Source organism: Streptomyces sp. NPDC088157 (assembly GCF_044741545.1).
Classification (GTDB): domain Bacteria; phylum Actinomycetota; class Actinomycetes; order Streptomycetales; family Streptomycetaceae; genus Streptomyces.
Window position 1 is genome coordinate 227,980 of record NZ_JBIUSU010000011.1, and the last position, 56,052, is coordinate 284,031.

General features: G+C 72.5%; 49 protein-coding genes and 1 pseudogene (1 of these 50 only partly in view). 30 read left to right on the plus strand and 20 right to left on the minus strand.

What is annotated here, in order from left to right; translation table 11 throughout:
* Window positions 1-189: 189 nt before the first annotated feature.
* Window positions 190-2,616: an MFS transporter gene (locus tag ACIPFH_RS36980; RefSeq protein ID WP_401833458.1), complete on the plus strand. Its 2,427-nt coding sequence runs from the start codon at window positions 190-192 to the stop codon at window positions 2,614-2,616.
* Between the two features lie 381 nt (window positions 2,617-2,997).
* Here the strand turns inward: ACIPFH_RS36980 and ACIPFH_RS36985 are convergent, their stop codons facing one another.
* Window positions 2,998-4,137: a methyltransferase gene (locus ACIPFH_RS36985; protein ID WP_401833605.1), complete on the minus strand. Its 1,140-nt coding sequence runs from the start codon at window positions 4,135-4,137 to the stop codon at window positions 2,998-3,000.
* 78 nt (window positions 4,138-4,215) lie between these two features.
* Here ACIPFH_RS36985 and ACIPFH_RS36990 point away from each other — a divergent pair, with 78 nt between their 5' ends.
* A complete protein-coding gene (locus ACIPFH_RS36990; RefSeq protein ID WP_401833457.1) occupies window positions 4,216-4,878 on the plus strand; it encodes an alpha-ketoglutarate-dependent dioxygenase AlkB family protein in 663 nt (220 codons plus the stop codon).
* A gap of 28 nt (window positions 4,879-4,906) precedes the next feature.
* Complete coding sequence (locus tag ACIPFH_RS36995) at window positions 4,907-6,151, plus strand: ROK family protein (protein WP_401833454.1); 1,245 nt, start codon at window positions 4,907-4,909, stop codon at window positions 6,149-6,151.
* A 516-nt stretch (window positions 6,152-6,667) separates the two neighbouring features.
* Here the strand turns inward: ACIPFH_RS36995 and ACIPFH_RS37000 are convergent.
* From ACIPFH_RS37000 to ACIPFH_RS37010, 3 genes are all read right to left on the minus strand, one after another.
* Complete coding sequence (locus ACIPFH_RS37000; protein WP_401833600.1) at window positions 6,668-7,435, minus strand: SDR family NAD(P)-dependent oxidoreductase; 768 nt, start codon at window positions 7,433-7,435, stop codon at window positions 6,668-6,670.
* 81 nt (window positions 7,436-7,516) lie between these two features.
* On the minus strand, window positions 7,517-8,101 hold the full coding sequence (locus tag ACIPFH_RS37005; protein WP_401833451.1) for a TetR/AcrR family transcriptional regulator: 585 nt from the start codon (window positions 8,099-8,101) through the stop codon (window positions 7,517-7,519).
* 55 nt (window positions 8,102-8,156) lie between these two features.
* Window positions 8,157-8,669, minus strand: coding sequence for a hypothetical protein (locus ACIPFH_RS37010; protein ID WP_401833450.1), 513 nt, complete (start codon window positions 8,667-8,669; stop codon window positions 8,157-8,159).
* Window positions 8,670-8,827: 158 nt separating this feature from the next.
* Between ACIPFH_RS37010 and ACIPFH_RS37015 the strand changes: the two genes are divergently transcribed.
* From ACIPFH_RS37015 to ACIPFH_RS37025, 3 genes are read left to right on the plus strand one after another with little or no spacing between them, the layout of a single operon-like run.
* The gene (locus ACIPFH_RS37015) at window positions 8,828-9,001 is read left to right on the plus strand and encodes a hypothetical protein (RefSeq protein WP_401833448.1); all 174 of its coding nucleotides are present in this window, start codon (window positions 8,828-8,830) and stop codon (window positions 8,999-9,001) included.
* Between the two features lie 9 nt (window positions 9,002-9,010).
* Window positions 9,011-9,895, plus strand: coding sequence for an NAD(P)-dependent oxidoreductase (locus ACIPFH_RS37020; RefSeq protein ID WP_401833447.1), 885 nt, complete (start codon window positions 9,011-9,013; stop codon window positions 9,893-9,895).
* Between the two features lie 16 nt (window positions 9,896-9,911).
* A complete protein-coding gene (locus ACIPFH_RS37025) occupies window positions 9,912-10,334 on the plus strand; it encodes a PPOX class F420-dependent oxidoreductase (RefSeq protein WP_401833445.1) in 423 nt (140 codons plus the stop codon).
* A 92-nt stretch (window positions 10,335-10,426) separates the two neighbouring features.
* Here ACIPFH_RS37025 and ACIPFH_RS37030 read toward each other — a convergent pair whose 3' ends face one another.
* Genes ACIPFH_RS37030 through ACIPFH_RS37040 form a run of 3 tightly spaced genes read right to left on the minus strand, consistent with a single transcriptional unit; the run spans window position 10,427 to window position 12,491 of the window.
* A complete protein-coding gene (locus ACIPFH_RS37030) occupies window positions 10,427-11,335 on the minus strand; it encodes a phosphotriesterase (protein WP_401833443.1) in 909 nt (302 codons plus the stop codon).
* A complete protein-coding gene (locus ACIPFH_RS37035; protein WP_401833442.1) occupies window positions 11,332-11,916 on the minus strand; it encodes a DUF4865 family protein in 585 nt (194 codons plus the stop codon). Before ACIPFH_RS37035 ends, ACIPFH_RS37030 begins: the two co-directional genes overlap by 4 nt.
* Before the next feature lie 8 nt (window positions 11,917-11,924).
* A complete protein-coding gene (locus ACIPFH_RS37040; protein ID WP_401833440.1) occupies window positions 11,925-12,491 on the minus strand; it encodes a TetR/AcrR family transcriptional regulator in 567 nt (188 codons plus the stop codon).
* A gap of 174 nt (window positions 12,492-12,665) precedes the next feature.
* On the opposite strand from ACIPFH_RS37040, the gene ACIPFH_RS37045 reads away from it, so the two are divergent.
* The 3 genes from ACIPFH_RS37045 to ACIPFH_RS37055 are packed head-to-tail and all read left to right on the plus strand — an operon-like array spanning window position 12,666 to window position 16,272.
* A complete protein-coding gene (locus ACIPFH_RS37045) occupies window positions 12,666-12,959 on the plus strand; it encodes an SHOCT domain-containing protein (protein WP_401833438.1) in 294 nt (97 codons plus the stop codon).
* On the plus strand, window positions 12,956-13,714 hold the full coding sequence (locus ACIPFH_RS37050) for an ABC transporter ATP-binding protein (RefSeq protein WP_401833435.1): 759 nt from the start codon (window positions 12,956-12,958) through the stop codon (window positions 13,712-13,714). Before ACIPFH_RS37045 ends, ACIPFH_RS37050 begins: the two co-directional genes overlap by 4 nt.
* Complete coding sequence (locus tag ACIPFH_RS37055; RefSeq protein WP_401833433.1) at window positions 13,711-16,272, plus strand: ABC transporter permease; 2,562 nt, start codon at window positions 13,711-13,713, stop codon at window positions 16,270-16,272. The genes ACIPFH_RS37050 and ACIPFH_RS37055 overlap by 4 nt, the downstream gene beginning before the upstream one ends.
* An 84-nt stretch (window positions 16,273-16,356) precedes the next feature.
* On the opposite strand, the gene ACIPFH_RS37060 is transcribed toward ACIPFH_RS37055, so the two are convergent.
* Window positions 16,357-16,893, minus strand: a complete 537-nt coding sequence (locus ACIPFH_RS37060) for an ATP-binding protein (protein WP_401833431.1) — start codon at window positions 16,891-16,893, stop codon at window positions 16,357-16,359.
* A 217-nt stretch (window positions 16,894-17,110) separates the two neighbouring features.
* Window positions 17,111-17,434 (minus strand): hypothetical protein, encoded by a 324-nt coding sequence (locus ACIPFH_RS37065; protein WP_356258797.1) that lies wholly within the window; start codon window positions 17,432-17,434, stop codon window positions 17,111-17,113.
* A gap of 402 nt (window positions 17,435-17,836) precedes the next feature.
* Between ACIPFH_RS37065 and ACIPFH_RS37070 the strand changes: the two genes are divergently transcribed.
* Window positions 17,837-18,955, plus strand: coding sequence for a PLP-dependent cysteine synthase family protein (locus ACIPFH_RS37070; RefSeq protein ID WP_401833604.1), 1,119 nt, complete (start codon window positions 17,837-17,839; stop codon window positions 18,953-18,955).
* A gap of 39 nt (window positions 18,956-18,994) precedes the next feature.
* Here the strand turns inward: ACIPFH_RS37070 and ACIPFH_RS37075 are convergent, their stop codons facing one another.
* Window positions 18,995-19,465: an SRPBCC family protein gene (locus ACIPFH_RS37075; RefSeq protein ID WP_401833429.1), complete on the minus strand. Its 471-nt coding sequence runs from the start codon at window positions 19,463-19,465 to the stop codon at window positions 18,995-18,997.
* Between the two features lie 54 nt (window positions 19,466-19,519).
* Complete coding sequence (locus ACIPFH_RS37080; protein WP_401833427.1) at window positions 19,520-20,350, minus strand: DeoR/GlpR family DNA-binding transcription regulator; 831 nt, start codon at window positions 20,348-20,350, stop codon at window positions 19,520-19,522.
* Window positions 20,351-20,660: 310 nt separating this feature from the next.
* On the opposite strand from ACIPFH_RS37080, the gene ACIPFH_RS37085 reads away from it, so the two are divergent.
* Window positions 20,661-22,961, plus strand: coding sequence for a hypothetical protein (locus ACIPFH_RS37085; protein WP_401833426.1), 2,301 nt, complete (start codon window positions 20,661-20,663; stop codon window positions 22,959-22,961).
* A 6-nt stretch (window positions 22,962-22,967) separates the two neighbouring features.
* Here the strand turns inward: ACIPFH_RS37085 and ACIPFH_RS37090 are convergent, their stop codons facing one another.
* From ACIPFH_RS37090 to ACIPFH_RS37105, 4 genes are all read right to left on the minus strand, one after another.
* Entirely contained in the window at window positions 22,968-25,409 is a 2,442-nt protein-coding gene (locus tag ACIPFH_RS37090; RefSeq protein ID WP_401833425.1) for a right-handed parallel beta-helix repeat-containing protein, read from the minus strand.
* A gap of 106 nt (window positions 25,410-25,515) precedes the next feature.
* Complete coding sequence (locus ACIPFH_RS37095) at window positions 25,516-26,121, minus strand: hypothetical protein (RefSeq protein ID WP_401833423.1); 606 nt, start codon at window positions 26,119-26,121, stop codon at window positions 25,516-25,518.
* A 183-nt stretch (window positions 26,122-26,304) separates the two neighbouring features.
* Window positions 26,305-27,129 (minus strand): MOSC domain-containing protein, encoded by an 825-nt coding sequence (locus ACIPFH_RS37100; RefSeq protein WP_401833420.1) that lies wholly within the window; start codon window positions 27,127-27,129, stop codon window positions 26,305-26,307.
* A gap of 39 nt (window positions 27,130-27,168) precedes the next feature.
* Complete coding sequence (locus tag ACIPFH_RS37105) at window positions 27,169-27,594, minus strand: DUF6643 family protein (protein WP_401833417.1); 426 nt, start codon at window positions 27,592-27,594, stop codon at window positions 27,169-27,171.
* 280 nt (window positions 27,595-27,874) lie between these two features.
* Between ACIPFH_RS37105 and ACIPFH_RS37110 the strand changes: the two genes are divergently transcribed.
* Window positions 27,875-29,191, plus strand: coding sequence for a TerD family protein (locus ACIPFH_RS37110; RefSeq protein ID WP_401833415.1), 1,317 nt, complete (start codon window positions 27,875-27,877; stop codon window positions 29,189-29,191).
* A 49-nt stretch (window positions 29,192-29,240) separates the two neighbouring features.
* Here the strand turns inward: ACIPFH_RS37110 and ACIPFH_RS37115 are convergent, their stop codons facing one another.
* On the minus strand, window positions 29,241-30,404 hold the full coding sequence (locus ACIPFH_RS37115; RefSeq protein ID WP_401833602.1) for a glycosyltransferase: 1,164 nt from the start codon (window positions 30,402-30,404) through the stop codon (window positions 29,241-29,243).
* Between the two features lie 69 nt (window positions 30,405-30,473).
* On the opposite strand from ACIPFH_RS37115, the gene ACIPFH_RS37120 reads away from it, so the two are divergent.
* Entirely contained in the window at window positions 30,474-31,259 is a 786-nt protein-coding gene (locus tag ACIPFH_RS37120) for a glutamate racemase (RefSeq protein ID WP_401833413.1), read from the plus strand.
* 107 nt (window positions 31,260-31,366) lie between these two features.
* Window positions 31,367-31,942: a hypothetical protein gene (locus ACIPFH_RS37125; protein WP_401833411.1), complete on the plus strand. Its 576-nt coding sequence runs from the start codon at window positions 31,367-31,369 to the stop codon at window positions 31,940-31,942.
* Window positions 31,943-31,967: 25 nt separating this feature from the next.
* Here ACIPFH_RS37125 and ACIPFH_RS37130 read toward each other — a convergent pair whose 3' ends face one another.
* Complete coding sequence (locus ACIPFH_RS37130; protein ID WP_401833409.1) at window positions 31,968-33,044, minus strand: O-antigen ligase family protein; 1,077 nt, start codon at window positions 33,042-33,044, stop codon at window positions 31,968-31,970.
* A 218-nt stretch (window positions 33,045-33,262) separates the two neighbouring features.
* Between ACIPFH_RS37130 and lnt the strand changes: the two genes are divergently transcribed.
* The 4 genes from lnt to ACIPFH_RS37150 all read left to right on the plus strand — a co-directional run bounded on the left by lnt (window position 33,263) and on the right by ACIPFH_RS37150 (window position 38,242).
* Window positions 33,263-34,873, plus strand: coding sequence for an apolipoprotein N-acyltransferase (lnt, locus tag ACIPFH_RS37135; RefSeq protein WP_401833406.1), 1,611 nt, complete (start codon window positions 33,263-33,265; stop codon window positions 34,871-34,873).
* Window positions 34,874-34,899: 26 nt separating this feature from the next.
* Window positions 34,900-35,379 (plus strand): NUDIX hydrolase, encoded by a 480-nt coding sequence (locus ACIPFH_RS37140; RefSeq protein ID WP_401833404.1) that lies wholly within the window; start codon window positions 34,900-34,902, stop codon window positions 35,377-35,379.
* Between the two features lie 54 nt (window positions 35,380-35,433).
* A complete protein-coding gene (locus ACIPFH_RS37145) occupies window positions 35,434-36,237 on the plus strand; it encodes a 3-hydroxybutyrate dehydrogenase (protein ID WP_401833401.1) in 804 nt (267 codons plus the stop codon).
* 76 nt (window positions 36,238-36,313) lie between these two features.
* Complete coding sequence (locus ACIPFH_RS37150) at window positions 36,314-38,242, plus strand: helix-turn-helix domain-containing protein (RefSeq protein WP_401833398.1); 1,929 nt, start codon at window positions 36,314-36,316, stop codon at window positions 38,240-38,242.
* 212 nt (window positions 38,243-38,454) lie between these two features.
* Here the strand turns inward: ACIPFH_RS37150 and ACIPFH_RS37155 are convergent, their stop codons facing one another.
* A complete protein-coding gene (locus tag ACIPFH_RS37155; RefSeq protein ID WP_401833397.1) occupies window positions 38,455-39,855 on the minus strand; it encodes an MFS transporter in 1,401 nt (466 codons plus the stop codon).
* Window positions 39,856-40,355: 500 nt separating this feature from the next.
* On the opposite strand from ACIPFH_RS37155, the gene ACIPFH_RS37160 reads away from it, so the two are divergent.
* Window positions 40,356-41,072, plus strand: coding sequence for a hypothetical protein (locus ACIPFH_RS37160; protein WP_401833396.1), 717 nt, complete (start codon window positions 40,356-40,358; stop codon window positions 41,070-41,072).
* Window positions 41,073-41,477: 405 nt separating this feature from the next.
* Window positions 41,478-41,660 (plus strand): annotated as a pseudogene (locus tag ACIPFH_RS37165) (short-chain dehydrogenase/reductase); the annotation flags it as partial.
* A gap of 451 nt (window positions 41,661-42,111) precedes the next feature.
* Here ACIPFH_RS37165 and ACIPFH_RS37170 read toward each other — a convergent pair.
* Entirely contained in the window at window positions 42,112-42,945 is an 834-nt protein-coding gene (locus tag ACIPFH_RS37170) for a PIG-L family deacetylase (protein WP_401833395.1), read from the minus strand.
* Between the two features lie 568 nt (window positions 42,946-43,513).
* Between ACIPFH_RS37170 and ACIPFH_RS37175 the strand changes: the two genes are divergently transcribed.
* The 6 genes from ACIPFH_RS37175 to ACIPFH_RS37200 all read left to right on the plus strand — a co-directional run bounded on the left by ACIPFH_RS37175 (window position 43,514) and on the right by ACIPFH_RS37200 (window position 50,084).
* Window positions 43,514-44,620 (plus strand): DUF3533 domain-containing protein, encoded by a 1,107-nt coding sequence (locus tag ACIPFH_RS37175; RefSeq protein WP_401833393.1) that lies wholly within the window; start codon window positions 43,514-43,516, stop codon window positions 44,618-44,620.
* A 153-nt stretch (window positions 44,621-44,773) separates the two neighbouring features.
* Entirely contained in the window at window positions 44,774-45,343 is a 570-nt protein-coding gene (locus tag ACIPFH_RS37180) for a TetR/AcrR family transcriptional regulator (RefSeq protein WP_401833390.1), read from the plus strand.
* Between the two features lie 478 nt (window positions 45,344-45,821).
* Window positions 45,822-46,451, plus strand: a complete 630-nt coding sequence (locus tag ACIPFH_RS37185; protein WP_401833387.1) for a CocE/NonD family hydrolase — start codon at window positions 45,822-45,824, stop codon at window positions 46,449-46,451.
* Between the two features lie 33 nt (window positions 46,452-46,484).
* Entirely contained in the window at window positions 46,485-47,186 is a 702-nt protein-coding gene (locus ACIPFH_RS37190; RefSeq protein ID WP_401833385.1) for an SDR family oxidoreductase, read from the plus strand.
* A 301-nt stretch (window positions 47,187-47,487) separates the two neighbouring features.
* The gene (locus tag ACIPFH_RS37195) at window positions 47,488-48,462 is read left to right on the plus strand and encodes an NAD(P)H-binding protein (protein ID WP_401833383.1); all 975 of its coding nucleotides are present in this window, start codon (window positions 47,488-47,490) and stop codon (window positions 48,460-48,462) included.
* A 437-nt stretch (window positions 48,463-48,899) separates the two neighbouring features.
* Window positions 48,900-50,084 (plus strand): type III polyketide synthase, encoded by a 1,185-nt coding sequence (locus ACIPFH_RS37200; RefSeq protein WP_401833380.1) that lies wholly within the window; start codon window positions 48,900-48,902, stop codon window positions 50,082-50,084.
* A 336-nt stretch (window positions 50,085-50,420) separates the two neighbouring features.
* On the opposite strand, the gene ACIPFH_RS37205 is transcribed toward ACIPFH_RS37200, so the two are convergent.
* The gene (locus tag ACIPFH_RS37205) at window positions 50,421-52,577 is read right to left on the minus strand and encodes a SpoIIE family protein phosphatase (protein WP_401833379.1); all 2,157 of its coding nucleotides are present in this window, start codon (window positions 52,575-52,577) and stop codon (window positions 50,421-50,423) included.
* 517 nt (window positions 52,578-53,094) lie between these two features.
* On the opposite strand from ACIPFH_RS37205, the gene ACIPFH_RS37210 reads away from it, so the two are divergent.
* The 4 genes in view from ACIPFH_RS37210 to ACIPFH_RS37225 are tightly spaced (at most 49 nt apart) and all read left to right on the plus strand, a layout consistent with a single transcriptional unit that may run on beyond the window.
* Window positions 53,095-54,441 carry a GH25 family lysozyme gene (locus ACIPFH_RS37210; protein ID WP_401833376.1) on the plus strand — a complete coding sequence of 449 codons (1,347 nt, stop codon included), beginning with the start codon at window positions 53,095-53,097 and terminating at the stop codon, window positions 54,439-54,441.
* Between the two features lie 26 nt (window positions 54,442-54,467).
* Window positions 54,468-54,854, plus strand: a complete 387-nt coding sequence (locus ACIPFH_RS37215) for a hypothetical protein (RefSeq protein ID WP_401833373.1) — start codon at window positions 54,468-54,470, stop codon at window positions 54,852-54,854.
* Between the two features lie 26 nt (window positions 54,855-54,880).
* Window positions 54,881-55,300 (plus strand): hypothetical protein, encoded by a 420-nt coding sequence (locus tag ACIPFH_RS37220; RefSeq protein ID WP_401833371.1) that lies wholly within the window; start codon window positions 54,881-54,883, stop codon window positions 55,298-55,300.
* Between the two features lie 49 nt (window positions 55,301-55,349).
* Window positions 55,350-56,052, plus strand: partial view of a D-Ala-D-Ala carboxypeptidase family metallohydrolase gene (locus ACIPFH_RS37225; protein WP_401833368.1) — the 5' portion only. It continues 47 nt past the right edge of the window; 703 of the gene's 750 nt are visible here — the first part of the coding sequence; it begins with the start codon at window positions 55,350-55,352; the stop codon falls past the right edge of the window.

The following is a 56,052-nucleotide window of genomic DNA, read 5'->3' on the forward strand; positions in this document are numbered from 1 at the left end:
CGGAGAAGTGCCAGTCCAGGGCCAGGTTCCAGGCCAGGGTCGAGGCCCGAATTCGACGCCCGAGCCGGAAGCCCTCTGCGCGGTTTCTTCACGCGGCGCACACCGAAAGTGCTAGTTGCTTGAGTCAATCAAGTGGGCTTACGATGCTGCGCAGTCGTGCAGAACCGCATCACCCACGGAGGCTCGGCCATGTCCCATGCGCAACCCGAATCCGCGGAGGCGTGGGAGGGGTCCGCCGCGCCGCGGGCCGGTCTCGTCGTGGCGGTGCTGGCCTTCGGCGGGATCGTGGTCTCGCTGATGCAGACCCTGGTGATCCCGATCGTCCCGGAACTGCCGAAGCTGCTGGACGCCCCGGCTTCGGACGCGGCCTGGGCGGTCACCGCCACCCTCCTCGCGGCAGCCGTCGCCACCCCTGTCATGGGTCGGCTCGGCGACATGTACGGCAAGCGCCGCATGCTGCTGGTCAGCCTTCTGACGCTGATCGCCGGATCGGTCACGGCCGCCCTCAGCGACGGGCTCGTCCCGATGATCGTCGGCCGGGCCCTGCAGGGGCTCGCCTCCGGGGTCGTCCCGCTCGGCATCAGCATCATGCGCGACGAACTGCCCGCCGAGCGGCTCGGGTCGGCCACCGCCCTCATGAGCGCCTCCCTCGGTGTCGGCGGCGCCCTCGGGCTGCCCGCCGCCGCGCTCATCGCGGACCACTTCGACTGGCACATGCTGTTCTGGACGTCGGCCGTCCTCGGCGTCGTCGCCGCCGTGCTCGTCCCGCTGATCGTGCCCGAGTCGAAGGTGCGTTCCGGAGGGCGCTTCGACCTGGTCGGCGCCCTCGGCATGGCGGCCGGGCTGGTGTGTCTGCTGCTCACGATATCCAAGGGCGCCGACTGGGGCTGGGGAAGCGGCACCACCCTGGGGCTCTTCGTCGCCGCGGTCGTCGTCCTGCTGCTGTGGGGCCTGTTCGAACTGCGCGTCGAGGAACCCCTGGTGGACCTGCGGACCACCGCCCGCCGCCAGGTGCTGGTGACGAACCTCGCCTCGATGGCCTTCGGCTTCTCCATGTTCGCGATGTCCCTGGTCCTGCCTCAGCTGCTCCAGTTGCCCGAGGCGACGGGCTACGGCCTGGGCCGGTCGCTGCTGGCCGCGGGGCTGGTCATGGCCCCCACGGGTCTGGTGATGATGGCCACGGCGCCGATCTCCGCACTGATCTCCAGGGCCCGGGGCCCCAAGGTGACCCTGATGCTCGGCGCCGTCGTCGTCGCCGCCGGGTACGGCCTCAACATCGTGCTGATGGGCGCGGTGTGGGAACTCGTCCTGGTCTCCTGCGTCATCGGCGCCGGCATCGGCTTCGCCTACGGGGCCATGCCCGCGCTCGTCATGGGCGCGGTGGACCCCTCCGAGACAGCCGCCGCGAACAGCCTCAACACCTTGATGCGGTCCATCGGCACCTCCACCGCCAGCGCCGTCGCCGGGGTGATCCTGGCCCGGATGACCACCACCTTCGGCGGCGCCGCGCTGCCCTCGGAGAACGGCTTCAAGGTGGTCATGGCCGTCGGCGCCGGAGCGGCACTCCTCGCCCTCGTCGTCGCCGCGTTCATCCCGCGGCAGCGGACGGCGGCCACGCCGGACGCCGAGCACGTCCCGGCCGACCCCGACCTGTCGGTGCCGACCCAGTCGCTGCCCGTTTCCTCGCCGGCCGCTTCCGCCGGGCCCGCCGCTGCCGAACCCGCCGTCGCCGGGCCGGCCGTCACCGAACGGGACGAGCGGGCCGTGGGCGCCGCGGTCGCCGTCCCGCTGGCCCGCGCGGTCGCGGAACTCGTCGCGACGGTCCCCGGGCTGACCGACGGCGGTCCGGCCGGTGTCGGGCACCCGATACGCGGGCGGGTGCTCGGCGCGGAGAGCGTGCCGGTGGGTGGCGCCGCGGTCACCCTGATCTCGCTGGGCGGGCGGCAGTTGAGCCGGGCGGTGGCCGGGGCGGACGGCTGCTACGCCGTCGAGGCGCCGGGGGAGGGCACCTACGTGCTCATCGCCGCCGCCGACGGGCACCAGCCGCAGGCGACGACCGTCGTGGTCGGGGCGACGCCGGTGAGCTACGACGTGCTGCTCAGCGGCACCAGCGGCCTCGCCGGCACCGTGCGCTCCGTGGACGACGGGGCACCGGTCGCCGGGGCGGTGGTCGTCCTCACGGACGTGCGCGGCGATGTGCTGGTCACCACACGGACCGACGGCACGGGCGGGTTCTCCGTCACCGAACTGGTCCCGGGTCCGGTGACCCTCGCGGTGAGCTCGCCCAAGCACCGGCCGTTGGCACTGCCCGTGGAGATCGGCGCCACCGGTGTCACCCGGGTCGACGTCGAGTTGCGGCCCGGCGCGCTGGTGCGGGGCACAGTACGCGGCGCGGGCACTCCGCTGGGCGATGCGCGGGTGACCCTGGTGGACGCCGCCGGGAACGTCGTGGCGACCACCACCACCGGCAGCGACGGGGCGTACGCCTTCTCCGACCTGGACGGCGGCCAGTACACGGTCATCGCGACCGGCTACCCGCCCCGCGCGACCGGCGTCCGTCTCGGCGGCGGTGACGTGGACGACCACGACATCGAACTCGCCCACATCGGGGACTAGTCCACCGGCCGGCGCCACACGGAGCGCGCGGTGCGGGGCCACGGCGCCCGCCACCCGCGTGGCTGCCGTGCTGCCGGTCGGCCCGGCCGCCTCGACGGGCAGGATGGTTCTGTGCTGCATGAACCGCGACCGGCGGGAAGCGGTGGGGCATGACCCACGTCGAGGACGAACCGACCGACCACCCCGCGTGCTGGACCCGCGCCGCACGGGAAGTACGGCGGTACGCGGGCGAGTTGCCGAAGGATCCCGACGCGGTCGACCCGCGCACCTACCTGAGCGCGGGACGGGAGGCCATGGCGCGCACCGTCGAGCGGACCATCGCGGGGCGGGCCGCCGCCCGCAAAGCCGCCGCGTCCGCCCCGGGCCCCACCGGCGTGGTGCTCAGCCCCGCCCGACGGACCTCAGCACCACGAACTTCCGGTCACCGGCGACCGGTTCACAGTTGCCGAACAGCCGCTTCAGCTTCACGTGATAGCCGAGGTGCCGGTTGCCCACCACCCACAGCTCGCCGTCCGGCCGCAGCGCGCGCCGGGCCCCCGTGAACATCCGCCAGGCCGTGGCGTCCGTCGTCGCCTGGTGGGAGTGGAACGGCGGGTTGTTCAGCACGACGTCCACACTGCCGTCCGCCACCCCCGCCATCCCGTCCCCGACCCGGAACTCGGCGTGCCCCGGCACCCCGTTCGCCTTGTACGTGGCCTCCGCCGACGCGACCGCCTGGAACGACTCGTCCGTGAACAGCACCTCGGCCTCCGGGTTGGCCAGCGCCACCGCCGTACCGACGATCCCGTTGCCGCAGCCCAGGTCGACGACCCGGAGGTTGCCGCCGGTCCTCGGCAGGTGCTGGAGGAGGAACCGGGTGCCGATGTCGAGCCGGTCGGCGCAGAACACGCCCGCGTGGTTGACGACCGGACGGCCGGCGAGGGCGCCGCCGAGGTCGCCGGGAAGGTCGTAGGCGTACGGCCACGGGCTGGCGGGGCGCTTCAGCGACGGGTCCGGGGTGCAGAGGATCAGCCGGGCCTTCTGCTCGGCGAGGGAGGTCCGGGTCGGCCCGAGGATCCGCTCGAACAGCCGCAGCGTGGAGGTGTGGATCTCCTTCACCATGCCGGTGCCGACGACGACCGTGGCCGCGTGCACGGCGGGCGCCAGCCGCATCAACTGGTCCTCGAGCAGCGCCAGGCTCTTGGGCACCCGGACCAGGAGCACGTCGATCCGCTCCGGCACCGGGTCCTGGGTGGTGAGCAGCCGGACGGCGCCGGTCTCCACGCCGGCCCGCGCGAGGTTCGCCCGGGTCGCCTCCTGTCCCAGCCAGGAGTCGGTGATCTGCGTCGGGCGGTGCGCCGCGAGCGCCGTCACCAGCGCGCCCCAGCGGTCGCCGAGCACCACCACGGTGCCGGTCAGCGGAACGTCCTGCTCCGCGAGGTGCCTGAGCAGGTACGCGTCGGACGCGTCCCAGGCACGCAGCCTCTCGCGCGGATCCTCGGGGTGGCGGGCCAGCGTGACCTCGCCCCACGGCGTCGTCATACGGTCGTTCATCGTGCTGCAAGGCTAACCGAGCCGCAGCTCAGGCCCGGTGTCGGACTCGTGGCGGAGGATGGGCCCATGGACTCCGAGCTGTTTCCCCGGGAGCGTGCGCAGGTGGCGCCGGGCGCGCTGCACGTGCCCGACTGGCTGGACCCGGCGCACCAGCGTGAGCTGCTCACCGCCTGCCGGGACTGGGCCCGTCCGCCGGCCGGCCTGCGCACGGTCCGTACACCCGGCGGCGGCACGATGACCGCCCGCCAGGTCTGTCTGGGCTGGCACTGGTACCCGTACGCCTACGCCCGCACGGTCGGCGACGGGGACGGCGCGCCCGTCAAGCCCTTCCCCGCCTGGCTGGGTGAGCTGGGCCGGCGTGCGGTGGCCGAAACCCTCGGGCCGGCCGAGGCCCGGGAGGCCCCGTACGACATCGCACTGATCAACTTCTACGACGGCGACGCCCGGATGGGCATGCATCGTGACGCCGACGAGCGGTCCGGCGCGCCCGTGGTGTCCCTCAGTCTCGGCGACACCTGCGTCTTCCGCTTCGGCAACACCGAGACCCGCGCCCGTCCCTACACCGACGTAGAGCTGCGCAGCGGCGACCTGTTCGTGTTCGGGGGGCCGGCCCGGCTCGCGTACCACGGCGTGCCGCGCGTCCTGCCGGGGACGGCGCCGGCCGCGCTGGGGCTGGACGGGCGGCTGAACGTCACCCTGCGGGTCAGTGGCTTCCCGGACGCCACCTGACGAAGCGGATCATGGGAGACTCGCCCTCATGAGCGGCAAGGCGGACCCCCGGCCGGCGGGGGAAGGGACCACCTCGAGGGCGCGGTTGGACCGGGGGCGTGGCGCGCTCGGGCCCGCGCTGGAGCTCGTGCACACCGGGCGGGCACCCACCCGCGCGGTGCTCACCGCCGAACTCGGCGTCACCCGTGCGACGGCCGGCGCGGTCGCGGCGGAGCTGGAGGCGCTGGGCCTGATCAGGGTCGACGCGCGGCCGGGCGCCGCCGCCGGTTCGCAGGGCCGTCCGTCCCACCGGCTCGAGGTCGCCGAGGAAGGCCCGGTCGCCCTCGCCGCGCAGGTCCACGCCGACGGGTTCCGGGCCGCGCTGGTCGGTCTCGGCGGGCGGATCGTCGCCACCACGCCCAGCTGTGAAACCGTCGACGCGGACCCCGCCAAGGTGCTCGGCGCCGCCGTCGACGCCGGCGCCGAACTGCTGCGGCAGACGGGCCGGCCCTGTGTGGGCGCCGGCCTCGCCGTACCGTCCGCGGTCACCGAACCCGAGGGCCTTGCGCTGAACCCCCTGCACCTGGCGTGGCCGGTGGGCGCGCCCGTGCGGGAGATCTTCGCCGAGCGGATCCGCGCAGCCGGGCTCACCGGCCCCGCGTTCGTCGGCAACGACGTCAACCTCGCCGCCCTCGCGGAACACCGGCACGGCGCCGGACGCGGCGCCCGCGACCTGTTGTGCGTGGCCACCGGGCACCGGGGTGTCGGCGGCGCGTTGGTGCTCGACGGCCGACTGCACACGGGCAGTTCGGGCCTCGCCCTGGAGGTCGGCCATCTCACCGTCAACCCCGAGGGCCGCCCCTGCTACTGCGGCAGCCGCGGCTGTCTCGACGTGGAGGCGGACCCGCTCGCCCTCCTCACCACCGCGGGCCGCGAACCCGGGCCCGAGGGCTCCCTGCTCCAGCAGGCCAACGAACTGATCCGGGACGAGTACGGCGACCCGGTGGTCCGTATGGCGGCCGAGGCCCTGATCGACCGGCTCGGCCTGGGGTTGGCCGGTCTGGTCAACATCCTCAACCCCGACCGCATCATCCTCGGCGGCCTGCACCGCACGCTCCTCGACGCCGACCCCGACCGCCTGCGCGCGGTCGTCGCGGACCGGAGCCTGTGGGGCCGCAGCGGCGGTGTCCCCATCCTCGCGTGTTCCCTCGACCACAACAGCCTGGTCGGGGCGGCCGAGCTGGCCTGGCAACCGGTGCTGGACGACCCGCTGGGCGCGCTGCGCCCCCTGTGAGCCGCGCCGCGTCGCACAGGGGGCGCAGGGCCCACAGCCCGGCCCCCGGCTCACGGTCCGGCCCCGGCCGATAGTCCGGCTCCCCAGCTCACGGTCCGGCTCCCCGGCTCCCGGCTCACGGTCCGGTCCCGGCCCACAGCTGGCCCGGTCCGCAGTCCGATGCCGGCCCCCGCGCGGGCTGCCCGCAGGAAGCCCGGTCCGCAGTCCGACCGGGTCCGCAGCCCGACCCGGCCAACGGCCCGACCCGGCCAACGGCCCGACCCGGCCAACGGCCCGACCCGGCCAACAGCCCGGCCCCGGCCCGCAGTCCGGCCCGACCGCAGCCCGACCGGGTCCGCAGTCCGGCCCGGCCCACAGCCCGCCCCGGCCCGTGCGGGCTCCCCCCGGCCGGCCGGGCTCGGAGTCCAGCTCGGCTCACAGTGCGGACCGCGCACAGTCCGGCCCCGGCCCGAAGCGCTGCTTCGACGACAGTCCGGCCCCGCCGAGAGTCCGGCCCCGCCCGCAGGGCTGCTGCGCCTACAGCGTGGCACCGCCGTCGATCACCAGGTCGGTGCCGACGACGGATGCCGCGTCGTCCGAGGCCAGGTACAGCACGGCTTGGGCCACCTCCTCCGTCGACGACACCCGGCCCAGCGGTGACTGCTCCTTCATCCGCAGGGCACGCTCGGCCTCGGACTCGCCGGGCCGCAGCGACATGGCCGTCTCGGACGGGCCGGGGCTGACGGCGTTGATGCGGACGCCGTCGCGTATGTGCTCCAGCGCGGCGCCACGGGTCAGGGCGGTCACGGCCGCCTTGCTCGCGGCGTAGGCGGTCAGGCCCGGAATCTGGCGGTGCACGCCGATGTTGGACGACACGTTGACGATCGCGCCGCCACCCGGCTGCGACCGCATCTGCCGTACCTCGGCCCGCAGGGCGAGAAAGACACCGGTCAGGTTGGTGTCGACCATGGACCGCCAGTCCTCCTCGTCGACGTCGGCCAGCGGCCGCCCCGCCCGCAGGACCCCCGCGTTGTTGACGGCGACGTCGAGTGAGCCGAAACGGTCGACGACCGCGCGGACGAGCGCGTCCAGGTCGGCGGCGCGCGAGACGTCGGCGACCCGGGCGATCGCGGTCCCGCCGGCCCGCTCGACGAGCCCGGCCGTCTCGTCGAGCGAGGCGCGCGTGCGCCCGGCCACGACGACCGCGGCCCCCTCGGCGGCGAAGGCGAGGGCGAGGGTGCGTCCGATGCCGGAGCCACCGCCGGTGACGAGTGCGGTGCGGCCGGAGAAACGATTCCGAGACATGCCAGTCCTTTCCAGACCGATCATTCCAATATGTGGGCAGGTGAAAGTGGCCCCGACATTTCTCCAGGGCGGGTCGGTCGATCAGTCCAGCAGGGTGAGCGCCTGCTCCGCCGCGTCCCGCACCCGCGCGGGATCCGATGAGGCCTTGCCGACCACTCGCAACCCCTGGAGCAGGACCAGCAGCATGCGCGCCAGTCCGCGCGGATCACGCCCGGCCGGCAGTTCGCCATGCGCCCGCGCGCGCACCAGCGCCGACTCCAGCAGTGTCTCCAGGTGCTCCCAGCCCCGCTCGACCCGGCGGGCCGCGGCGAAGTCGTGCGCGGCCAACTCCGCCGCCGTGTTGGTGGCGAAACACCCGTAGGTACGGGTCGCCTCGTCCGTGGCCTCCGCCGCGAACCGCCGCACCACCGCGCGCACCGCGGGGAGTGCGGGCCCCGGCTGCGACAACTCGTCCAGTAGGAGCGGCTGGTGTGTTTCCCCGTACCGGTCAAGCGCCTTCAGATACAGGTCGTGCTTGTTGCCGAAGGTCGCGTAGAGGCTGGCGCGTCCGATGCCCAGGTGCTCGACGAGGTCCGCCATCGAAGTCGCCTCGTAGCCGCGCCGCCAGAAGAGCTCCAGTGCCGACTGGAGAGCCGCGTCCGGATCGAACTCCTTGGTTCTCGCCATGAGGTGACGCTAGATCAATCGAGAACGAGTGGTCAAGTATGGGACGTGGTGTCGGTCAGTCGCCTTCGCAGGCGTCGGTGCGGAACTCCTCGATCGACGCGGTCGCATACCCGTCGGCGTCGGCGCCCCGCACGTCACCGGCGAAGTAGCGGACCTCGCCCGGTGTGAGCGCGGCCAGGTCCGCGAGCGTGAAGGACACGTCGGCCGTGGACCACGAGTTGTCCTCGGTCGCTCCGTACAGGACGTAGGTGCGCTGCCGTTCGAGCGCCGTCGACATCGCCCTGTCGACGCTCCAGCCCTCGCCGCCGGTGTGCAGCGGCCAGGTGACGTAGCCCGTGGCGGGCTCCGTGCGGCGCCAACTCCCCACGTCCTCGGACTCGTCACCGCTGCCCTGGGTGTACAGGATTGCCGCGTCGATGTGGTGGTGACAGACCATCAGCACACCGACCGGCTGTCCGTCCTCGTCCACCGTGATGCCCGTGCCGCCCGCGACCGGCACCGTGCAGCCGGTCAACGAGGCCAGCACCGCGGCGCCGGCGCAGGCCGCGGCGGCGTACCGGATCCGCATGGTCACCCCCCTGGGAGACTCACATCGTGGTCCTCCCCGCGGCAACGGACAAGGCACGTAAGCCAGTTGTTACCGGACCCGCGCCGCACACCGCAGCCGGTCGCGGACCCGCGGCACACCGGGGTCGGCCGGACGACGCACCCGAGGAACGGCTCGACGTGCTGCACGCCCGGCTGGTCGAGGACCTCTCCGGGTCTCCTGGGTCCGAAATCCCGCCCCAGGAGACCCGGATCGGCCGCCCCGCCGCCGTCCTGGCCCACGAGCGGCCGAACCCGATGCTCGACGGCCGCCGGGCGTGGCTGGACGGTCCGGTCGGCGCGGCGTCGAAGTAGGTTGACGTCATGACAGACGAACTGACCGTGAGTGTCCTGGGGACCGGCATCATGGGCGCCGCGATGGCCCGCAACCTCGCCCGGGCCGGTCATACCGTGCGCGCCTGGAACCGCACCCGGGCCAAGGCCGAACCGCTCACCGCCGAAGGCGTGCGGGTCGTCGACACCCCCGCCGAGGCGGTCGAGGGAGCGGACGTCGTCCTGACCATGCTGTACGACGGCCCCGCCGCCCTGGAGGTCATGCGCGAGGCCGCTTCCGCCCTGCGTCCCGGGACGGCCTGGGTGCAGTCGACGACCGCCGGGATCGGGGCCATGGGCGACCTGGCCGCCTTCGCCCGCGCGCACGACCTCGTCTTCTTCGACGCGCCCGTGCTGGGCACCCGGCAACCCGCCGAGGCCGGTCAGCTGACCGTGCTGGCGGCGGGCCCGAGCGAGCACCGCGACGCGGTCGCGCCCGTGTTCGACGCGGTGGGCGCACGCACGGTGTGGACGGGTGAGGACGGCGGCGAGGGCAGCGCGACACGTCTGAAGCTGGTGGCCAACAGCTGGGTCATCGCGGCCACCGCCGCGGCCGGCGAGGTCCTCGCCCTGTCGCAGTCCCTGGAGGTCGACCCGGAGGCGTTCTTCGCGCTGATCGAGGGTGGCCCGCTCGACATGGGGTACCTGAAGGCGAAGACCGGCCTGATCCTCGACGACCGGCTCTCGCCGCCGCAGTTCGCGGTGACGACGGCCGCGAAGGACGCGCGTCTGATCGTCGAGGCCGGCCGTGAGCGCGGCGTCCGGCTCGACGTGGCGGCGGCGAGCGCCGAGCGTCTGGAGCGGGCCGCCGCTCAGGGCCACGGTGACGAGGACATGGCCGCCGCCTACTTCGCCAGCTTCGACAAGAAAGCCTGAACCGCGAGGAGACCCCGTGTCCAAACCCCCGCTTCCGCCCGAGGCCGTCGAACTGCTGAGCCGCCCCAACCCCTGTGTGATGGCGACCCTGCGCTCCGACGGAACCCCCGTCTCCACCCCCACCTGGTACGTCTGGGAGGACGGACGCGCCCTGATCAGCCTGGACGAGGGCCGGGTCCGGCTCCAGCACCTGCGCCGCGACCCGCGCCTGACCCTCACCGTCCTGGCCGCCGACAACTGGTACACGCACGTCACCCTCATCGGACGGGTGGTCGAGCTGCACGAGGACGAAGGCCTGACCGACATCGACCGTATCTCCACCCACTACACGGGCAAGTCGTACCCCGACCGGGTCCGCTCCCGGGTCAGCGCCTGGATCGAGGTCGACCGCTGGCACGGCTGGGGCGCCCTCAAGGACAGCGACCAGGCGTCCCCCTGACCGTCCCGAGACCGCGGCGCCCCGCCGGCACGGCCGCCGCCGGCGGCACTGCCGGCAGCGCCACCGGGCCGGCAGCGCCACCGGGCCGGTTTTCAACGCCACTCGACGCCGAAGGCCCGCCCCGGGTTCTCCGCGAGGATCCGCGTCACGAGTTCCTCACCCACGGCGAGCACCAGGCGCGGCCGGACCCGGCGCAGCAGATACGGCATTCCGGGGCCGCCGTCGACCGAACGGGCCGCCGCCGTCGTGGTGTCACCGCCCAGCAGGAGCCGGTCGCCGTAGCCGGCGTCGGCGAGGGCCCGCACGGCGTCCGGCATCCGCCAGTCGGTGGCGTGGTTGGCGCGTGACGGGCCGTCGAAGGCCAGCCAGCAGCCCGCCTCGGCGGCCAGGCGGTGCACCACCGCGTCGGGGGAGCGGTTGAGGTGCCCCAGGATCACCCGGTGCGGGGGCACGCCCAACTCCCCGCACAGCAGATCGAGTACGTCGAGCACGCCGGTGCCCAGCTCCAGATGGACGGCGATGGGCGCGTCCGTCGCGTGATGCGCCTCGGCCGCGGCGGTCATGGTCCAGCGGGTGTGCGCGTCGAGGGCGTGGAACCCGCCCGCGACCTTGACGAGCCCGGCGCGGACCTCCGACGTCCCGATGCCCTCGGTCAGTTCGGCCACGAACACCTCGGCGAGCCGGTGTCGCAGACCGTCGAGCGTCGCCTCGTCGTAGTGCACGTCCTGGTGCAGCCCCGTCGCGGCCACCAGCTGGACCCCGGTCTCCCGGGACAGCGGGGGCAGATCCGCCGCGCGCCGTCCGAGACCGTACGGCGTCCACTGCACGACGGCGTCACCGCCCTGCGCGCGGAACGCGTCGAGTTCGGCGCGCGCCGCCGAGCGGCTGTTCAGCTCCTGACCGGGCAGTCGGGGACTGCCGAAGAACAGGTGGTCGTGCGCGTCGCACACACCGAGCCGCTCGGCCGGGACGTCCCCGAGTACCGTCCGTACCGCCCTCACCACTGCCTGCCCCCGGTCAGGGCGGTCCGCTCCGGCGCCGACAGGTGCAGCACCCGGAACAGGTCGCCGTCGGCCTTCGGCGTGTCGTGCTCCCAGAGCGAGAAGTGCAGGCTCTCCCAGCGGCTCGTGTCCACCGCCGCCGCCGCGAGCACCGCCCCGTCCTCCCGGGCCAGCCGCCCGGCCTCGTCCACCGCCTCCCGCACGGCCTCGGAGAGCACCGCCCCGTCCGGCACCGGTCGCCGCCGCCGTACGGCGAACAGGGCGGGGGAGCCGACGGCGACGCCCTCCTCGTAGGCCAAACCCGTCCACTGACGGACCGTCGGGCGGCCGAAGTCGTCGCTCAGCCCCTGGAAACCGCCGCCCCAGAGAAACGCGTTCATGCCCTCCACGGTGTTCCAGAGGTAGAACGGCGCGTACTGGTTGACGGGCGAACCGTGCACCCCGCGTTCGCGCATCAGGTACGCCTTGAGGCCGAGGCCCTCCCAGTCGTCGAGCAGCGGCCCGACCCGGGACGCGCGCGCGTGGATGACGTCCATGTCGTAGTCGGCGGGCAGCGTGAGCTCGTACTGCATGGCGTGCACGGGGCCTCCTAGTCGGCCGAACGAGGTGCGAGGAGCGAGAGCAGCCCGCGGACTGCCGCGTCGAAGGCGGCGGGCGAACCGGACGCGCGGGCCAGCACGTATCCGCCCTGGACGGTTGCGAGGACGGTGGCGGCGATCGCCTCGCCGTCCAGCTCGGGCCCGAACTGCCCCTGCTCCTTGCCCTCTTCCACGAGATGCGCGATCCGTTCACGGATCAGGTCGATCGTCTCGTCGACGGGTGCGCGCAGCTCGTCACTGGCGATCACGTCCGGATCCATCGTCAGGCGCCCGACGGGACAGCCGCGCAACACGTCCCGCTCGCGCGTCAGATACGCCTCGATGCGCTCGTACGGTGTGCCCGGCCCGTCCAGTACCCCCTCGGCGGTGGCCCGCAGCTCGTCGGCCGTCCGCCGGATCGCCGCCAGGGCGAGGTCGGGTTTGCCCTTGAAGTGGTGGTACATGCTGCCCTGCCCGGCGCCGGCGCGCTCCAGGATCGCCTTGGGGCTGGTCCCCACGTAACCGCGCTCCCAGAGCAGCTCACGGGTGGACTCGATGAGTCGCTCCGAAGTGCTCATGAGCCGACTGTACATACTAGTAGTTACAGACGTCCAGCCCTCAGGGAGCAGCCAGGACGGGCGCGCGTACTCCCGGCGACGTACGCGCACTGCCGCTGCCCGTACGACGACCCGGACCCCCGCCCGGCGAGACGCTCGAGGCATCACACAGATCCCCTGAGGAGATGACCCGAGATGAACACCCTGGCGAACTGGGACGGTGGCGGACCCGGCCCGTGGATCCTGTTCCTCCCGCTGATCTGGGCGGCCGTGGTGATCGGCGTCGTCACGGTCCTGCGCCGCACCGGTCGGCGAGGCCGTCGTGGCCCCTGGGGCCCGGTCGGCGACCCCCGCCCCACCGGGGACTCGCCCCTCGCCGTCCTCGGCCGTCGTTTCGCCTCCGGCGAGATCGACGAGGACGAGTACTGGCGCCGGCTGTCCGTCCTGGACGAGCAGTTCGGCCGCGCGGCCAAGGGCGGTGCGGCATGAGCACCGCGACCGCCACCACGGCCACGCGCAACGCCGCGCGGGTCGTCGACGCCGTGAAGGTCTACGGCGCCGGCGACACCGCCGTACGGGCCCTGGCCGGGGTGAGCGTCGCCTTCCCGGCCGGACGCTTCACCGCGATCATGGGCCCGTCCGGCTCGGGCAAGTCCACCCTGATGCACTGCGCCGCGGGTCTGGACACCCTCACCTCGGGCGCCGCGTACATCGGCGACACCGAACTGCGCACCCTCGACGACCGTCGCCTCACCCTCCTGCGCCGCGACCGGGTCGGTTTCGTCTTCCAGGCGTTCAACCTGGTGCCCACCCTGACCGTCGAGGAGAACATCCGGCTGCCACTGGACCTGGCGGGCGAGCGGGGCGAGTCGGAGTGGATCGACGCCCTCGTGGACGGCGTCGGGCTGCGCGACCGGCTCCGTCACCGGCCCTCCGAGCTCTCCGGCGGTCAGCAGCAACGCGTCGCCGTGGCACGGGCGTTCGCCGGCCGGCCGGACGTGGTCTTCGCCGACGAGCCCACCGGCAACCTCGACTCCCGCACCGGGGGAGAGGTGCTCGGGCTGCTCGCCCGCACCGTGCGCCGCACCGGCCGCACGGTCGTCATGGTCACTCACGATCCGGTCGCCGCCGCCCAAGCCGACGAGGTCGTCTTCCTCGCCGACGGACGGCTCGTCGACCGGATGGAGTCCCCGACCGCCGACCGCGTCCTGGACCGCATGAAAGCATTCGAGGTGCCGTCATGAACGCGTCCCTCCGCCTGAGCCTCTCGTCCCTGCGCGCCCACCGGCGCCGCTTCGCCGGAACCTTCCTGGCCGTCTTCCTCGGCGTGGCCTTCCTGGCCGGAACGCTGGTCATGGGGGACACCCTGCGCGCGAGCTTCGACTCGATGTTCGGCAACGCGACCGCGGGCACCGACGCCGTGGTGCGGGGCTCCGACACCATCACTGCCCCCGGCGGGAGCCAGGGCGTACGGCAGCCCGTCAGCACCGGCCTGGTGCGCACGGTCGAGGCCGTGCCCGGCGTCGCGGCCGCCGCGCCCGACATCCAGGGCGCGGGGCAGGTCGTCGGCGCCGACGGCAAGCCGATCGGTGGCCAGGGCCCGCCCACCCTCGCGGGCAACTGGATCACCGACCCGCGGCTCAACCCGTACCGGCTCGCCGAGGGCCGCGCCCCGGCCCGGTCCGGCGAGGTCGTCGTCAACCGGGGCACCGCCGAGAAGGGCGGCCTGGAGATCGGCGACACCACCACGCTGCGTACGCCCGACCCCGTGCGCGTGACGATCGTGGGCCTCGCGACCTTCGGCGGCGAGGACGGCATGGCGCAGGTGACCTTCACCGGCATGACCCGCGCCGACGCCGAGAAATACCTCACCGCCAGGCCCGGCCGGGCGGCGGACATCGTCGTGCGCGCCGCCCCGGGAGTGAGCCAGGCGGAGCTGGTCGACCGGCTGACTCCCGTACTGCCCACAGGAGTCGAAGCCATCACCGGTCAGGAGGCGGCGCAGGAGAACACCGACATGATCGCCAGCCGGTTCCTGACGGTCTTCACCACGTTCCTCCTGGTGTTCTCCGGAGTGGCCCTGCTGGTCGCGACCTTCTCCATCCACAACACGTTCGCGATCGTCGTGGCTCAACGCGCGCGTGAGAACGCTTTGTTGCGCGCTCTCGGCGCCTCCCGTCGTCAGGTGACCGCGGCGACCCTCGTCGAGGCCGTGGCCGTCGCCGTGACCGCTTCGGCCGCCGGACTCGCGGGCGGCATCGGTATCGCCGCCGGGCTCCAGGCGCTGTTCCCGGCCATCGGATTCCCCTTCCCCGAGGGCGACCTGGTGATCGGCGCCCTGTCGCTGACCCTCCCCCTCGTGGTCGGCGTCCTGGTCTGCCTGGGGTCCGCGGTGCTGCCCGCCGTGCGGGCCGGCCGCACCGCCCCGCTGGCCGCGCTGCGCGAGACGGCCGTGGACTCCTCGGGCGCCTCCCGCCTGCGCGCCGTCACCGGCACGGGCCTGATCGTCCTCGCCCTCGTGCTGACCCTCACCGGCGTCCTCGTCTCGCCGTCCGTGTGGTCGGCGGGTGCCGGAGCCGTCCTGGCCCTGATCGCCTTCGTCGTCCTCGGCCCGGTGGCCTCCAGCACGGCCGTGCGGATCCTCGGCAGTCCCCTGGACCGGCTGCGGGGCGTCAGCGGAGGGCTCGCCCGCCGCAACGCCCTGCGCAGCCCCAGGCGGACGGCGGCCACCGCCGGCGCCCTGATGATCGGCGTCGCCGTGGTCTCGCTCTTCACCGTGTTCGGGGCCTCCCTCAAGGCCACCATGGACCAGACCGTCTCCCGCTCCTTCGCGGGCGACGTGGCCGTCAGCGCTCCCTCCTTCGGCGCCGGCGGCAGCGGACTCAGCCCGAAGCTGGCCCCGGCCATCGGCGAGCTGGCCGAGGTGGACACGGCCGTCGGGCTCGGCCGGGGAGTCGCGGAAGTCGACGGGAGAGGACGGGCGCTGACCGTCACCGACCCGGTCGCACTGCGCCGCGCCTTCGACCTCGGCACCGTTCAGGGTGACCTGGGCGCCCTCGGGACCGACGGCATCGCAATCACCCGGCAGGAGGCGGACCGCCGCCACCTGACCACCGGTGACACCGCCCGGCTCGCCTTCACCGACGGCGACGAGAAGACCTTCACCGTGCGCGCCGTCTACGGCCGCTCCGAACTCGCAGGCGACTACGTCATCACCCGCGCGGCCTGGGCGCCGCACCGTACGCAGGACGCCGACACCCTGGTCGCCGTCTCCTTCGGGGACGGCGTGAGCCCGGCCGCGGGCAAGGCTGCCGTGGAAAAGGTCGCGGCGCAGTACGGCAACCCCGAGGTGCAGACCCGCGACGAGTACGCGCGATCCTCGGCCGGCGGCATCGACATGATGCTCACACTGGTCTACGCCCTGCTCGCCCTCGCGGTGCTCATCGCACTCCTGGGCATCGCCAACACGCTGACCCTGGCGATCCACGAACGCACCCGGGAACTCGGTCTGCTGAGGGCCGTCGGCCAGACCCGGTCCCAGCTGCGGGCCATGGTCCGCTGGGAGTCGGTCCTGGTCGCCGCGTTCGGCACGGCGGGCGGCCTGGCCCTCGGCGGCTTCCTCGGCTGGGTGCTGGTCCGGGCCTCCGACGGGGCGAGCGACAGCGCCTTCGCCTTCGCGGTGCCGCCCGCGCGACTCGCGGTGGTGGCCCTCGTGGGCGTCGCGGCCGGAGCCCTCGCCGGCCTGCGTCCGGCCCGGCGCGCGGCCCGGCTGGACGTGCTGCGCGCCATCGCGGCGGAGTGAGGTACACCCGAACGGCGTACACCTCGGGGACTGGTCACCGTGATCACTGCGGACGTCCGCCCCCAGGGTGACGTCACCGCCCGGTCAGCCGACGACGGCCGACCGGGCGGGGGCATGTGCGGGCCGCAGATCGTCGACGGAGACGACCTCCGTGAACCGGGGCGAGACCTGCTCCCGGGGCGTACGACGCGGCGGACGCGCCGACAGCTCGCGCGCGGCGACGGGCGCAGGCAGCGTGAACCACACGACCTTGCCCGACTCGCCGTCCGGCCGGGCGCCCCAGCTCTCGCTCACCGCGGCGACCATGGCCAGCCCGCGCCCACAGGTGGCGAGAGCCCCGTCGTCGACGGCCCCCACGACCGGCAGGCGCGGGTCGTGGTCGCGAACGGAGACGGTGAGCCGGTCGAGCAGCAGCTCCATCTCCACGACGCACGTCTTGTCGGGCTGCGCGTGCAGGTGCACGTTGGTCAACAACTCCGTCACACCGAGCGCGGCCCGGTCTATGAGCGGATCCATATGCCAGTAGCGCAGCTGCGCCGATACGATTCTGCGGACCTGGCCGATCCGCGACGGCAGGGCCTGAAGCTCGACCGTGCAGTGCCTGCTTGGGTTGGTGATCACGGCTGCGACTCCCCGACTTAGGTCCGGAAGAACACGGAGTTCGGATCGAGCAGGGCAACTGCGCAAGGCGGCCGCCTGCTGTCGTGGCCGGCGGGGGCTGGTTCGCAGCGTTATCGCCGGTAAACCCAGAGTGACGTGAGACCAGAGTGGCGCAGGGGCCGCGGTGCCGCAACTCGCGGTGGTCCGGCCGCCCGCCGGGGTCTTCGTCGGCGCCGGCTCAGCCGCCGCGCCCCGCCGCCCTGCGCACGGCCTCGATGAAGCGGCGCGCCGCGGGCGGCCCGGGTTCGCCGGGCGCCGGATCGTGGTCGCCGAGCGTCAGCAGATACCGCTTGCCGTTGAGGTCGGCCAAGGCCCGGTCCTCCGGTGCGAACCAGGGCCTGGAGGCGCGGACCGCCTGCACGGGCGCACTGTCGATCTCGCTGCCGTAGCTGGTCAGCAGCTCCAGCCTGCCCTCATTGATCCGGACCTGGCCGGCTCGGGTGAGTGAACGCAGCCGCTTCCCGATGCGCACGCCCGTAGCCGTGAACTCCGGCTCCGCCATGCCTCCCCGCCCCCTTGTACGCCTGGGCGAGCCGAACCGTGCACCCGCGTGGGTCGTGATCCAGCCCGCGTCGTGATCGAACCTGTCCTCGATCCAGTGTGCGCCCCCGTTCGGGACCCGCGTCCGGACCGGCGTCATCACCAGCCCGGGCCTTCGCCCGACCCGGTGCAGTCTGCCCGCGACCGGCGTCGAGCACCAGTGCGCACGACACCTCGGCGACACCCGTCCGGAGCATTCGCGGGAATGCGCCCCCACGCGCCCGCAGCTGCCCCCCAGGGCCGCCTTTGAGGCTCCCAAAGGTGTGTTTATGCAGGTGAGAAGCGTGTTGAAGGTGCCTATGATCGGTGTGTCGGCCGCGCGGACCACCGTCGGCGCAGAGCTGAAGGAGTCCCCGCCGTGACCATGCCCCAGCCCAGCCGGACCGGCGCCACCCTCGACGTCGACCGCACCGACACCGCCTACCGCGACTGGCTCAAAGAAGCCGTCCGCAAGGTCCAGGCGGACGCCAACCGCTCGGCCGACACGCATCTGCTGCGCTTCCCCCTCCCAGAGAAATGGGGCATCGACCTGTACCTCAAGGACGAGTCGACCCACCCCACCGGCAGCCTCAAACACCGGCTCGCCCGCTCTCTCTTCCTCTACGGGCTGTGCAACGGCTGGATCCGGCCGGGCCGTCCGGTGATCGAGGCGTCCAGTGGGTCGACGGCCGTCTCCGAGGCGTACTTCGCCAAGCTGATCGGGGTGCCCTTCATCGCGGTCATGCCGCGTACCACGAGCGCGGAGAAGATCCGCCTGATCGAGTTCCACGGCGGCCAGTGCCACTTCGTCGGCGACCCCCGCACGATGTACGAGGAGTCGGCCCGCCTCGCGGTGGACAGCGGCGGCCACTACATGGACCAGTTCACCTACGCGGAACGGGCCACGGACTGGCGCGGCAACAACAACATCGCCGAATCCATCTTCCGCCAACTGGAACTGGAGCGGTTCCCGGAGCCCGCCTGGATCGTGGCCACGGCCGGCACCGGCGGCACCTCCGCGACCCTCGCCCGGTACGTCCACTACACGCAGCGCAACACCCGCATCTGCGTCGCCGACCCGGAGAACTCGTGTTTCTTCGAGGGCTGGACCACCGGCGATCCGGACGTCACCTGCGACTGCGGCTCACGCATCGAGGGCATCGGCCGCCCGCGCATGGAGCCCAGCTTCGTGCCCGGCGCCGTCGACCGCATGATGAAGGTCCCGGACGCGGCCGCCGTCGCCGCCGTACGAGCGCTGGAACGGGCCATCGGCCGCAAGGCGGGCGGCTCCACGGGCACCGGACTGTGGAGCGCGCTGAAGATCGTGGCCGAGATGGTGGCCGACGGACGACAGGGCAGTGTGGTCGCGCTGCTGTGCGACCCGGGCGACCGCTACCTCGACAAGTACTACTCGGACACCTGGCTCGCCGACCAGGGCCTGGACATCGCCCCGTACACCGCCGTCATCGAGTCGCTGCTGGCCACGGGCGTCTGGCGGACCTGACCCCCCGGACCCGCTCCCCGAGCCGGAGGGCCGTGACGCTCAAGGGGTGAGCCGGCGCTCCAGCCGCGTCATCGCGTCCCGGAACGAGCGCCCCAGACCGGCTCGGGCCGGCCGCATGACCGCCCGGAACACCCCGTTCCCGTCGGCGGCGAACGTCCACTGCACCCGCGTCCGCGGCCCGGCCGGCGACAGCCGCCACTCCTCGACCAGCGCCCGGAGGCCCGGCGCGTTGGTGACGTCCACGCGGTAGGCGTACACCTGTGGCCCGTCCGCCGCGATCACCGTCTCCCGGAAACGGCCGCCGCCCCTCAGCCGTACGTCGCGCCCCGCACCTCCGTCCCGGGGCCGGACGGACGTCACGGCCGGGAACCACTCGGCCCAGCCGGACACGTCCTCGGCGAGCGCGTGGAAGACACGCTCGGGTGAAGCGGACACCTCCCGGGCGAAAACCAGCCGTACGGGAGCCGTACCGACGAAGCCGAGCCCTTCGGGGCGCAACCGGTGAGCCATGCGCGCAACCTCCTCACGGCGAGGAACGGGTGCGTCACCCTAGCCGCAGCCCCCTCAGATGTCTGTACCCTCACCGGGCTCGCCCGCGACCACCAGCCGGCGCAGGTGCTCGGAGATCTCCGCGCGCGCCGCCCCGGGCAGCCCCGCGTCCGTCACCAGCGTGTCGACCTGCTCCAGCGCCGCGAACGAACTGAGGCCCACCACGCCCCACTTGGTGTGGTCCGCGACCACCACGACCCGGCGCGCAGACTGCACCAGGCGCCGGTTGGTCTCGGCCTCCGCGAGGTTCGGCGTCGACAGGCCCGCTTCGGCCGATATCCCGTGCACGCCGAGGAACAGCATGTCGAAGTGGAGTGCCGCGATGGCCTGGTCGGCGACCGGGCCCACCAGCGAGTCCGACGGTGTACGCACCCCGCCGGTCAGCACGACCGTGGCCGCGCCCTGCCGGGGACCCGAGGAGCGCTGCGCCATATGGAAGACGTCGGCCACCCGCACCGAGTTGGTCACCACCGTCAGGTCCGGCACGTCCACCAGATGGTGCGCCAGCGCGAACGTCGTCGTACCGCCCGACAGCGCGATCGCGCTGCCCGGGGTCACGAGTTCCGCCGCCGCCTTCGCGATGTCCTCCTTGGCGGTCAGCTCCAGGCCCGACTTCGCCTCGAAGCCGGGCTCGTGGGTGCTCGCCTCCACCACCGGTACCGCGCCGCCGTGCACCTTCTCCAGGACACCCTGGCGCGCCAGCGCGTCGAGGTCGCGGCGCACCGTCATGTCCGACACGCCGAGCTTGCGGGTCAGCTCGTTGACACGGACGCCGCCGCGACGGCGTACCTCGTCCAGGATGAGGGCGCGGCGCTGCTCCGCGAGGAGGTTCTGATTCTCACTCACGTACGCTCCGGTCCTTTCCCTCGACCCGTCCGACAGGCCCGCTCACCTGCTCCGACGAGGACATTCTCGCCGATGCCGGTGCGGGGGCGTCCCATCCTCGCACGGCTCGCTCACAGCTGGTCCACCACCCCGACGCGTCCATGCCACCCAGGCGGCGCACCGGCTTTTCCGCACGGTCCGGGGAGGTTCTGTGACAGGAGGTGTATCAAGCCCTGGGAGTGGCGATCCTTATGTCCGCACGGACACATGTCGAAGGCGTGTCACGGGGGAAGTGCGAACAGTGGAACGTGCCTCTGCGGACAGACCGGCCATGGAACTCCTGGTCCACGGCGTGGGTGGCGCCACGCCCGAGAAGATGCTGAACGACCCGCGCACGGTGCGGATCACCGGCGACGACACGGCGGCCGTGTTCCGGCGCGCCGAAGACGTCACTGCGGACACCGGCCCCGCCGACGACCGCGGCCGCGACGCCCCGGTACCCGAGGCCTACGTGTGGTCCAACCTCACCTCCGGCAACGGCACCCGCGCCCTGTGGCTCCTGCTGCTCCCGTTCATGGTCGTCAACCTCGCCCACTGGATGCGCCCCGCCGCACGGGAACGCCTCCGCGCCGTGCGGTTGTACGGGCTGCTGGTGCGGCTCGCGGCGCTCAGCCTGACGGTGTTGCTGGTCGCCGCCGCCTGCGAGGTCGCCCTCGACCTCACCGCCTGGCAGTGCGCGGGCACGACCGCGTGCGCCGGGCGTCACTCCTGGCTGGGCTTCCTCTCACCCGCGGTGTCGGACGGCGGCTGGTGGAGCCTGCCCGGCCGCCGGCTCGCCCTCGCCGCCCTGGTCCCGACCGCCCTCACCGGACTCCTCTGGTACCTGTCCCACCGCACCTGGCGGGCCTACGAGTCCCAGGAGCCCCTGGACCTCACGAGTGAACCCGAGAACGGCGCAGGTCACACCGCACTCGGCCGGCCCGGCTTCTGGTACGGGCGCCGTCTGGTGGCCCGCCTGCGCGCGGCGCACACGGCGGCGGGACTGCTGACGGTGGCCGCCGCGGTCGGTACGGCGGCCGTACGCCAGGACCGCCGCCCCGGCGGCCCGCCCCTCCTCGACGTGCTCGGCCGGCTGCTGGAGGCGTCCCTGGTGGCGGGCGCGCTGGCCACGGTGTGGGTGGTGTGCCGCCGGGGCCGCAGCGAGCACCGCCTCGACCGCCGCCTCGACGCGCACCTCGTCCACCGTCTGCCGTCGGCCGCCCTGGTCCTGCTCGCCCTCACCCTGGTGTACGCCGGCTGGGAGCGCCCCGGCTGGCACTCCGAGGGCAGACTTCCCGGCGACGCGACCTTCGGCGCGCTCGCCCTCGCCCAGGGCGCCCTGGTGATCGCCCTCGCCGTCGTCGCCCGAGTCCTGCACCACTGCCCACGGGAACGCTCCGCGCGGGGGGACGGCAGCGCCGCCGTCCCGCACTTCCAGCAGGAGCGGTGCGCCCTGCACGGGCTCGGGGGCCCCGCTGTCGCGATGCTGGCCTGCGCTCTCGGCGGGGTGATGTCCGGCGGAGTGTCACAGCGGGTGTCGGACTGGCTGGACGGCACCGGGACCTCCCTCGACGGACCGCCCGTGCTGTTGACCTGGCAGGCGTCCGTGATTCCCGTGTTGATCGTCGTCCTGCTGGCGCTGTGCGCACTGCTCGCCCGGCGGACCGTGCTGCTGACCCGCGCCGAGCAGGACGCCGTGGTCCGGGACTACGGGGTCGGGCACGGTGACCCGGCCCGCACCCGGCGCATCGCCCGCGCCCGCGCGATGGCCACGCTCACCGACCGAGGCCCGCTGCTCGTCGCCGTCACCTCGGTCGCGACCCTGATCCTGGGCGCGGGGGCGCTCGCCGGCGCGTTCAGCACCGGGAAGACCCCGGTCCGGGCCGGGGACGGGGCCCAGCCGTTCGTGCAGGGCGCCGCCCAGACCGCTCAGGCCCTGGGCTCCTGGCTCATCGGACTCGGCTTCGTCCTCTTCGTCACCTGGGGCCGACGCGCCTACAAGGACCCCTCCGCGCGGCGCACGATCGGCATCCTCTGGGACGTCGGCACCTTCTGGCCGCGCGCCGCGCACCCCTTCGCCCCGCCCTGCTACGCGGAGCGCGCCGTACCCGATCTGACCTGGCGCATCGCCGGCTGGACGCGCGCCACGGGCGGACGTCTGGTGATCTCCGGCCACTCCCAGGGCAGCGTCCTCGCGGCCGCCGCGGCCTGGCAGTTGAAACCCTCCGACCGCAGGCGGGTCGCCCTGCTGACCTACGGCTCCCCGATCGAGCGCCTCTACGGCCGCTGGTTTCCGGCCCACTTCGGCCCGGCCGCGCTCGCCGCCCTGCACGAGGACATCGCCTGCTGGCGGAACCTGTACCGGCTCACGGACCCCATCGGCGGCCCGATCCGGCTGTCCGGCGACGACTGCGGCCCGCAGGTGGACCGTGAGCCTCTCGCGGACCCGCTGGCGTACGGCCGCGACGAGGAACACCCGTTGCCCGCGCCCGTCCTGGGCCACTCCGACTACCAGGCCGACCCGGCGTTCGCGCAGGAACGCGGGAAGCTGCTGGGGCGTCTGCGACCTGAGGTGCCCCAGCAGCGCGCCTGAGCGCGATCAGGGCAGCTCGGGCAGGTCCTCCGCGTACACCAACGTCAGGTCGTCGGTGCTCGGCTCCGCCACCTGGGCGACCCGGCTCGCGTGCCGCTCCACCATCGCCTCGAACGTCTGGCGCGCGGTACGCCCGTTGCCGAAGGCGGGCCCCTTGGGGAGCTCCGTGAAGTACTTCAGCAGGGCCTCCGCGGTGCCCGGGCCGAGCCGGTACTCATGCTCCTCGGCCTGCTGCTCCACGATCCGCAGCAGTTCGTCGGGGCCGTAGTCGCCGAAGGTGATGGTCCGTGAGAAACGGGAGGCCACACCGGGGTTGACCGAGAGGAACCGCTCCATCTCCGCGGTGTAGCCCGCGACGATCACGACCACCGAGTCCCGGTGGTCCTCCATGAGCTTCACCAGAGTGTCGATGGCCTCCTTGCCGAAGTCCCGGCCCGCGTCCTCCGGCGACAGCGCGTACGCCTCGTCGATGAACAGCACCCCGCCGTGAGCCCGTTGGAAGGCCTCCTGGGTGCGGATCGCCGTCGAACCGATGTGCTCACCGACCAGGTCGACGCGGGACACCTCGACGAGATGCCCCTTCTCCAGGACGTCCAGAGCGGCGAGGATCTCGCCGTAGAGGCGGGCGACCGTCGTCTTACCGGTGCCGGGGGAGCCCGTGAAGACCAGATGGCGCTTGACCGACGCCGCCTTGAGCCCCGCCTGCTGGCGGCGCCGACCCACCTCGATCATGTCGATGAGGGCCCGCACCTCGCGCTTGACGCTCTCCAGACCCACCAGCGTGTCCAGCTCGCCGAGCACGTCCTTCGACGTCCGCACCGACGACTCCGGCTCACCGGCGGCCTGCTGCGGCTCCGGCGCGATGACCCGCTGCTCGGGGACCAGGCCCAGCCGACCGGGTGACTGGAGGGTCGCCTGAACGGCCGTCTCCGGCGCGGCCCCCGGTGTCCGCACGCCCGCGCTCTCGTCGCTGGTGCAGTCCTCGACCACGGGAGCGGATCCCGGACCCGCGTCCGCCCCGGCGTCGGCGAACTCGTAACCGCCGCGCGCGCAGCGCTCCGTACGGCACTTCCGCAGCGTCGTACGACTGCCGTCTATCACGTGGAAGCCGTAGCCGCCGCTGTTCGTCACCCGGCAGTTCAGGAAACTGCCGCGGCCGCCGGCCGACACATAGAACCCGGCCTCGGCGGGGGAGTCGACGGTGCAGCGCTCGATCGTGGGGTCGGCGCCCTTGGTGACGATCACGCCGGTCTGCGTGCTGTCCACGGTGCAGTTGTTGAGGGTGCCGCCGCTGCCGTGGTCGCGGAACCACGCGCCGGTCGCGGCGTCCCGGATCCGGCAGTCGTCGAGCTGGGCGGTCGCCCCGTCGCTGACCGACACGGCCGTGTTGCGCACCTGGGACAGGTCGCTGTCCACGACGTCGGCGCGGGAGCCCCGGTCGAGGACGAACAGGGCGTCCGGCACGTCGTGCACCCGGCACGAGTCGAGGACCGCGGTCGCGCCGTCGCTGACCCAGACGGCCGGGTAGTCGCCGGTGCTGTCGAAGATCTCGCACTGGTTGGCGTCCACGCGCGTACCCGGGTCCCACACCGACAGCCCGTTGCGGCCGAACTGACGCACCGTCGTGCGAGTCAGCGTCAGGACCGAGCGGGAGCGCAGGTCGACCGCGTTCTCCGGGATGTCGTGGATACGGCAGTCGGCCAGGGTGAGTACGGCGTCCGTGTCGAGGGTGACGCCGTCGGCGGTCGTGCGGTGCACATCGCAGTCGGTGAGGTGCGCGGTGGCCCGGGCGGTGATCTGGACGCCGCCGCCCTTGATCTCGTAGACCTCGCAGCCCACCGCTTCCAGGGAAGAGCCGTCGCCGGTCGCGCTCAGACCCGCGCCCGACGTGTGGTGCACCCGGCAGCGCTCCAGCCGGGGGTGGCCACCCCCGCGCACCGAGACGCCGGCCTGACCTGCCGCGACGACTTCGCACTCCTCGAAGACGCCACCGCCGCCGTCGACCACGGCGATACCGATGCCCGCCGGATTGTCGACGGTGCAGCGCCGGACCGTCGGACGGGCGCTGCCACGCACCTCGATGCCCGCCGCGGACCGCGTGACGATCCGCACGTCCAGCAGCTCCGGCGTGCCCTCCTCGACGAGCACCGCGGGCGCCGCCGCGTCCTGGCCCTCGACGTGCAGGTCCTGCACCACGGCCGACGCGCGCACGGTCAACGGCACCCCGTCCAGGGGCGCCAGGCGCACGGAACCCGGGGAACCCTCGGGACCGCGCAGCGTCACCGACCGCTCGACGACCAGGTTCTCCCGGTAGGTCCCGGGAGCGATGGTGAGGACGTCACCCTCGGCCGCGGCCTCGAGGGCGGCGGCGAGCGACGCGTACTCACCCGTGCGGCGCCGCCACCTCGATGTGCCGGTGTGCGTCACCTGGACCGTGCCCTGTGCCATGGCGTTGATGTGCCCCCACCTCGTGGTACGCGCGTTGATGCCGAATGCTTCGGCCGGTCCACCGTAGCGTGCGCGCGGGTGGTGGTTGACCAGAAACGGCGGGCCGTCAGCTGCCGGTACCGGTGCGCCCCCAGTCCGGGCCCGCCCGGTCCCAGGCCTGGTCCCAACGGGCGTACCGGCGCCGGACCATGCGCCAGACGATCAACCGCCGGCCGCCCTCGAACGTGCCCGCGGTGAGCAGGGCCGCGCCGAAGCCGGCGAGCACGGCGTGCGTCGTCGCCGTGGCGGAGTCGAGCGGCCGGGCCACCAGGCGGCCGTGCCCGTCCGTCCATATCCCGAAGTGGTCGCCGCTGTGCGGGGCCTTGAGGCCCGCCAGGACCGTGCCGTGCTGTGCCGTGCCGTCCGGCGCCGTCCAGTCCGCGAGGACCCGGGTGCGGGCCTCCCGGCCGGCGGCCGTCTCGGGGTCCACCTCCAGTGGCGCGCCGTCCACCTTCCGCACCACGGTGGCCGTGACCTCGTGGCGGGACTGCCGCTGCTCGTGGACCGACTGCTGCAGGACGTCCTGTGCGACGGCGCCGACGACGGAGCCCACCACAGGCGCGACGAAGAGGATCAGCAGCAGGGCCGACAAGGCCACCCATGCCTCGACCAGATCCGTCGTACGACGCAGCGGGTTGTGTCGCCAGCGCCAGATTCCGCCGATCGATCGCACCGCCCGCACCCCCTTCCCCGCTCCGTGATAACCCCCGTCGGAGTCGTTCACGCGCGGGTCCGGGGAAAGAGAGAGCGAAATCACCAGGGCCCGGGCCCTCTCATGAACTTCTCACGCAAGCCCAACGATCAGGAGCCGCACAGGGGTTCCCGCGGATCGCCCGGTCCCCGACCGAGGCCGGAACTATGCGAGCACACGCACCGGATCGCCGACTCTGACCGTGCCGCGACCGAGAGGCACCAGGTTCTGTCCGAAGACGAGCTTGCCGCCGAGGCGCCGATGCCGGCCCAGGGTGTACAGGGGTTCCTTGCCACGCGCCGCGGTGCCCTGGTCGGTGGTGGTCACGACGCACCGGCCGCACGGTTTGGCGACCCGGAACTCGATTTCGCCGACGGCGAGGCGCGACCAGCCGTCCTCGGCCCACGGGTCGGTGCCCGCCAGGACCAGGTTCGGCCGGAAACGGTTCATCGGCAGCGGTCCCTCCCCGGCGTGCTCGCCCTGGGCGATCAGCGAGTTGAGGGCGTGCAGCGAAGCCGTCGTGGTCGCCAGCAGCGGATATCCGTCGGCGAAGGCGACGGTCTCGCCGGGCCGCGCGTACCGGGGGTCGACGGGGCGACGCGTCGCGGGATCGTCCATGTGGACCAGCCGCACGTCGGCGCCGACGTGGGCGGTGCACCAGGCATGCCCGGTGTCGTCGGCGAGGACCCCCTCCACCTTGTCGCGGAAGATCTCCAGCGACACCGTGCCCTCCGGCTCGGGCACCGGCACGGTCAGCGGCTCGAGACCGGGCGCGGACAGACGTACGCCGCCGCCGGGCAGGAGCTCGGCGGCGGCCAGCGCGAGACGCGGCCGCTGCCGTTGGGTGACGACCTTTCCCCCGTCGTCGATCAGCGCCCAGCGCCGGTCACCGGCCAGCCCCCAGGGCTCCACGACGGCCTCCCGGGGCGTCTGGCCCCGGAACGCCTTGACCGGATGGACGTGAATCGACAGCAGCTCCGCATGCCCCATGGGGTCATCCTGCCAGGTGGCACCGACGACCCCGTCGGGTCAGTAGCCGCGGTACTGCTGGTTGTACGGGTCCTGGTACTGCGGCGCGGCGGGCCGGGGAGCGGCCGGGCGCATCGCGTCGTAGCCCGTGCCGGGACCCGCCGGACGCTGCTGCTGCGCCTGGGGTCCGGGGTAGCCGCGCGGCGCGGCGGGCTGCGGCGGGATGTACGCCGCCGGGGCCTGCTGCAGCGGTGCGGGCTGCTGCGCCTGCGGGTAGCCGTAGTACCCCTGCGAGGGGCCCGCCGGGAGGGCGGGCAGCGCCGACGGCAACGCGGGCAGGTTGCTGTTGCCCATGTCGTACGCGGCGGGGACCCGGATCGGGGCGATCTGCGGGGTGCCCCGCTCGGCCACGAGCGAGTCGTAGATCGGAGTGTCCGGGAAGGAGGCGTAGTAGCCGCCGCCATAGGTGGAGCGGGGGGAGGTCATGGCACATAAGTTAAGCCCACGATGTGCTGGTTGGGGAGACCGATAAGAGGGTTGATTTCCGTGTCGGCGGTGGCTTCGGACCCCTAATGCGAGCGAATTTGGGAAAAAGGGACGGCGAGCGCCCGTCAGATCGTGTAAAGGCCGAGTTCCGAGCGGGTTACCGGGGGTTGGGCAGGGCTGATCCTGCGCTCTCGATGGGCGTTCACCGTCGTGCGCAATAGGTTGGCCGGACAGACAAGCCGAGGGTGCCGAGGCGTGCGGCCCGGTGCACTGACACGCGATGGGGGCGTACATGTCAATGTCGAAGGGGTCCAATGCTCCGGTGCCGACCACGGCACTGCGGGTCGAACTGGGCTGGCGCTCGGGACCGGGTGTTCCGGACACGGACGCGTCCGCACTGCTGCTGGTGGGCGGAAAGGTCCGTTCCGACGCCGACTTCGTCTTCTACAACCAGCCGGCCCACTCCTCCGGAGCCGTCCGCCACGAGGGCAAGCGCGACGCGGGAGGCCGGGTGACCGACAGCCTTCTCGTCGACCTCGCGCGCGTGGAGCCCGCGATCGAGACCATCGTTGTGGCGGCCTCGGCCGACGGTGGTTCGTTCGGCCAGGTGCCGGGCCTGTACATCGAGGTACGGGACGCGGCGCAGGGAACCGTCGTGGCGCGCTTCGACAGTGCCGGCGCGACGGTGGAGACGGCCTTCGTGCTGGGGGAGTTCTACCGCCGCCAGGGCGCCTGGAAGTTCCGGGCCGTCGGCCAGGGCTACGGCAGCGGTCTCGAAGGGCTGGCCACCGACTTCGGCATCGCCGTGGACGAGCCGCAGCGAGCGGCCGCCCAGGCTCCGTCGACCCCGCAGGCTCCGCCGCCCCCGCCGCCGACCGTCCCCGCCTTTCCGGCCACGGTGCCCCCGCCCGTCCACCAGGCTCCGCCGCCTCCGCCGCCCGCACCGCCCGTCGCGCCGGTCCGGCTGACCAAGGTGACGCTCACCAAGGCCGCTCCGTCGGTGTCCCTGAGCAAGCAGGGCGGCACCTCGGGCGCCCTGCGCGTGAACCTCAACTGGGAGGTGCGCAAGCAGTTCTCCGGGTGGGGCAGCAAGCGCGGTCGGGCGGTCGCCATGCACAACGACCTCGACCTCGACCTGTGCGCCCTGTTCGAGCTCGCCGACGGCCGCAAGGGCGTGGTCCAGGCCCTCGGCAACGCCTTCGGCGCCCTGCACCAACCGCCGTACATCCATCTCGACGGCGACGACCGTACCGGCGCCTCGACGAGCGGGGAGAACCTGACCGTCAACCTCGACCACAAGAACGACTTCCGGCGCATCCTCGTCTTCGTGACCATCTACGAGGGCGCCCGTTCCTTCGCCGACCTGCACGCCACGGTCACGCTGCAACCCCAGTTCGGAGCGCCGATCGACTTCTCCCTCGACGAGTGCACGGTCCCCTCGACCGTGGCGGCGCTCGCGCTGATCACCAACAACGGGGGCGACCTCGTCGTCCAGCGCGAGGCCCGCTACCTGGTGCCCGAGCGCGGGGTGAGCCCGCAGCGTACCGTCGACTACGCCTACGGATGGGGCATGAACTGGACACCGGGCCGCAAATAGCGACCCCACGGCCGGGGGCCTCCCTGGGTGGAGGCCCCCGTGCAGGGGCTCAGCCCTCGTCGGCGACGGCGTCCGGACGGGCGTAGGTGCGGCCCTTCCAGGCCGCACCGCGTCCCCTGTAGTGCTGGACCGCGGAGTCGACCGTCATCAGCAGGTAGAGGAACGCGGTGAACGGCAGCAGGGGAGCCGGCCACAGCGGCTGACGGTAGTAGCGCAGCATCGGGACGTACGTCCCCGCCATCACGAGCCACGCCAGACCGCCGGACGCCGCCGTCGCCTTACTGCCGACGGCGAGCCCGCCGAACAGCGCGAGCGGCGGCACCAGGTACACGAGGGCGAGGCCCAGCACCGTGCCCGTCAGCAGGAGCGGACTGTGCCGCAGCTGCGCGTAGGCGCTGCGCGAGACCATCCGCCACAGGTCGTGCAGCCTCGGGTACGGGCGCACGCTGTCCACGCCGTCGGCCAGCCCCAGCCAGATGTGACCGCCCGCGCCCTGCACGGCCCGCGCGAGTGCCACGTCGTCGATGACGGCGTGCCGGATGGCGTCCGGGATCCGCGCCCGCTCCGCCGTTTCGGCGCGCAGCAGGACGCAGCCGCCCGCCGCGGCAGCCGTCCGCGCCCCGCGTCGGCCGATCCGCCGGAAGGGATAGAGCTGCGCGAAGAAGTAGACGAAGGCGGGCACCACCAGCCGCTCCCACGGGCTCTCCACCCGCAGCCGCGCCATCTGGGAGACGACGTCGAACCCTCCGGTGCGCGCCGCCGCCACCAGCTCCCGCAGACTTCCGGGACCGTGCGCGATGTCGGCGTCCGTCAGGAGGAGGTACTCGGGCTCACGCGCGCGTGCCAGGCCGATGCCGTGGCGCACCGCCCACAGCTTCCCCGTCCAGCCCGCCGGAGGTTCGCCCGGCGAGTCCACGGTCAGCGGGAGCCCGCCGTGCTGCCGGGCGAGCGCGCGCGCCAGCTCTCCCGTGCCGTCGGAGCTGCCGTCGTCGACGAGGAAGATCTCCGCCCGCCCCGGGTAGTCCTGCGCGAGCAGGGAGGGCAGGCTCGCGGGCAGCACCGCCGCCTCGTCGCGCGCGGGGACGACGACGCAGACGGGCGGCCACTCACGCGGATCCTCCCGGGCCGGCAGTCTGACGTCCGTGCGCCAGAAGAAGCCCTGACAGAGCAGCAACCACAGCCAGGCGGCCAGAGACACGGCGGCGATCCACACGATGGCGCTCACGCGCGCAGTCTGCCCCACGCCGCCGGGCCGCAAGAGCACATCGTCTATGGTGGCCGGGTGAAGATCGCGCTCATGGACTCCGGAATCGGCCTGCTGGCGGCCACCGCCGCGGTACGGCGACTGCGACCCGACGCCGATCTCGTGCTCTCCCTCGACCCCGACGGCATGCCCTGGGGACCGCGCACCCCGCAGGACCTCACCGAGCGCGCAGTCGCGGTCGCCGCGGCCGCCGCCGCGCACCGGCCCGAGGCCCTCATCGTCGGCTGCAACACGGCGACCGTGCACGCCCTGCCCGCGCTGCGCTCCCTCCTCGAACCCGGCATCCCGGTGATCGGCACCGTCCCGGCGATCAAGCCGGCCGCGGCCGGCGGCGGCCCCGTCGCGATCTGGGCCACGCCCGCCACCACCGGCAGCCCCTACCAGCGCAACCTCATCGAGGATTTCGCCGGCGACGTCACGGTCGCCGAGGTGCCCTGCTGGGGACTGGCGGAGGCCGTGGAGCACGCGGACCAGGCGGCGATCGACGCCGCGGTCACCGCCGCCGCCGCCCTCACCCCCGAGGAAGTGACGACCGTCGTCCTGGGCTGCACCCATTACGAACTGGTCGCCGACCGTATCCGGGCCGCCGTGCAGCGCCCCGGCCGCCCGCCGCTCGTCCTGCACGGCTCGGCCGGTGCCGTGGCCGCGCAGGCCCTGCGCCGCATCGGTGCGCGCCCCGCACCCGAGGCGGCGACCCTCGGCACCGTGACGATTCTCCTCAGCGGCCGTCCGGGCGGTCTCCCGGCACCCGCCCTGGCCTACGCGGAAGGCCGGCTGCTCGAAGCCGTCAGCCCCGCCCGGTAAGGCGCCGGGCTCGCCCCGCCGCACCCCGGGCCGCTCGCCGCCCGGGCGGAGCAGTCACCCTGTGCAACGGACTACCGGCCCAGCGAAACCTGAGTAACCTCATGAACATGAGGGACCATCCCCACGACGAGAGCATCCCGCTTCCCGACGTCCCGCATCGCGACGCTCCGCATCCCGACGTCTGGACCGGGCGCGCCACCAACCGGTTCCAGTGGCTGCTGGCACTCGTGGGCGCCGCCTGTCTGGCGCTCGGCATCGAGCTCGCCGTCGAATCCGCGTGGACGTCCGGAGTCGCCCCGCTCGCCATGTCCGTCGTCGGCTGTATCGCCGCCGGGTTGCTCGTTCTCTTCGGCACCCTCGCCTTCGTGCACGTCGATCTGAAGCTCGACCGGGAGTCTCTCGAAGTGCGCTGCGGCCACATCGGGCTGCCACGCCGTCGCATCCCGCTGGCCCATGTGGCGGGCGCGGACTTCGAACCGCTGGTCACTCCGCGCCACTGGGGCGGCTGGGGCTATCGCTGGCGGCCCGACAAGGGCACGGCCGTCGTGGTCCGCCGCGGGGAGGGCGTGGTGCTGCGGCTCTGGGACGGTCACACGTTCACGATCACCGTGGACGACGCCGAGTCGGCGGTCCGCGTCATCAGGGACCGGCTGCGGGCGGGCGCCCCGGACACCCGGCCCTGACGCCCGCACCGGGTACGCGCCGAGGTCAGGCGGCCGGGCGGTCGCCGTGCTGCAGGTCCCGGTCGGGTTCCGACCGAACTCCGGGCGCCGCCGGTTCCTCGGCGAGGGGCCGGGCCGTGGCCAGCCCGGCCAGCAGACCGGCGCCGACCGACACCGTCGTGAAGCTCAGCGCGTTGCCGATCGCGGCCACGGCGGCCAGAGCCGTCAGCGCGGCACCCGCGGTGAGGACGACCGGAGTGGGCCGCGGCGCACGCCACAGCGCGAACAGCACCCAGCAGAAGACCGCGGCGAGCAACAGCACACCGACGACACCCTGCTCCGCCGCCAGTTGCAGCGGCGCCGAGTGCGGCTTGCCGTCGGACAGCGTGGCCCGGGCCGCCGTACTGCTCAGCTCTCCGAAGCGCCCGGGGCCCACGCCGAGACCGGCCTCCCGGTGGGCCATGCCCAGCGCCTCGCGCCACAGGTCGACCCGGTGCGGCGTCAACCGGTCCGTCAGCGGGCCGACGAGGCCGCCGGACAGCGCGTCCGCAGCGACCGCCCAGGTCAGGCCGGTCACCAGGGCGGCAACCACCGCCAGGCCCGCGAGACCCGGGCCCCGGTGGCGCATCCCGCCCGCGGCCAGGGAGCACAGCAGCACCGCGCAGCACGCCACCACAGCAGTGGTCGAGCCCAGCACAGCCCCGGTGACCGCGCTGCCTCCGGCGAGCAGCCGCAGCCCGAACCGCAGCGCGGGCACCGGCGTCGCCCATGCGGCGCAACACGCGGCACCGGCCGACAGGGTCAGCACCGCGGCGGTGGCACCGGCATGGCCCAGCGGCGCGACGACGTCGGGGCCCGAGGTGAGCCGGGGCCGGGTCACCGACAGAGCGAGCCCGGCCAGCGCCCCGGCGCAGGGCGCGGCGACCGGCAGCAACACGCCGAGGATCCGCCCCGCCGCGTAGCCGGCGGCCAGCGCCAGCACCGCGAGCAGCACACCCTCGGGCCGTCCGTCGTGCACGGCGGCGGTGACCAGGGACCAGATCGCGCAGGCCCCGAGCACGGCCACGCCCGCCGCGTCGGAAACGTTTCTTCTCTCTCCGTCCGCGTCGGCCGCGGACGACATCCCCGTGGAACCCACCCCGTCCCCCCGAACCGGTCGCCCCCCGACCGTGACGGCCCTGAGCCGTGACGGACCCCGGTCACCCGCGCGACCGGAGCTCTGCCACACCGTAACGGCTGGTGTGCGGTTTGTGGATGAGTTGCGTCGGCTTGTATGGCAATCGCGGGCCGCCCCGCGGACTGTGCTGTCGGCCAAAAGGTCACTCGCCGTACACTCCCGGAGTGACCGTCACCGCTACTTCCGTGGGCCAGCCGGACCAGCTGGAGCCCCAGGCCGCGCGGGCTCCGCGCGGCGCCCGGCTCCTGCGCCTCGTCCCGGCCGCCGCAGCGGCGCTCTCCGGAGTGCTGCTCTACGTCAGTTTCCCGCCGCGCACCCTGTCGTGGCTGGCGCTGCCGGCCTTCGCCGTCCTGGGCTGGGTGCTGCGCGGGCGCAGCTGGAAGGCGGCCCTCGGCCTCGGCTACCTCTTCGGGCTGGGTTTCCTGCTGCCGCTCCTCGTGTGGACCGGCGTCGAGGTCGGCCCCGGGCCCTGGCTCGCCCTGGTGGCCATCGAGGCGGTCTTCGTCGCGCTGGTCGGCGTCGGCATCGCCACCGTGTCGAAGCTGCCGGCCTGGCCGCTGTGGGCGGGGGCGCTCTGGATCGCCGGCGAGGCGGCACGCGCGCGTGTGCCCTTCCGCGGCTTCCCCTGGGGCAAGATCGCCTTCGGCCAGGCGGACGGCGTCTTCCTGCCCCTGGCCGCGGTGGGCGGCACCCCCGTACTCGGCTTCGCGGTCGTCCTGTGCGGTTTCGGCCTGTACGAGGTCGTGCGCCTCGTCCTGGAGCGGCGGCGCACGGGCGAGGTGCGGCGGTCGGCGGCCGCTCTTGCGCTGCTCGGCGTGGCCGTCCCGGTCGTCGCGGCCGTCGCCGCCCGTCCGCTGGTCAGCGACAAGGCGGAGGACGGCACCGCGACGGTAGCCGTCATCCAGGGCAACGTCCCCCGTCTGGGCCTGGAGTTCAACGCCCAGCGCCGCGCCGTGCTCGACTACCACGCGCGCGAGACGGAGCGCCTGGCCGCCGAGGTGAAGGCGGGCAAGGTCCCCCAGCCCGACTTCGTGCTGTGGCCCGAGAACTCCTCCGACATCGACCCCTTCGCCTACGCCGACGCAGCCGTCGTCATCGACAACGCGGCCAAGGCGATCAAGGCGCCCATCTCGGTCGGCGGAGTCGTCGAGCGGGACGGCAAGCTCTACAACGAGCAGATCCTTTGGGACCCGGTCAAGGGACCCACCCAGACGTACGACAAGCGGCAGGTCCAGCCGTTCGGCGAGTACCTCCCGCTGCGCTCGCTCATCGGCGCCATCAACGAGAACTGGACCTCCATGGTCCGCCAGGACTTCAGCCGGGGTTCCAAGCCGGGCGTCTTCGACATGGACGGCACCGAGGTCGGCCTCGCCACCTGCTACGAGGCCGCCTTCGACTGGGCCGTGCGCGACACCGTCACCCACGGCGCCCAGCTGATCTCGGTGCCCAGCAACAACGCCACCTTCGACCGCAGCGAGATGACCTACCAGCAGCTGGCCATGTCGCGCGTCCGCGCCGTCGAGCACAGCCGCACCGTCACGGTGCCCGTGACCAGCGGCGTCAGCGCGATCATCATGCCGGACGGCAGGATCACCCAGAAGACCGGCATGTTCGTGGCGGACTCCCTGGTGCAGAAGGTGCCGCTGCGCTCCTCGGAGACGCCTGCGACGAAGCTGGGCATCCTGCCCGAGATCGCCCTGGTGCTCGTCGCCGTGGGCGGCCTGGGATGGGCGATCGGCGCCGGGCTGCGCTCCCGACGCGGCGCGACCGGCTGAACAGGCGGCCCGGATAGGGTCGCCGCATGGCGACTCCTGACTTCATCACCGACATCCGGGCCTCCGCGGGCCACCAACTGCTCTGGCTGCCCGGCGTCAGCGCTGTCGTCTTCGACGACGAGGAGCGGGTGCTGCTCGGCCGGCGTGCGGACAATCATCAGTGGTGCCTGATCTCGGGCATCCCGGACCCGGGCGAGCAGCCCGCGGACTGTGCGGTCCGGGAGGTGCACGAGGAGACAGGCGTGCACTGCGTGCCCGAACGCATCGTCATGGTCCGGGCCGGCCGGGAGGTGGAGTACCCGAACGGCGACCGATGCCAGTTCATGGACATCACCTTCCGCTGCCGGGCCGTGGGCGGCGAGGCACGGATCAACGACGACGAGTCGGTCGAGGTGGACTGGTTCGCGCTGGACGCCCTGCCGCCGATGCGCGACTCGCAGCTGTTCCCCATCAAGCAGGCGCTCTCCGACGAACCCACGTGGTTCGAGACCACGCCTTCCGAATGAAGTATGGGCGGTGACCACATAGGGCGAGGAGCTCACTCTGCCTAGGGTCGGCCCATGACTTCGCCCCAGGTCGCCGCCCCCGGTCCCGCCGCCCCACTCCTCGACCTCGGCGGTCGCACCGCTCTCGTCACCGGTGCGGCAGGCGGCATAGGACGTGCCTGTGCGCTGCGGCTCGCGGCTGCCGGGGCCACGGTCCGCGCCGTCGACCGGGACGCGGCAGGACTGGAGACGCTCGCCGCGAGTGCGGCCGGCCTGCCCGGCGCGGTCGAACCGTACGCCCTGGACCTCACCGACCTGGACGCCGCCGAACTCGCCGCCGCCGGGACCGACGTCCTGGTCAACAACGCGGGACTGCAGCGGGTGTCGCCCCTGGAGGACTTCCCGCCGGACGTCTTCCACACGGTGCTCACCGTGATGCTGGAGGCGCCTTTCCGGCTCATCCGCGGCGCCCTGCCCCACATGTACGGGCAGGGCTGGGGCCGCATCGTCAACGTGTCCTCCGTGCACGGACTGCGCGCCTCCGCCTACAAGTCGGCGTACGTCGCCGCCAAACACGGTCTCGAGGGCCTCTCCAAGACCGCCGCCCTCGAAGGCGCGCCCCACGGGGTGACCTCCAACTGTGTCAATCCCGCCTATGTGCGCACCCCGCTCGTGCAGCGGCAGCTCGCCGACCAGGCACGGACACACGGCGTCCCCGAAGAACGCGTGCTGGTCGACGTGCTCCTGCGGGACAGCGCCGTCAAACGGCTCATCGAACCGGAGGAGGTCGCCGAGGCCGTGGCGTACCTGTGCGGCCCGCAGGCGTCCTTCGTGACGGGCGCCTCGCTGGTCCTCGACGGCGGCTGGACCGCACACTGAACCCCCTGTCGGCCCCCGCCGACGGAGTTGTCCACAGGGCTGACGGGGCGGCCCGGCGATGAGGAATCCTGAGAGCATGTCCCGCGATCACGTGAAGGGCGCCACGGCAGCCCTCGGCCCCGTCCACGACGCCGACGCGCCGTTCCTCGAGCTGCTCGCCCGGGGTGCGGCCGCCGAGGCGTACGACCGGCCCGTGCTGCTCGCGCGCGCCGAGGGAGGGGACGGCGAGCGGATCGCGGCACTCGAACACGCCAAGCTGCTCGCACTGCGGGTGCGCTCGGAACTCGAGGGCCGACGCCGACGGGAGGCCGAGCTGTCGGCGCTCTTCGAGACGGCCCACGACCTCGCGGGCCCACGCGACGTGGACGCCGTTCTCCAGGCGATCGTGCAACGGGCCCGCTCGCTGCTCGGCACCGACATCGCCTACCTCAGCCTGCACGACCCGGCCAGGGGCGACACGTACATGAGGGTCACCGAGGGCTCGGTCGCCGCCCGCTTCCAGCAGTTGCGCCTCGGCATGGGCGAGGGACTCGGCGGCCTGGTCGCCCAGACGGCCCGCCCTTACGTCACCGACGACTACTTCCGCGACGACCGCTTCCGGCACACGACGACCATCGACGCGGGCGTACGTGACGAGGGACTGGTGGCGATTCTCGGCGTTCCACTCACACTGGGGCCCCATGTCATCGGGGTGTTGTTCGCCGCCGACCGGCGCGCCCGGGTCTTCGAACGGGAACAGATCGCCCTGCTCGCGTCCTTCGCCGCGCTCGCCGCGGCCGCCATCGACACGGCCAACCTGCTCACCGAGACGCGCTCGGCCCTGGCCGGCCTGGAGCACGCCAACGAGATCATCCGGGACCGCAGCGCGGTCATCGAGCGCGCCTCCGACGTCCACGACCGGCTGGCCGAACTGGTCCTGCGCGGTGGCGGGGTCCACGACGTGGCCGCCGCCGTGTCCCAAGTACTCGACGGCACCGTGGAGTTCCTGGAAAGCGCACCGCCCGACGCGTTGGAGGCATCCCGCGCGGAAGGCCACGCCGTACGCCATCAGGACGACTGGATCGCGGCGGTGGCAGCGGGCGGAGAACTGCTCGGCGCTCTGGTGCTGCGCGGCCACCGGGACCTCGACCCGGTCGACCAGCGCACCCTGGAGCGGGCCGCGATGGTCACCTCCCTGCTGCTCCTGGCCAGACGCTCCGCCGCCGAGGCCGAACAACGCGTTCGCGGCGAGCTCCTCGACGACCTGCTCGAGGCCCGCGACCGTGACCCGCGCCTGCTGCGCGAGCGCGCCGCCCGGCTGCACGCCGACCTCGACGCGACCCACGTCGTGCTCGCGGCCCGCCTCGACGCCGCCGCACCCGACGCGGACCAGGAGGCGGCCGCACGCCGACGCCTGTGGTCCGCCGCCTCGCACCTCGCCGCCACCCGGCACGGCCTGGCAGCCACCCGCGACGGCGGCACCGTCCTGCTGCTGCCCCTCGAACACGGCGACACCGCGACGGAGCTTGCCCGCCGTACCGCGCTGCACCTCGGCACCGCCGTCCACGAAGCGGTCACCGTCGGCGCGTCCGCGCCGGTGCGCGGCCTCGCCGCCGACCCGGACACGGTGGTCGCCGCGTACGCGGAGGGCCGCCGCTGCCTCGACGCACTGCGGCTGCTGGGCCGTTCCGGCGACGGGGCGGCCGCCGAGGACTTCGGCTTCCTGGGGCTGCTCCTCGCGGGCGACCGGGACGTGGCGGGCTTCGTGGACCGCACCATAGGCCCGGTCGTGGCCTACGACGAGCGGCGCGGTACCGACCTGCTGCGCACCCTCGACGCGTACTTCGCCGCCGGCATGAGCCCGGCCCGAACCAAGGACGAACTCCACGTTCACGTCAACACGGTGGCCCAGCGGCTCGAACGCGTCGGCCGTCTCCTCGGCGACGACTGGCAGAGCCCCGCCCGCGTACTGGAGATTCAACTCGCCCTGCGACTGCACAGGTTGTCGACGTCTGCGCCACACTGAACCTGGACCGCGCTGATCCCTGCGCCACCCTCGACCCCGCACCGCCGTCGACCCGCACCGCCGTCGACCCGCACCGCCGTCGACCCGCACCGCACCGCACCCTGACGTACGGACCTCCGAACCTACGGCTCTCCGAACGCGTCGGCCTCCGTACGCGCGGGCGGCGTACGGAGGCGGCTGCGCGGGGGTGGGCGGGGATACGGGACCGGGATTCAGACGGCGCGCGCGTCCGTCGCGGGAGCCTGCGTGTGTTCCGGGCCGGCGGCGGGCCCGCCGCCGGCCGGATCGCTGTCGGCCAGGTCGCGGTGACGGGTCTCCTTGGCGACTCCCACGGCGACGACCGTCACCAGGGCCGCGGCGATCACGTACAGGGCGATCGGCGTGGAGCTGTCGTAGTCGGCCAGCAGTGCGGTGGCGATCAGCGGCGCCGGCGCGCCTGCCGCCACCGAGGCGAACTGGGCGCCGATGGAAGCGCCGGAGTAGCGCATACGGGTCGCGAACATCTCGGAGAAGAAGGCGGCCTGGGGCGCGTACATCGCCCCGTGCAGAACCAGGCCCACCGTCACGGCGAGGACGAGGCTGCCGAACGCGCCGGTGTCGACCAGTGAGAAGAAGGGGAACATCCAGAGCCCGATCCCGACGGCGCCCAGAAGATACACGGGGCGCCGCCCGATCCGGTCGGACAGCGCACCCCAGGCGGGAATCACCGCGAAGTGCACGGCGGAGGCGATGAGTACGGCGTTGAGCGCCGTCTGTTTGGAGACACCTGCCGAGGTGGTCGCGTACACGAGGATGAACGCGGTGATGACGTAGTAGGAGATGTTCTCCGCCATACGCGCGCCCATCGCGACCAGTACGTCACGCCAGTGGTGCCGCAGCACCGACACCAGAGGCAGTGGCTCCGCCTCCGCCGAACGCACCGCCTTGCGGGCCTCGGCCTTCTCCAACGCCTGCCGGAAGACAGGGGATTCATCGACAGACAGACGAATCCACAAACCGACGACCACCAGCACGCCGGAGAGAAGGAAGGGGATCCGCCAGCCCCAGGAGGCGAAGGCGGCGTCGGAGAGCACGGCGGTCAGCAGGGACAGCACGCCGGTCGCGAGCAACTGCCCTGCGGGCGCGCCCGTCTGCGGCCACGAGGCCCAGAAACCGCGCCGCCGCGCGTCCCCGTGCTCGGACACCAGCAGAACGGCTCCGCCCCACTCACCGCCGAGCGCGAAGCCCTGGACCAGCCGCAGCACGGTCAGCAGCACGGGCGCGGCGCTCCCGACGGTCGCGTGCGTCGGCAGCAGCCCGATCGCGAAGGTCGCCCCGCCCATCAGCAGCAGACTGAGCACCAGCAGCTTCTTGCGCCCGAGCCGGTCCCCGAAGTGCCCGAAGACCAGCGCGCCGAGCGGCCGCGCGGCGAAACCGACGGCGTAGGTCAGGAACGACAGGAGCGTGCCGACGAGCGGGTCGGAGCCCGGAAAGAACAGCTTGTTGAAGACGAGGGCGGCGGCGGAGCCGTAGAGGAAGAAGTCGTACCACTCGATGGTGGTGCCGATGAGGCTGGCGGCGACGATGCGCTTGAGGCTGGCGGGGGGTGGGGGAGCGGTCGCGGGGGTGGACATCGGCACCACTTCCAAGCGGTTGGCGGGGACGGGTTCGTGTCGCCATACCGTAGGAATCCGCAGGTCAGGGGCACATGTGGTGGGGCAACACAGTTCGAGGGTCGGCTATGCGTGTGGCCACCATGCCGGCTCACGGACACGCGGTTCGGGGTCTCGACGGTCGTCGAAACGAGTGCCGTCCGGGATGTGTAGACCGGCGTCTCCGCCCGGAAGTCGACGCGCTACGACTACTCGGGCGCCGCCTGGGGCAGGAGCGACGACGAGTTCAGCAAGTCCGCCCTGCGCACCTACAGCGAGTGGCGTGGCTACCCAGCAGGCGCCGGCGTTCTCGGCGACCTGACGTTCATCCGGGAGGGCTGGAAGACCTTGGGACGCGGCTGCGACGACGTCGTCGTCTCCTGCGGGCCTCCGCCCACCGCCTGACCGGCGCGGCCTGCCAAGGTGGGCCGCGCACCACACCACCCGCACCGAGCACGGACTGCACCACAGGAGCGAACACCATGGGCAAACAGCGCATCACCGTCTGTCTGCCGCCCGTAGGCCCCGAAGGGTTGAAGCAGGCGATCGGGCAGGCCATGGACCCCTTCCGGTACGACCGTGAGGACCGTCCCCATCCGGACTGGGTGGGGGAGTGGAGCTACTGGTTCGTCTCGGGGGCGGGCTGTCTCTTCGACGTGTTGCCCGGCCACGAGGAGGACCCCCGGCTCGTGCGCTACGACGACTGGACCGAACCCCCGGAGGACCTGCCGCCCTCCCGCTGCCACGGCGGCCCGCGCAGCATCCTCGACCTCGACACGCCCCGCGCCGCCGAGGCCCGCCGGGCCGGCGACACCTGGACGGCCTACCAGACCTTCTCCGATCGCTACCCGCCGGCGCTTCCCTTCCACCACTTCGCCGAGCGGGCCAGGACCCTGGACCCCGAACACGCCAGGGAGGAGGCCGTGACCGCCTTCCGGGAGCAGCCCCTCATCCGGGCTATCGAGTCCGACCCCGCCCTGGAGGAGCGGTTCGGCTCCGACCCCGCCTACCACTTCGACGAGGATCTCGAGACGTACGTCTCCCGCCACGTGGCCGCCGTGTTGCCCACCCCCGCCCTGCTCACCCTCGACGGGCGGTGGGTGGAGGGCGGCGGCCCCGATCACGAGCGCATGTTCAACGGCTACCTGGACGGTCTTCCTGCCGACACGATGGTTGTGCGGGTGCTGTACCACGCGTGACGCAGCAAAGGTATCGGCGCTATCGCGTGGGCCGGCAAGACGGCATGTGTGAGAGCCGTGATGAACGGCCCGTCGATGAGGCGAAGGCGCACATGCGATGACGATGACGGAGCGACGCGCGATGGCGCTGGGGTGCGAGAAGTTGACTACGATCTGTCAGACCTACTGGCCTCTGGGGCAGCTCCGCTGTCGGGCCGAACTCTCGTCTGCCGCCCTTGACCGGCCCGGTTGGGTTCCGGTGCTGGGTCGGTGCTGAGTTGCAGGGTGCCAAGAAGGCAACTCTGCAGGTCCTAGCCCCGATCGAATGAGTGTCGTGCCACTCGATGGTGGTGCCGATGAGGCTGGCGGCGACGGTGCGCTTGAGGCTGGCGGGGGGTGGGGGAGCGGTCGCGGGGGTGGACATCGGCACCACAGGACGGCGACGCCCCCGCCGTTGTCGCCAAGGCGATCGTCACGGCAGCGACCGACGCGAAGCCGAAACTGCGCTACACCGCCGGCCCCATGGCCGGACGAGCGCGCCTGCTCCCCTTTGTTCCTGCCTGGGCCTTCGACAGGCACATCCGCAAGACGAACAAGCTGGCCGGCTGACACCCGCCACCCGCGAACCCCCATCACGCCGTCGGGACCGGGAGAGGCCCATGTCCGAGACCCGCACTCCGCCACCGTCGCGAGCCGGCGCGCCGCCGCGTCCGCCGCGGATCGCGGTGACGTCGACGCCGCGGCCGCGTGCCTGGGCCGCGACGTCGTGCTCGGCTCGCCGCTCACCGAGCGGTTCCGGCTCGAGGGACCTGACCGGCTGCGCTCCTTCCTGACCTCGGCGTTCACGGCGGTCGAGGACATCCGCCGCCACACTCGGACCGGCGAGGGCGACGCGTACACGCTGTTCTGCCCGGCGCGGGTGGGCTACCGGCCGTTCGAGGAGGCGCAACTGCTGCGGCCCGGCGACGAGTCACACATCAAGGAGATCACGCTCCTTCGGGGCCCAGCGTGTGCTGCCCGCGGTTCTCCGTGTGTCCGCGGGACGGCCGCCGGCCGGAGCTCAGCGCAGGCCGGCGAAGAGGTCGTTCTCGGGCAGGGGCGCACCGGTGGTGTCGTGGACCCGCACGAACGTCTCCACGCCCATGAGCTGCGTGAACCTCTCCTTGCCCATCCGCAGGAAGAAGATGTTCTCACCCTGGCTGGCATGCGCGGCCAGCGCGTCGAACTTCTGGCCGGCGAAGTCGGTGGTGTCCACCCACGTGGTGATCTCCTCGTCGGGCAGGCCGATTTCGGGCCCCTCTTCGGCCTCGGACGGATCCGGCTCCTCCCAGTCCCCGCCGAACTCGCGCATGATCTGCCCGAACTCCTTCATCATCGAGCGCGGAGCCGTCGTCCAGTACACCTTCGACGCCATCCCGGTCAGCGACAGCGCTGCCATCGTGATCCGGTTCGCCTGGATGTGATCGGGGTGGCCGTAGAACCCGTTCTCGTCGTAGGTCACGACGACATCCGGCTGGTAGCGCAGCATCAGTTCGGCCAGCCGAGCGGCTGCCTCCTCCACGGGCGTACTCCAGAACGATCCGGGCGCGGTGTTGGCCGGCCAGCCCATCATCCCGGAGTCGGCGTACCCGAGCAGCTCAAGATGACCGACCCCCAGGACGTCGCAGCTCGCTTCGAGCTCGCTTCGACGCAGCACGGCAACGGCGGCCGGATCATGCCCGGGGTCGCCCGGCTTGGCGCCCCCCGGACCGTCACCGCAGCCACCGTCGGTGCATGTGACAAGTACCGTGCGGATGCCCTCCGCCGCATAACGCCCCAGGACACCCCCGGTTCCCGTGGCCTCGTCGTCCGGGTGGGCGTGCACTGCCATCAGCGTCAAAGGCCGGTCAGCCATGAAATCCATCCCCTGTTCGGTCAAGCGGTCGGTGCCAGTCTGCGGCACAGCGGAACGTGACCGCCCGCAGCCCGCCGAGTCCGTCCGGCGTCCCCAGGATCCGACCGGCCCGGGTTCACCCGCTGCTGACCTTCAACTGATCATTTCCGAAGTGATCATTTCAGCACGAGCCCCGGCCGGATAGACCGCTTCTGGAAGGGCAAGCCCGGGCGGACCGCCTTCGGTTGGGCGGGGAGGCCCTGATGGCCGTGTTCGGCGCGACGGTCCCGGAGGGCTTGCGCGACCTGAAGCGAGCCGCTCCAGTCGCGGCTCGAGGCGACCCGACGAAAGGGACGGTGTGGGCGGGCGGCCTCCTGTGCTGCTGGGACATGGGGCGGCGCCTCGGCTTGGAAATTGAAAACCGGTCGGTTTACCATGGAGCTGAAACCGACCGGTTTCACCAGTCGGAGTCCCGGCAGGGTGCCGCGTCCGCACCTCCGGTTCCGTCGGCGGCCATGTGGGCCGAGAGCGGACGTTCCGAGGGTCGCCGGCCCGCAATGAAGCTGTCCGGCCCGCTGCGGATACGAGTGTGCTGTCCAGGACCGGAGTCGACTGGAAGGTGATGGACGAGAAGGAGATGAAGGAGGAACTCGGCAAGGGCAAGCTGTACGGCGCGCTCGTCGCCCCCGCCGACTTCACCTCCGCCACCACCGCACTCACCGGCGCCGCGACCACCGGCGCCGCACTCACCGGCGCCGCGACCACCGGCGCCGCGACCACCGGGGCCCCGGCCCGCCCGACGCTGACGGTGCTGACCAACCAGTCCGCCGGCAGCGTGGGCTCCGCTCTGGCCAGGACGGCGACGACGCAGGCGGCCGAGAGCGCCTCGCTCCAGGTGGGCAGGGAGCTGACGGCCCGGAGTGGGGCCGGACAGGCGCAGTTGCCCGCCGCGGCACGCGTCCTGCTGGCCGACCCGGCCGCCGTCACGGTGAGGGACGGCCACCCGCTCGACGCGCACAGTGGCCTGGGTCTGACGGCGTTCTACTACGCGCTCGTCCTGGTGGTCTGCGGCATGCTCTCCGCCAACGTCATCAGCGGCCAGGTGGACCACGCCCTCGGCTACACCCACAACGACATGGGCCCACTGCGCCTGCACCGCCCGCTGGTCCGCGCGACGCGGGTGCAGACCCTCGCCATCGGCGGCACCCTCATGGCCGGGCTGTCCCTGCTGATGGGCACGCTGGTCATGGCGGGCGCGGTCGGCCTCATGGGCATGGACGCCTCCCACCTGCCGCTGCTGTGGCTGTACTCGGTGTGCGCCATTGCCGTCGCCGGGACCGGCGCGCTCACCCTCCTCGCCGTGTTCGGCACGCCCGGCATGCTGGTGGTCACGCTGGTCTTCATCGGGATGGCGGTGCCGACGGCCAACGCCACCACGCCGATTCAGGCGCTGCCCGGCTTCTACCGCTTCCTGGCGGAGTTCGAGCCGCTGCGGCAGATCACCGGCGGCATCCGCTCGATCCTGTACTGCGACGCCCAGGCCGACGCCGGTCCGACCCGGGGCTGGGTCATGATGGCCGTCGGCCTCGTGGCGGCCGTCCTCTTCGGCTTCGGCATGACCAGCTGGTACGACCGCAAGGGGCTGCACCGCATCCCCGCCGAGACGGAGCCCGATCAGGCCGCTGCCCCGGCGTAGCGGAACGCGGCTCACCCAGGACGGGGCCACTGTGCGGAGTGCCGGGGATGCGCCCGGCGCCGGGCGGACGCCTGAAAGCCACTCAGAGCCCCGGCGGCTGGGCCTTGAAACCGATCGGTTTCTATTTCGTCCGATGCGAGTTAACCTCACGATATGACCACCAACGTGAAGCCAAGTCCCAGAGAGCGGCTGCTGGAGGCGGCGGCCACGCTCACCTACCGCGACGGCGTCGGCATCGGCGTCGAGGCGCTGTGCAAGGCGGCGGGGGTGTCGAAGCGCTCCATGTACCAACTGTTCGAGAGCAAGGACGAACTGCTGGCGGCGAGCCTGAAGGAGCGTGCCGCTGACTTCGTGGCGACCCTCCTGCCCCCGGCGGACGATGGCCGTTCCCCCCGCGAGCGGATCCTGTACGTCTTCGAGCGGGTGGAGTCGCAGGCGGGTGGGCCCGACTTCCGAGGCTGCCGGTACCTGGCTGTGCAGATCGAGCTCAAGGATCAGACCCACCCCGCGAGCCGGGTGGCCCACCGGATCAAGGCGAACCTGACGGCCTTCTTCCGTGGCGAGGCCGAACGGGGTGGCGCGAGCGAACCCGACCTGCTGGCCCGGCAGCTCATCCTGGTCTTCGACGGCGCCAGCGCCCGCGCGGGAATCCAGGCCGACAACCTGACCGGGCTCATCGCACCCACGGTGGACACCCTGCTCGATGCGGCAGGCATGCGCTGACGTACCCCGTGTGCGAGCAGGCCCGGAGACCGAAGCGCTCTTTCGGGTCGAAGCCCGTCTCCGGCGGCCCGAGCAGCGCCGACGGCTTCACGCCCCTGCTTTCCGGCCGTCCGAGGAAAGCCCGATGGCCGTAGGAGTGTCGCCGACCATGCCACAGGCGTAGAAGCTTGTGGTCGCGTGGACATCGGCACCCAGCGACAGACGCACCGTCTCCCACAGTCTCATCCAGCCGGCCCGGACGAGTTCGCCGGTCTCGCATCGTCCTCTGCCTCGGCGGCCGCGACGACGGGGTGTCCCTGCGTCCGCGTCATGGGGATCAACCAGTGGCACGAGGAGACGCAATGGCCCCTGTCGCGGGCCGTGGACACGGACCCCTGTCGCGGGCCGTGGACACGGACTTCCACCTGCGCGCGGACGGGCGCCTGACGCAGGATCCGCCGTCCACCGCCGAGCAGCCCGAGGTTTCACCTACGACCCCATGGATCCGGCGCCGACCACCGGCGGCGCACTCCTGATGACCGAAGAGTTCCGTCCCGGGCCGCTCGACCAGACTGCCGTAGAAGCGCGCGAGGACGTCCTGGTCTTCACCACGGAACCGCTCGCCGAGGACCTGGAGGTGACCGGCCGCGTCCGTGCGGTGCTCTTCGCGGCTACGGACGGGCCCTCGACCGACTGGGTGGCCCGCCATTGCGACGTCGACGAGAACGGCGTCTCGCTCAACGTGGCCGACGGCATCGTGAGGGTGCGCGCGGCGGCACCGGGTGAGGCGGCCGAGCACGTCGTGGACCTGTGGTCGACCAGCATCGTCTTCAGGGCGGGCCACCGGATACGGGTCCAGGTCCTCCAGCAACTTCCCGTGCTGGGACCGCAACCTCAACACGGGCGACCCCGAAGAGACCGCGACCACGGCCCGGGTGGCCCACCAGCAGGTCTTCCACGACCCCGCCCGGCCGTCCCGCATCGTCCTGCCGGTAATTCCGGTCCCATGGGACGCGCCGGAGATCCACGCGGCGGAGGCGGGCGCCCGGCTCCACGGCGACACCGCACGCCGTGGTCATCCGCCGCTCAACCGACTTGCATGACGAAACCGATCGGTTTACAGTGGTGAAACCGATCGGTTTTCATCTTGGTGGAGGTAGTCATGACAGCAATCAAGGGCGCCAACGTCCTCGTCACCGGAGGCAGCCGGGGCATCGGCAGGGTGCTGGTCGAGGAGCTCTACGCGCGCGGCGCCGGCAAGGTCTACGCCACGGCCCGTGACCCGCGCACGGTGACCCACCCCGATGCCGTTGCGCTGGCGCTCGAGGCCACCGACCCGGCATCCGTGGCAGCCGCCGCCGAGCAGGCCCAGGACGTCACCATCCTGATCAACAACGCCGGGGCCTCCGTCCGCGCTTCGTACCTCAACTCCCCGATGGAGGAGGTGCGCCGGGATCTGGATACCAACTTCTACGGGCCGCTGCTGGTCACCCGGGCCTTCGTGCCGGTCATCGAGCGCAACGGCGGGGGTCACATCCTCAACGCCCACTCCGTTCTGTCCTGGCTGGCCGACGGCACGCCCTACGGCGCCTCCAAGGCCGCCCTGTGGTCGCAGACCAACTCGCTGCGTCTGGAGTTGCAGCCGCGCGGCATAGCGGTGACCGGGCTCCACATGGCCTACGTGGACACCGACATGACCTCGGGCGTCGACGCACCCAAGGCCGACCCCCGCGACATCGCCGTGGCCGCACTCGACGGCATCGAGGCAGGGGCGTACGAGGTGCTGGCCGACGACACCACCCGCTGGGTCAAGTCCCAGCTGTCCGCCGACCTGGAAGCCATGTACGCCCAGTTGGCGAAGTAGCGGCACGCACTCACGCACCGCAAGGAGATCAGGCACCGCGGACGGGGGCAGCTCGCCGACCGAGAGCTTCCGTGGCCAGGGCGGGCCGGAGCACCCGTTGACCGCTGTCGCGCCTCTTCTGCACGGCCCGGTGGTGCTGCCGGGTTGCGGCCACTGGACACAGCAGGAGCGTCCCGCCGCGGTCGACACCGCACTCCTCGGCTCGCCGGCGTCGACGGCCCCGCGTCCCGATGAGGCCGCGCGGCATCCGCCTCGTGGCTTCTCGACAACTGACTCCCCCCACCGGACAGAGGACACATTGATGCCTGAGCGCAATCCCATCCTGATCACCGGTGCCTCCGGCGAGATCGGTGGTGTGAGCCGAACGATGGTCGGCATGCTGCTCGAACAGGGGCACCCGGTGCGGGCGTTCGTGCGCCAGGACGACGAGCGCGCGCACTCGCTCCGCCAGGCGGGTGCCGAGGTCTTCGTCGGCGACCTGCTCACCATTGCCGATGTGAGCGCCGCGTTGAAGGGCGTCCGACGCATCTACTTCAGCATGAGCCTGTCGCCGTACTACACCGACGCCGTCAGCCTGATGGCCGCGGCGGCGCGGGCGCGGGGTGACATCGAGGTCTTCGTCAACATCTCCGAGTACGAGCAGTCGTTCATGACGTTCGACAGGATGACCGCGCCGGAGGAAGAACGACGTGCGTGGCTCGGCGGACTCGTCGCCAACTGGTCGCCGCAGCAACGGGCCCACTGGGTCGCCGAGCAGGTGCTGGAGTGGTCCGGCCTCCCGACCGTCAACATCCGGGCGGCCATGTTCGTCGAGAACCCCCTGATGACCTGGCTGGCGCTGGAACCGCTGGGCAACGGTGAACTGCGTCTGCCCTTCGGTGACCACCGGCTCGCGCCCGTCGCTGGTTACGACGTGGCGGAGCTGTGCGTGAGGATCCTCGCGGAGCCGGCGCCGCACGTCTCGAAGTCCTACGCCCTCAACGGCCCGGAACTGAAGGACATGCACGGGTTCGCGCAGGACTACGCGGCCGCACTGGGACGCCAGGTCGCTTACGTCCCCGAAGACGTCGAAACCTGGAACGAGACCTATGTGGACACCGCCCTGGCCGCGTTCCCGCACATCGCGGAGCACCTGAAGACCCTGACCCGGCTGATGGGCGGCGGCGGATACCGCGGCGTCACCGACCAGCTCGAAACCCTGCTCGGACGCCCGCCGAAGACCGTGCGGTGGGCGTTGGAGAACCATCCGCGCATCCGGAGGCTCGCGGCTGCCTGAACCGCTCAGCGATCCGGGCCATCGCTCCAGCTCGTCGGATCCCGCCCTTCGACGCGTGCGGGTGGCCGAACGCACCTTCTGGGAGCACCTGCCCAGGCATGAGGGAATCGGCGGGGTGCCGGACGCGGAACGGTGTGCCCGGTGGCGCTGTTGTGGCGACCTCGCCGGGTACCGAGCCAGGTAGGTGGGGGCGACCGCGGCGCTGAAGGCACCGGACCGGTCCGAGGGCCCCGTTTTCAGTGGTGTGTGCCGTATCACGCCCCCTGAGAGCCGCCCAAGTTGTCTGAGTCACAGCGGAAATGTCCCTTTGGCGTCCATGCTCGACGAGGCGAGCGGCTCCCGAAGCGGAGCCCATCGGCATGGGCGCGCAGTTCCGAAGTGGCCCATGACGCAGCCCTCGTGACGTTCCTCCTCGTTCCCCTGGAAAGGTGCCCATCATGGCCGCTTACCTCTGTCCTCCTGCCGTGATACACGGTGAGCACGCCGTGGAGACCAGCCAGATCGTGGCGGAGGTGCGCGACCGGCACCCGCACGCGGCGTGGGCACCGCGGATCGACGGCATCGCGGCAAGTACGGGCATCGAGTCCCGTGGGTGGATGCTGCCGTTGGAGACCGCCGTCGCGCCCGGCGACGGCGGCGGCCTGCGGGCTGTCGGCATCGAGCCCGCCCAAAAGGCGCTGGCACGCGACGGGTTCACCCAGCAGGACGTGGACCGCGTGATCGCCGCCCTCGAGGCGATACCCACGCCGCAGACCGTCCAGGAGCGCACCGCCCCGGCCTGGGAGGCCGTGCAGTCCTACGGGGAGCGCGCGGCGCGCGGGGCCCTGCAGATCGCCGGGCTGGACGCCGCGGACGTCGACTGTCTGATCACCAGTCACTCCACCACCCCGGCGCTGCCGGGTCTGGACGTCTCCCTGGCCAACAGGCTTTCGCTGCGCGACGACGTGATGCTGCTGCCGGCCACGCAGTGGGCCTGCATCGCGGGAACCCGCTCCCTGGCCCTGGCGGCGGATCTCGTGGCCGCGGACCCCGAACGGGTGGTCCTGGTCGTGATCGCGGAGGCGCTGAGCACCACCTACCAGCCCGCGGACGACACCATCGAGTCCCTGATCGTCCGCTTGCTGTTCGCGGACACCGCGGTCGCCGCGGTGGTCACGGGCCGCCCGAGGCGCGAGTCGGTGCTGCGGCTGGACGCCGCCTGGCACCACACCCTGCCCGGCACCCAGGACCTGCACCGCCTGGAGACACGCGCGGACGGCGCCCACTTCGTGATGGACCGGCGCGGGCCGCGCGCCGTACAGGAGACGGTCACCGCGATGTGGGAGTGGCTGCGCGTCCGTTACCAGGACGACCCGGACTCCTGGCACCCCGACGTGCTGCTCGCGCACCCCGGCGGGACCCGGGTGCTGGAGTACATGGAGCAGACGATGCCCGACGCATGGCCGGCGGGGCTGCTGGAGTACAGCCGGGACAGCTACACCAGCGGCAACCGCGGAGGCGCCGCCGTGTTCGACATCGTGAGGCGGGCGCACGACGCCGGGCAGAAGCCGGGCGATCGCGCCGTCCTGTACGCGGCGGCACCGGGCCTCACCGCCACCGCCCTGGAAGGGGAATGGCTGTAATGCGAGCCCGCGCCACCCGAACCGGCAGGCGGGCCGCTCGCGTCACCGGCCACTCCCCCCGAACCGGCAGACGCGCCGTTCGCGTCACCTGCCACTCCACCTCTACCGCGAAGGGCGCCGCTCGCGTCACCTGCCACTCCACCTCTACCGCGAAGGGCGCCGCTCGCGTCACCTGCCACTCCACCTCTACCGCGAAGGGCGCCGCTCGCGTCACCGGCCACGCCACCCCTACCGCTGAGGGCGCCGTCCGCACTGTCGGCGGCGTCGGCTGACGCGCACGACGCACCTACCCGCGCAGCGGTCGTGTACCCCGGCCGCGCCCCGCCGGCAGCCGCGTCACCTCGCGACCTCCGCCCAGACCACTTTGCCGGTGTCCGTCCACCGCACCCCCCACCGGGTGGTGAGCCTGTGCACGATGTGCAGGCCGCGCCCGCCGTCGTCGAGGAGGCCGCCAGGGCTCAGACGTGGCCTGCCGTTGCCGGTGTCGCCCACCTCGCACAGCAGACCGTGACGGGCCCTGATCAGTCGGATCGTGATGGGCCCGGTGGCGAAGCGCACCGCGTTCGTCACCAGCTCGCTGACCAGCAGCGGCACGTCGTCCCGGGTGTGGCCCGTGGTGTGCCACCGCCGCAGCAGCGCGGAGACGTGGGCGCGGGCACGGGCGGGCGCGTCGTCGCGGGCGGGCAGCCGCCAGGTCGCGGTGTCCCCCTTTCGGTAGCCGATCATGCGCGCGAGCAGCAGGGTCACGTCGTCGCGCTGACGCACGGGCGCCAGCGTGGAGACGACGTGCCGCGCGGCCTGTTGCAGGGCGTCCCAGGGATGCACCGTGGACACGGCCTCCGCCAGCCTGCCGATGCCCTCGTCGATCGACAGGGCCCGGTCCTCCACCAGGCCGTCGGTGTAGAGGGCGAGCAGGGAGCCGGGAGGCGCGCCGAACGTGTGCACCTCGAACGGCTCACGCAACGCGAACTCGGCGCCCAGGCCGGGGTGAGGGCGGACAGCGAGCGGGCCCGCGTGCCCGTCCGGAAGCACCAGGACCGGGGGAAGGTGACCGGCGCTGGAGAGCGTCACCTGATGGCTGACGGGGTCGTAGAGGGCGATGCAGCAGGTGGAGCCGAGGGCGCTGTAGCCGGCCGCCAGCCCGGACTCCGCGTCGTCCAGCAGCGTCACGGTCTCGTCCAAATGCTCCAGCACCTCGTCGGGTGCCAGCCCCGCGGACAGCAGTGCGCGCGCCTCCATGCTCAGCTGGCCCATGGCTGCCGCGGCTCCCAGGCCGTGCCCGACGACGTCGCCGACCACCAGCGCGGTACGGCCGTCCGGCAGCGGAAAACTGTTCACCCAGTCGCCGCCGACACCGGCGCTGTCGGGGGTGGCGGGCTGATAGACGCTGGCGATCTCAAGGGTGTCGCCGCCGCTCCGGGGCAGCAGCCGGCGCTGCAACGCCAGCACCTGCGTGTGCTCGCGCTGGTGCTGACGAGCCAGGTCGACGTGATGGGCGGTCCTGGCCACCAGTTCCTGCAGGTCGAACAACTCGCTGTCGCGGAAGGAGGAGTCCGCCCGCCGCCAGACCTCCGCCACGCCCAGCACGACCGGCGGCGCGCCGTCCAGGACCAGCGGTATGCACGCCACCCCCGCCGACCGGTCACCGGGCACCAGGGCACGGATCACTCGCGGACTGCCGAGCAGCCGCTCCACCGCCTCCCGGTCCGGTATGACGATGGCCTGCGGGGCGTCGTCCCGGCGTACCGCCTGCGCCAGCAGGCGACTCGCGTCGCTCGGCAGATCACCGCCCGGAGTCACGTAACCCTCGGGCCACACGCGGTCCGGGACCAGGGCTGCCCGCCGTAGCCGGATTCGCCCCTGCGCCTGTTCGGTGACTCCCTCGCCCGTCCACACGGCGAAGTCGAGGTCGACGGCGGCCACGTCTCCCCAGGCCAGCAGGGACTCCGCCAGCGACTGCGCGGTCTCGCCGATGTCCAGCGAGGTGCCGATCGCGGTCTCGGCGGCGTACAGGTGCAGCCGTCTGGCCATGGCGATCAAGGAGACGGTCAGGCCCTCCTGAGGCGCCGCGGCGGGCAGGATGCTCATCGAGACCACCAGCTCCGACCCGTCGCCGCGTCGCAGGCGCTGGATCCGGGCGACGTGCGCCTCACCGATCTCCAGGACCTGCCGCAACCGCCGGGTGACCGTCGGTATGTCCCCGGGAGGCAGGAGATCGGCGAAAGCGCTCCCGGCCACGGGGTCCAGGCCCGCGAACACGGCGGCGTCGAGATTGCAGCGGGTGATTCTCAGATCCCCGTCCAGGTTGACGACGCCGAGGATCTGGTCGTGACGGTCGGCTGCCGGGTTGTCCGGTGCGCGTGGGCGGGCGGCGCGGTCATCCTGCGCGTCATCGGGACCGGTGGCCGCTGCCGATCCGCCGCGCGGGATGTAGCGCCCCAGGGCGCTGCTGACCAGCTCGAACGGCGATGAGGGCGAGGGCGTGGAGTCCATGCGGCTCTCTCGGCAATCCCCGGCGCAGCGCCGGGGTCGTTACTCGGACCCGTGCGACGGGGCCCCGAGATCCCTGACCGCACACCTCATTGAATAACACCGGGGGTCGCTTCGCACACACCAGCGGATCGCGCGGTGAACGCCGACAGTGCGGGAGTACCGCGGTCGGTGGGGCCACGCTCACCCGGCCGGGGCACCGCCCGCCAGGATTCGACGGCCACCGCGGTTCCACCGCGCGCCGACCGTGATGGCCGGTCCGAGTCCGCCGTGGGGGCGCGCGCGGGGGCGGGTGAGCGGCGGGCCCCGTCCGCAGGGCAGGTGCCGGCGCATCGGCCTCCAGCGCCCCGTGCGCCGTCCGTATCCCACACGCATCCCAGCGGTGATCCGTTTCCGCAGGTCACAGGCGTGGGACTGTCCCGGCATCCCGATCCGGGGCGAGTCGATCCGCTTACGGACGGCCGCTGCCAGCATGACCTGAGCCGGGGGCTCCCGGTCACTCTCGAGGGGGGAACATCACATGGGACGAAGGACGCTTCTGCGGGGTCTGACCCTCGCCGTGGCAGCGGTCCTTGCCGGATACGGGCCCACCGCCGTGCAGGCGGCGGAGTCCGCTGCCACCGCGGTCGCGGTCTGCGGGCACACGAGCGCACAACCCACACTGCAGCGGGGATCGACGGGGGACTCGGCGATCGAGGCGCAGTGCGAGCTCAACCTGGCGACGAAGCCCAGCCGGTACACACCGATCGCGGCGGACGGCTCGTTCGGGTCGGCGACGGAGACGCGGGTCGAGGAGTTCCAGCGGTGCGCCGGGCTGGGCGTGGACGGTGTGCTCGGCCCGCAGACCTGGGCGGCGCTGAACACCTGGGCCGCGCAACCGCACAGCTGTGCGAACCAGGGCGCGTCGCGCACGACGCAGACGACCGTGTGCGGCCACACCGACACCCGTCCGACGCTGAAGCGGGGAGCGAAGGGCGTCGAGGTCGAGGAGGTCCAGTGCCGGCTGAACCTGGCCATGGAGCCGTTCCACCATCCGCCGCTGACGATCGACGGAGACTTCGGGGGTGGGACCGAGGCCCGCGTCATCGAGCTCCAGCACTGCGCCAACCTCAGTGCCGACGGCACCGTGGGCCCGAACACCTGGGCGAAACTGACGGACTGGTCCAGCCGTGACACGTACTGCGCGCCACCGCGTCCCGCCGGCTACCCGATCGACGGCCTGGACACGGCCAAGTACCAGCACCCCGGCGGCGCGCCGATCGACTGGAAGGCCGTACGGGCCTCGGGGGTCGAGTTCGCGACGGTCAAGGCCACCCGGGGTCTGAACGTCACCGACGAATACCTCGCCACCGATCTCGGGGCGGCCAGGGCGGCGGGGCTGGCCGTCGCGCCCTACCACTTCTACACGGGCACGTCGCCCGACACGGGTGGCGCGCAGGCCGACCGGTTCATCGCCGCGGTTCGGGCGACCGGCTACACCGGGCAGCGCGCGGGCGACCTGCCGCCCATATTCGACCTGGAACGCATGGACGACGGCAGCGGACGCTGTCCCACCTACGGCACGGTGGGCGACGCCAGGGTCTGGCTCGACAGGGTGGAGGCGGCGTTCGGCCGTACACCGGTCATCTACACCCAGAAGTCCTTCCTGGACGACTGCCTGGGTTCGACCACCGCCTTCGCCCGGTATCCGCTGCAACTCGCGGACTACCGCCAGTCGATCACCCAGCCGCCGGTGCCCAGCGGCTCGACGACCTGGGCGATGTGGCAGTACACCGACGCCGCGCTCTTCCCGGGCATCCAGGCGCCGGCGACCGGGGACGTGTTCAACGGCACCCAGGCCGATCTGGACCGGCTGGCCAACCGGTGATCCCGGCCGTATCGAGGAGGACCCCCATGATCGACCGGTTCGCACGCGCGTTGCTCGTCGCCCTGCTCGTCGCCCTGGGCTTCGCCGTTCCGGCGCCGGCCTCGGCCGCCGCCGCCACCGCCACGAGCTGTTACGGCGGGGCAGTCACGGTGCACTACGGGGACGTGCGCGACTTCGGCCCGTACCGGACCACGAGCCGCTGTACCGACATCAACATGCGCGTCACCGGCGGCGACGCGGACTACGTCGTCGCCTGCGTGAAGTTCGAGAGGACCGGCGTCTGCAACCGGTGGACCGAAGTCCGCCGGAGCTGGACGACCATCGCCACCGACGTCCTGGACGGCACCAGGTTCACGGTGCCCAACGGAGTGGATCTCGAGGGCAGTTCCGCCACCATCCAGATCGCCTTCTGACCCCCCTCACCCGAACGGAGACCACCATGATCGGAAGCAGGGCGTTCGTCTCGGTTGTGTTCACCGCGGCCGCGTTGCTGGGAGTGGGCGTCGCGCCCGCCTCCGCACAGCCCTCGACCGCCGCGGTCAGCTGCTACGGCGGCGCCAAGACCCTGACGTACCACTACCAGACAGCACCCAAGGAGTACGGCACCTACACCACGTCCTCGCGGTGCGGTGACATCAACATTCGACTCAGCGCGAACACGCCGGAGGGGGCGTTCCTGGACGCCTGTGTGGTGTTCGTCGACCACACCACCAAGTGCAACCACGACGACACGTACTCCACCCACGGCACCGAGTGGGCGACCGTCGCCACCGACGTCAAGGACGGCACCCACTTCGTCCTGCGCGTGCACGCCTATGACACCGACGCGCAGAACGTCACGTTCCAGATCGCCTACTGACCACCTCCCGCAGCACCTCTTCCCGCACCACCGTCCCGAAAGGACGACGATGACCTCTTCCTTCCGTCCCATCGACCGCCGCACCATGCTGCGAGGCACGCTGGCCGCCGGTGTCGGCGCAGCGTTCGGCCAGCTGCTGTTCCCGGGTGTCGCGCAGGCCTACTCGTGGTCGCGCACCCTGGAGCAGGGCGACACCGGCGCCGATGTGACCGAGCTGCAGATCCGGGTCGCGGGCTGGGCGGCCGACAGCGCCAGTCACACCCGGGTCGGCGTCGACGGGGACTTCGGCCCCGGCACGGCCGCGGCCGTGAAGCGGTTCCAGGCGGCGTACGGTCTCACCGCCGACGCCAGCGTCGGACCCAACACCCAGGCGAAGCTCAACGCGCTGGAGCAGTCGGACGGCTCCACGGTTCACTTCAACTGGAGCGAGTTCGTGGACCAGTCGAGCGGCACCTTCAACGGCGGCAAGCTGAGCGCGGCCCAGGTGAAGGAGAACGCCCGCCGCTGTATGTACAAGCTGGAGGCCCTGCGCAAGAAGCTCGGCGACAAGCCGATCACGGTCAACTCCGGCTTCCGCAGCATCGAGCACAACGCCGACATCGGCGGGGCCAGCGACAGCATGCACCTGTACGGCACCGCGGCCGACCTCGACGTCCCCGGCGTGGCCACCAAGACCGTCTACCAGAAGGCGGAGACCTGCGGCTTCTCCGGGCTGGAGCGGTATACCGTCGACCACCAGCACGTCGACAGCA

What these genes read in the sequence shown, in the direction of transcription:
- ACIPFH_RS37140 (WP_401833404.1), top strand. Translation starts at nt 34,900, where the DNA reads ATGGCGACTCCTGACTTCATCACCGACATCCGGGCCTCCGCGGGCCAC.
- ACIPFH_RS37085 (WP_401833426.1), top strand. Translation starts at nt 20,661, where the DNA reads ATGGAACTCCTGGTCCACGGCGTGGGTGGCGCCACGCCCGAGAAGATG.
- ACIPFH_RS37205 (WP_401833379.1), bottom strand. Translation starts at nt 52,577, where the DNA reads ATGGACTCCACGCCCTCGCCCTCATCGCCGTTCGAGCTGGTCAGCAGC.
- ACIPFH_RS37020 (WP_401833447.1), top strand. Translation starts at nt 9,011, where the DNA reads ATGACAGACGAACTGACCGTGAGTGTCCTGGGGACCGGCATCATGGGC.
- ACIPFH_RS37005 (WP_401833451.1), bottom strand. Translation starts at nt 8,101, where the DNA reads ATGGCGAGAACCAAGGAGTTCGATCCGGACGCGGCTCTCCAGTCGGCA.
- ACIPFH_RS36990 (WP_401833457.1), top strand. Translation starts at nt 4,216, where the DNA reads ATGGACTCCGAGCTGTTTCCCCGGGAGCGTGCGCAGGTGGCGCCGGGC.
- ACIPFH_RS37075 (WP_401833429.1), bottom strand. Translation starts at nt 19,465, where the DNA reads ATGGCTCACCGGTTGCGCCCCGAAGGGCTCGGCTTCGTCGGTACGGCT.
- ACIPFH_RS37185 (WP_401833387.1), top strand. Translation starts at nt 45,822, where the DNA reads ATGGATCCGGCGCCGACCACCGGCGGCGCACTCCTGATGACCGAAGAG.
- ACIPFH_RS36980 (WP_401833458.1), top strand. Translation starts at nt 190, where the DNA reads ATGTCCCATGCGCAACCCGAATCCGCGGAGGCGTGGGAGGGGTCCGCC.
- ACIPFH_RS37125 (WP_401833411.1), top strand. Translation starts at nt 31,367, where the DNA reads ATGAGGGACCATCCCCACGACGAGAGCATCCCGCTTCCCGACGTCCCG.
- ACIPFH_RS37065 (WP_356258797.1), bottom strand. Translation starts at nt 17,434, where the DNA reads ATGGCGGAGCCGGAGTTCACGGCTACGGGCGTGCGCATCGGGAAGCGG.
- ACIPFH_RS37040 (WP_401833440.1), bottom strand. Translation starts at nt 12,491, where the DNA reads ATGAGCACTTCGGAGCGACTCATCGAGTCCACCCGTGAGCTGCTCTGG.
- ACIPFH_RS37190 (WP_401833385.1), top strand. Translation starts at nt 46,485, where the DNA reads ATGACAGCAATCAAGGGCGCCAACGTCCTCGTCACCGGAGGCAGCCGG.
- ACIPFH_RS37155 (WP_401833397.1), bottom strand. Translation starts at nt 39,855, where the DNA reads ATGTCCACCCCCGCGACCGCTCCCCCACCCCCCGCCAGCCTCAAGCGC.
- ACIPFH_RS37180 (WP_401833390.1), top strand. Translation starts at nt 44,774, where the DNA reads ATGACCACCAACGTGAAGCCAAGTCCCAGAGAGCGGCTGCTGGAGGCG.
- ACIPFH_RS36995 (WP_401833454.1), top strand. Translation starts at nt 4,907, where the DNA reads ATGAGCGGCAAGGCGGACCCCCGGCCGGCGGGGGAAGGGACCACCTCG.
- ACIPFH_RS37195 (WP_401833383.1), top strand. Translation starts at nt 47,488, where the DNA reads ATGCCTGAGCGCAATCCCATCCTGATCACCGGTGCCTCCGGCGAGATC.
- ACIPFH_RS37210 (WP_401833376.1), top strand. Translation starts at nt 53,095, where the DNA reads ATGGGACGAAGGACGCTTCTGCGGGGTCTGACCCTCGCCGTGGCAGCG.
- ACIPFH_RS36985 (WP_401833605.1), bottom strand. Translation starts at nt 4,137, where the DNA reads ATGACGACGCCGTGGGGCGAGGTCACGCTGGCCCGCCACCCCGAGGAT.
- ACIPFH_RS37105 (WP_401833417.1), bottom strand. Translation starts at nt 27,594, where the DNA reads ATGACCTCCCCCCGCTCCACCTATGGCGGCGGCTACTACGCCTCCTTC.
- ACIPFH_RS37100 (WP_401833420.1), bottom strand. Translation starts at nt 27,129, where the DNA reads ATGGGGCATGCGGAGCTGCTGTCGATTCACGTCCATCCGGTCAAGGCG.
- ACIPFH_RS37130 (WP_401833409.1), bottom strand. Translation starts at nt 33,044, where the DNA reads ATGTCGTCCGCGGCCGACGCGGACGGAGAGAGAAGAAACGTTTCCGAC.
- ACIPFH_RS37170 (WP_401833395.1), bottom strand. Translation starts at nt 42,945, where the DNA reads ATGGCTGACCGGCCTTTGACGCTGATGGCAGTGCACGCCCACCCGGAC.
- ACIPFH_RS37010 (WP_401833450.1), bottom strand. Translation starts at nt 8,669, where the DNA reads ATGCGGATCCGGTACGCCGCCGCGGCCTGCGCCGGCGCCGCGGTGCTG.
- ACIPFH_RS37160 (WP_401833396.1), top strand. Translation starts at nt 40,356, where the DNA reads ATGGGCAAACAGCGCATCACCGTCTGTCTGCCGCCCGTAGGCCCCGAA.
- ACIPFH_RS37050 (WP_401833435.1), top strand. Translation starts at nt 12,956, where the DNA reads ATGAGCACCGCGACCGCCACCACGGCCACGCGCAACGCCGCGCGGGTC.
- ACIPFH_RS37045 (WP_401833438.1), top strand. Translation starts at nt 12,666, where the DNA reads ATGAACACCCTGGCGAACTGGGACGGTGGCGGACCCGGCCCGTGGATC.
- ACIPFH_RS37090 (WP_401833425.1), bottom strand. Translation starts at nt 25,409, where the DNA reads ATGGCACAGGGCACGGTCCAGGTGACGCACACCGGCACATCGAGGTGG.
- ACIPFH_RS37055 (WP_401833433.1), top strand. Translation starts at nt 13,711, where the DNA reads ATGAACGCGTCCCTCCGCCTGAGCCTCTCGTCCCTGCGCGCCCACCGG.
- ACIPFH_RS37000 (WP_401833600.1), bottom strand. Translation starts at nt 7,435, where the DNA reads ATGTCTCGGAATCGTTTCTCCGGCCGCACCGCACTCGTCACCGGCGGT.
- ACIPFH_RS37070 (WP_401833604.1), top strand. Translation starts at nt 17,837, where the DNA reads ATGCCCCAGCCCAGCCGGACCGGCGCCACCCTCGACGTCGACCGCACC.
- ACIPFH_RS37220 (WP_401833371.1), top strand. Translation starts at nt 54,881, where the DNA reads ATGATCGGAAGCAGGGCGTTCGTCTCGGTTGTGTTCACCGCGGCCGCG.
- ACIPFH_RS37150 (WP_401833398.1), top strand. Translation starts at nt 36,314, where the DNA reads ATGTCCCGCGATCACGTGAAGGGCGCCACGGCAGCCCTCGGCCCCGTC.
- ACIPFH_RS37200 (WP_401833380.1), top strand. Translation starts at nt 48,900, where the DNA reads ATGGCCGCTTACCTCTGTCCTCCTGCCGTGATACACGGTGAGCACGCC.
- ACIPFH_RS37110 (WP_401833415.1), top strand. Translation starts at nt 27,875, where the DNA reads ATGGGGGCGTACATGTCAATGTCGAAGGGGTCCAATGCTCCGGTGCCG.
- ACIPFH_RS37145 (WP_401833401.1), top strand. Translation starts at nt 35,434, where the DNA reads ATGACTTCGCCCCAGGTCGCCGCCCCCGGTCCCGCCGCCCCACTCCTC.
- ACIPFH_RS37215 (WP_401833373.1), top strand. Translation starts at nt 54,468, where the DNA reads ATGATCGACCGGTTCGCACGCGCGTTGCTCGTCGCCCTGCTCGTCGCC.